Source organism: Streptomyces sp. 796.1, assembly GCF_047525675.1.
Lineage (GTDB): Bacteria > Actinomycetota > Actinomycetes > Streptomycetales > Streptomycetaceae > Streptomyces.
The window spans coordinates 25,758-83,428 of the sequence record NZ_JBLIWA010000013.1; the positions used below are offsets into that span (position 1 = coordinate 25,758).

A 57,671-nucleotide genomic window follows, 5' to 3' on the forward strand; every position below is an offset into this window, starting at 1 on the left:
CCCCCCCCCCCCCCCCGGGCGAAGGGGGCCAGTCGCGGTGGTGACCTTCACTCAGCTCAGGGAGTTACGGCCAGCGGAGCTGGAGGAAGCGGCCGACGGGTGGCAGAAGCTCAGCAGCGGGGCGGGCGCGGCGAAGGACCGCGTGACGGACGAGGTCGCCACGTCCCTGCAACTCTCCTTGAAAGGTGAGGGAGTTGACGCGGCGGTCGTACGCCTCCACGGTCTCGCCCAGAGCTGCCATTACGTCCAGGTCGAGAGTGCCCTGGTCCGTACGGCGCTGAACAACCTGGCGCGCGAACTCCGCGTGGCGCAGCAGAAGTTGAACGACGCCGTGGCGGAGGCCGAGGCGGAGGCGTTCACCGTGCGGCCCGACGGCTCCGTGCACTGGGTCGAGAAGGACCCGGCCACTCCTCTCCTGCCGCAGCAGAGCGTGCAGGGCAGCAGTCCCAGTGTGGTCATCTCCCCCGCGGGGGACGGAAAGCGGGCCCGGGCCCAGGAGTACGTCGACCGCATCGGGAGTGCGCTCCGGGAGGCCACCGAGGTGGATGCCCGGTATGCGCGGGCGTTGGGGCGGCTGCACGCGGACAGCGACCTGAAGATCTCCGATGCGGAATGGGTGGACGCCCAGCGGGACATGGCCGCCGTACGGAACGCCCTCGGCGACGCGCTCCCCGCGGAGGACATTCCTGAGGACAAGTCCCCCAAGGAGAACGCCGCGTGGTGGAAGGCGCTGTCGAAGGACGAGCAGGCCGATTACATTGCCCTGCACCCGTCGAGCGTGGGGAGCCTGGACGGCCTTCCTGCCGTGGCGAGGGATGAGGCGAACCGGACGGTTCTCGCGGAGAAGCAGGCTGACTATCGGACACAGCTCAATGCAGTACCTCCGGAGCCGACCAAGATCCAGCCAGGACGGGTGGGGAACCCCATCGCGACGAGGACGGCCGAATGGATCGCCTGGGACAAGAAGTGGGGCGGTAAGAAGTCCCACCTCGAAGCGTCGCTGAGGGGGATGGAGGATATCCAGGACCGCATCGCGCGCAATGGGCTGAACCCGGGTGAAGACCGCTTCCCGCGTGCTTATCTGCTGGCGTTCTCCCCGGAGGGGCGCGGGCGTGCCGTCATCGCTAACGGAAACCCGGACACCGCAGATCACACGTCGGTATATGTACCGGGGACGAATGCTGGATTGGGGAATTACGCGCACGACATCAAGCGCATGACGAACCTCTGGACCGCCGCCGATGCCCAGGCTGATGGGAAGAGTGTTTCCACCATCACTTGGCTCGGCTATGACGCGCCCCAGGGCATCAAGTCCCCCCTCTCCGAGGAATACGCTAGAAACGGCGCTTCGAGCCTCAACGGATTTGTTGACGGCCTCCACGCCTCGCGTGCGGCGGACTCCCCTGGGCACCTCACTGTCATGGGTCACAGTTACGGCAGCACGCTCATCGGCCACGCCGCCTTCCGGGGTGACCTCAATGCGGACGAGGTCATTACGCTGGGCAGCCCGGGCGTCAAAGTGGGGCGAGCGGCGGACCTGGACGTGCCCGAGGGGCATGTCTGGAACGAGGAAGCGGACGGCGACAAGATTCCGGACATCGGGCGCTATGTGCATGGCCATCGAGAACAGATCGGCGATGCATCGATTTACATCATCCCCAGCGACTCCACATTCGGCGCGCAGCAGATGCGTACAGATACCAATGGGCATAGCGGCTATTGGGATACGGATTCCGAGAGTTTGAAGAACCAGGCGCGAGTTGTCGTAGGCAAGTACGGCGAGGTGAGCGAGGGGTGAAAGCGAAGGCACCTGATCTGCTTCGTGTCCGCGGGGGACGTGTGCGGGCTGCCCTCGCTGTTCTGTCCGTGATGCTGGTGGTGGGAATGACGGGATGTTCAGGCATGGATGAAGATGAGCCCGCGGTCAGGAAGACGGACGAGGTCAAGGAGAAATCCGCAGAGATAGCGCGCGATCTGTTGCGCATCATCGATCTGGAGGGCGACCTCAAGCCGCCGGGGTATGTGGTAGGGCTGTGCGGGGACCGAGACGCGGATAAGTTCTATCGCATCAACAACTTCTGGTCGATTGCGGGGGCGACAGTGACAGATCTCCGTAAGACCATGGCCCGCCTCAAAGAAGAGCTGCCGCGCGCGGGTTGGGACATAGCCAGCTACGGGCCGGCACATAGCAAGGCCCAGCAGCTCACGCTGATCGCCAATTACCGCGCCGACAAGTTCTCGGTCAGCATCGAGGCACTGGAGCCGTCGCCGAAAGGCAGGGAGCGCTCGCTGCTCTACGTGGGCCTCACCTCCGCCTGTTACCAGGCCCCCGAAGGCGAAAAGACCGGCTACTGACCCCCTCACGCGCCACCGCCCCGCCTCCTACGCCATTGCGCGGGAGACGGGGCGGTGCGGCGGACGGGCGCGGAAGGGTTCGGCCCCCCGGACCGCTACAGCCGCTCCGGCGTGCGGATGCCGAGCAGGTCCATGCCCTGGTGGAGGGTGCGGGCGGTGAGGTCGCAGAGGAAGAGGCGGTTCTCGAACTGTGCGGTGGTCTCGGCCTTCAGGACGGGGCACTCGGAGTAGAACGTCGTGTAGTGCGAGGCCAGTTGGTAGAGGTAGGCGGCCAGCTTGTGCGGCTCGTACGTCGCGGTCACCTCGGCCAGCGTCTCCGCGAACTGGTCCAGGTGCAGGCCCAGCGCCCGTTCGGCGGGGGCCAGCGGCAGTTCGGGGTGGGCGGCCGGGCGGGTCTCGCCGGCCTTGCGGAGGATGGACTGGATACGGGCGTACGCGTACTGGAGGTACACGCTCGTGTCGCCGCTCAGCGAGACCATCTGGTCGAGGTCGAACTTGTAGTCCCGGGCGGCCGACGTGGACAGGTCGGCGTACTTGATCGCGCCGATGCCGACCTGTGCCGCGCGCTCGGTGATCTCCTCCTCGCTGAGGTCCTGCGCCTTCTCGCGCACGACCGCAGCCGCCCGGTCCACGGCCTCGTCGAGGAGGTCCACCAGGCGGACGGTCTCGCCCTCCCGGGTCTTGAACGGCTTGCCGTCCTTGCCGAGCACCGTGCCGAACGCCAACTGCACGGCCTGCACGTCATCGCTCAGCCAGCCGGCCCGCCGCGCGGTCTCGAAGACCATCCGGAAGTGCAGCGACTGGCGGGCGTCCACCACGTACAGCAGCGTGTTCGCCTTGAGGTTCTGCACCCGGTCGCGGACGGCCGACAGGTCGGTGGCCGCGTACCCGTAGCCGCCGTTGGACTTCTTGACGATCAGCGGGGTGGGGTTGCCGTCCGGGCCCTTGAACTCCTCGAAGAACACGCACAGCGCGCCCTCCGAGCGGACCGCGACGCCCGACTCCTCCAGGAGCCGGCAGGTCTCGTCGAGCATGTCGTTGTAGCCGGACTCGCCGACCACGTCGGGGTCCCGGATCTCCATGTCGAGCTTGTTGAAGACCGAGTAGAAGTAGATCTTCGACTCGTCCACGAAGCGCTGCCAGAGCGCCAGCGTCTCCTCGTCCCCGGACTGGAGGGCCACCACCCGGTCCCGGGACCGGGTCTTGAACCCCTCGTCGGAGTCGAACAGGGCGCGGGACGCCTTGTAGAGCCGGTTCAGGTTGGACATCGCCTCTTCGCCGGTGACCTCGGCGGCGTCGCCGTGGTCCAGCTCGTGCGGGTGCTCGGTGAGGTACTGGATGAGCATGCCGAACTGGGTGCCCCAGTCGCCGATGTGGTGCCGGCGCACCACCTGCTCGCCCGAGAACTCCAGGATGCGCACCACGGCGTCGCCGATGACGGCCGAGCGCAGGTGCCCGACGTGCATCTCCTTGGCGACGTTGGGTTGCGCGTAGTCGATCACCGTGGTGCCGGGGTGCTCCGCGTACGGGACGCCGAGCCGTTCGTCAGCGGCGCGGGCGGCCAGCGTACGGACGATCGCCTGGTCGCTGACGGTGATGTTGAGGAAGCCGGGGCCGGACACCTCGACGTCCTTGAGGACGTCGTCCGCCGGGCGCTCGGCGCCCTCGGCCGTGCCGTCGAGCACGGCCGTGACCTGGCCCGCCAGCTCCCGCGGGTTGCCCTTGAGCTTCTTCGCGAGCGCCAGCAGCCCGTTGGCCTGGAAGTCCGCCCGGTCGCTTCGTCGCAGCAGCGGGTCCGCGGAACCGGCCTCCGGCAGGGCTGCCGAGAGGGCGTTCGCGATGCGCTGGTGGACCGTAGCGGAAAGGGAAGGGACCGAGGCCATAACAGGTGCGCCATTCCGTTGGGAGGTGCGAAGGGTCGGCCAAGTATCCCACGGCGGGCCCGATGGGTTCTCGGAATACCTGCGGGGTCGGGCGCCCCTGCCCCCTGGCCCTCCTGGCCGACCACCCCTGCCCGGCCCGGGCCCCGCCCCGCCCGCCGTGGGGAGCGGGCCCGGACCGGGGCGTCTGGGAGAATGGCCCTGCCAGGACCGCAAGGAAGGAAGTGCCGACCGTGGCTCAGAGCATCGAGGCCGACTGGGTCTCCCGTTTCGCGGACGACGTCATTGCCGAGGCGGAGCGACGTGCCCCGGGCAAACCCGTCGTCTGCGCCTCGGGACTCAGCCCCTCCGGCCCGATCCACCTCGGCAACCTGCGTGAGGTCATGACGCCGCACCTGGTGGCCGACGAGATCCGGCGCCGCGGGTACGCCGTGCGCCACCTGATCTCGTGGGACGACTACGACCGGTTCCGCAAGGTCCCGGCCGGGGTGCCCGGGGTGGACGAGTCGTGGGCCGAGCACATCGGGCGCCCGCTGACCTCGGTGCCGGCGCCGGCCGGTTCCGCGTACCCGAACTGGGCCGAGCACTTCAAGGCCGCGATGGAGCAGGCGCTGGCGGAGCTCGGTGTCGAGTACGACGGCATCAGCCAGACCGAGCAGTACACCTCGGGCGTCTACCGCGACCAGGTGCTGCACGCCATGAAGCACCGCGGTGACATCGACGCCGTGCTCGCCCAGTACCGGACGAAGAAGGCGCCGCCGAAGAAGTCGCAGAAGCCGGTGGACGAGGCGGAGCTGGAGGCCGCTGAGGGCTCCGGCGCGGCGGCCGAGGACGACGGCGCGGCGGGTACCGCGGGCTACTTCCCGTACAAGCCGTACTGCGGGGGCTGCGGCAAGGACCTGACCACCGTCACCGCTTACGACGACGAGACGACCGAGCTCACGTACACCTGCTCGGCGTGCGACTTCGCGGAGACCGTGCGGCTGAGCGAGTTCCACCGCGGCAAGCTGGTGTGGAAGGTCGACTGGCCGATGCGCTGGGCGTACGAGGGCGTGGTGTTCGAGCCGTCGGGCGTGGACCACTCGTCGCCCGGGTCCTCGTTCCAGGTCGGCGGGCAGATCGTGGGCATCTTCGGCGGCGAGCAGCCGATCGGGCCGATGTACGCGTTCGTCGGCATCTCCGGGATGGCCAAGATGTCCTCCTCGCGCGGCGGCGTGCCCACGCCGGCAGACGCGCTCCAGATCATGGAGGCGCCGCTGCTGCGCTGGCTGTACGCGCGCCGCCGGCCCAACCAGTCCTTCAAGGTCGCCTTCGACCAGGAGATCCAGCGGCTGTACGACGAGTGGGACAAGCTGGAGGCGAAGGTCGCGGACGGTACGGCGCTGCCGGCCGACGCCGCCGCGCACTCCCGCGCCGCCCGGACCGCGGCCGGTGAACTGCCGCGCACGCCGCGCCCGTTGCCGTACCGCACGCTGGCCTCGGTGGTGGACGTCACGGCGGGCGCCGAGGACCAGACGCTGCGCATCCTCAGCGAACTGGACCCGGCCAACCCGATCGCCGGGCTCGACGAGGTGCGGCCCCGGCTCGACCGGGCCGAGAACTGGATCACCACCCAGGTCCCGGCCGACCAGCGCACCCTGGTGCGCGGGGAGCCGGACGAGGAGCTGCTCGGTTCGCTCGACGAGCAGGGCCGCGAGTCGCTGCGGCTGCTGCTCGAAGGGCTGGACACGCACTGGTCGCTCGACGGCCTGACCACCCTCGTCTACGGGGTGCCCAAGATCCAGGCGGGCCTGCCGGCGGACGCGAAGCCGACGCCTGAGCTGAAGGTGGCGCAGCGCACGTTCTTCGCGCTCCTCTACCACCTGCTGGTCGGCCGCGACACCGGCCCGCGGCTGCCCACCCTGCTGCTGGCCGTGGGCGCCGACCGGGTGCGCCACCTGCTGGGCGCCAAGGCGTAACCACCACCGCGCCGGCTGATGGGCTGGCGCGGGGGTGTGGGTGAGGGCCCGTGGGGATGTCCCCACGGGCCCTCGGCATGTCTGGGCGGGGGCGGGTGCGGGGTGTCCGCAGGGGCGCGGCAGGGGGTGCGCTGCATCGTTCGACGGACGGGCGCGGGAGGCGGCTGCATCGTTCGGGCCACCGGTCTTTCGCCCGCGCGGAGGACGTGTGGCGCGGGCGGTCCGGAGACGCTTGGGCCATGAGAGAGATCGTGGGCATCGCCGGAATCGTCGCCGCCGTCCAGGGCGCGCTGGGCATCTGCGGGCGCGCCTTCGGGGAGAAGCCGTGGGGGCTGCTCCAGCAGTGGTTCGACATTCCTCACAGTGGCTACGTGGTCATCACCGTGGTCGGTCTCGGGTGCGCGCTCTGGGGCGAGCTGGGGCGGCTGTCCCGGCGGGGCAAGCGGGCGTAGGGCGGGGGCGCGACGGGGGCGCGCCCCGGCTACCGCTCGCCGGGCCTGTGCCCCGCCCCCGCAAACCCTCAGGCCCGCAAGTCCCCCGCGGGGGCGTTACGGGGTGTGCTGGGTCTCCATTTCTATCTGGTAGCGCTCGCGGAGTTCGCGGAGCTCGCGGCGCAGGCCGTGGGCGGGGAGCGGGCCGCCGCCGACGCCGGCTATGCCGTACAGGTCGAGCAGGTAGCGGCTGAACTGTCGGGAGTCGGGGAACGCGCCGCGTTCCACCACGAACCGGCGGAAGGCGCCGTAGAACGCCTCGTCCCGCGGCACGTCGTCGGGGAGCGCGGACTGCGGCACGTCGTCGGTGAGCGCGGAGAGCGCGATCTCTTGGGTGGCGTCCGACGGGTAGTCAGGCAGCGCGGCCGGTGCGCCGCGCCGGTCGGCGGCCCGCCGGCCGTCGTACGCACCGTTCGCGTGGTGCGCGTCGCCGCCGCGCTCCTCGCGCAGGCTCTCGCGCCGTTCGACGCGCCGTTCGATGCGGCGCTCCTCGTAGTGGTCCTCGTACCCGCCGGCCCGCCACTCGTCGCGGTGCGCCGCGGCCCGCTGCTCGGGCGCGTAGGGCTGCTCCTGCGGGTAGGGGCGCTCGTCCGGGTAGGCGAGTTCGACCGGGTACGGGCGCTCGTCGGGGTAGCCGCCCGCCGGGCCCGGGTGGCCGCCGTACTGGGCGTTGCCGAGCGTACGGCGGCGTCCGCCGGAGCCGACGGGCACGGTCACCGGGCCGCCGTCGACACCCGGCTGACCGGCTTCGACGACGGCGCCTGCGTCAGCCGCCGCAGCGGTCGCGGCACCGGGCTGGCCTGCGGCTGCTTGGGCTGCGGGCTGGCCGGTGGGCTGGCCCGCGTGGACGACCGCGCCGTTCGCGGCGGCAGCCGCCGGGACGGGGGAGCCGTTGGCGGCGTGGTGCGGGTGCGCGGCCTGGGCCGGCTGTGCTGCTTGGGCCGGCTGGGCGGCGGTGGGAGCCGCGGTGTCGACCGTGGCGGTCGCTGCTCCTGCCGCCGCTGCCGCGTCCGTGGTGGCCGGGTGGGCCGCGTCGGCCGGCGGGGCGGCCTGCCCGGGGGCGGCGGTGGCGGGTGCGGCACCAGCAGCGGCGCCGGCGCCGTGCGGGGAGCCGGCGCCGTTCGGGGCCTGTCCGGTGTGCGCGGCCGGTCTGGTACCGGCGGTCTGCGCGGTGTCCGCGGCCGGTGTGGCCTGCGCGGCGGGATCGGCCTGCGCGGTGGGGGTGGCTTGCGCGGTGGGGGTGGCCTGCACACCCGCGCCTGCGGCCGTACCCGCGCCTGCGGCCGTACCCGCGCCTGCGGCCGTACCCGCGCCTGCGGCCGTACCCGTGCCCCCGGCCCCGACCGCATGTACGGCCCCTGCCGCGGCGTTCGCCGGCCCGGCAGCCCCGTCCGCCCCACCGGTCGCAGCCGCACCGGCCGGGGCGGCTGCCCCCGCCGCGGCAGCGGTACCAGCACCCGGCGTACCGGCGGCAGCGGTACCGGCACCAGCAGCAGCACCCGTACCCGCCGCATCCGCCGCGCCCGCACCGGCCGCAGCCGATCCACCGTCGGCCCCAGCCCCAGCCCCAGCCCCGGCCGCCGCCTCCTGCGGCGGCGTCTTGGTCAGCGACGCGGCGGCCGTGGTCCCCTGTCCGGGCTCCAGCGCGGCCGGGCCCGGGCCGGCGGCGGCCAGACCGCGCGCGGACGCCCCACCGGCTCCGGCGGCCCCGGCCGCACCGGGTGTCGCGCCGGCACCGTCAGCCGCGCTTGTCTCGGTATCCACGCGTTCCGCCGCCACGCGCTGCGGCGCGTCGCCGGCGCCCGCCGCGTCGGCCGCCGGTTCGCCGATGCCGATGGCGAGGGCCCGTTCCGCGGGGATGACGATGCCGGCTGCGGCCAGGCCGGCCGGGGCGGTCTGGGACAGCGGTACGCCGTAGCGGGCCAGTCGCAGGGGCATGAGGGACTCGACGGGTGCCTTGCGGCGCCAGGCGCGGCCGAAGCGGGCGCGCAGTCGGGCGCGGTAGACGAGGCGGTCCTGTTCGAGCCGGATGACCTCGTCGTAGGAGCGCAGTTCCCACAGCTTCATCCGGCGCCAGAGCCGGAAGGTGGGGAAGGGGGCGAGGAGCCAGCGGGCGACGCGGACGGACTCCATGTGGCGGTCCGCGGTGATGTCCGCGATGCGGCCGACCGCGTGCCGGGCGGATTCGACGGCGACGACGAACAGGACGGGGATGACCGCGTGCATCCCGACGCCCAGCGGGTCGGGCCAGGCGGCGGCGCCGTTGAAGGCGATGGTGGCGGCGGTCAGCAGCCAGGCGGTCTGTCGCAGCAGCGGGAACGGGATGCGAATCCACGTCAGCAGCAGGTCGAGGGCGAGGAGTACGACGATTCCGGCGTCGATGCCGATCGGGAAGACGTTGGCGAAGCTGCCGAACCCCTTGTCGTGCGCGAGGTCACGGACCGCGGCGTAGGACCCGACGAACCCGATCGCGGCGATCACCACCGCACCGGCGATGATCACCCCGATGAGTATTCGGTGTGTGCGCGTCAATTGCATCGCGGCCACCCGCGATCCCTCCCCGCCCTCGGCAACTAGCGCGCCAAGCCTGGCATACGCGTCAAGCGCGGAGTGCCCCCAGGGGCGAACAGGCGTGCGGCAGCGCTCTGTTCCCGGCACGCGCCGGGGTCTGCGCCCCGTTTTGGGCGGGCCGTCGTCGCGTACGGTGCGTTCATGTCGCGCTCCGTGACCGCCGCGGCGTCGTGCGTACGGCTGTCACCTGCGCTTCCGGTGGTACGGGGCCGGCCGCGGATACGGCCCGTACGCGACGGTGGCGGGACCGGAAACACCCGGCCCCGCCACCAACCCGCTCCCGGCCGTGGGCGGGGGCAACCTTCGCCCCCGCCCACCGGGAACCAACCCGCTCAGTGGCGGCCCGAGCCCCTGCTCTTGCCGGAGTCGCTGTCGCCGTCACCGTTCTTGTCGGTGCTCTTGTGGTCGTCGTCGCTGTCGGTGTCCGAGCCGGAGCCCGGGTTCGAGCCCGTGTTGCCCTTGGGGCTGGCCGACTCCGTGGGCTGGTCCTCGTTGGCCCTGGCGACCGCGGACACCACCTCCTTGGCGGCCTTCTGCGCGTCCTTCTGGAGGTCGTCGGGCTTCGGCGGCTTCGCGTCCTCGTAGCCGGCGCCGCGGTACTCGACCGTCACGACGACGTTGGCGGCGCGGGCCACCACCGTCTCGTTCTTGAAGTCGTCGCCGTCCTTCTTCGTGGCCGTGCCGACGGTCGTGGCCTCGTCGCCGATGCCGGTGGCGGTGCCCTTCTTGGCGCCCCGGGCGCCGTCCGCCGTGCCGGCCCGCTCGGTCTGCTGCGCGGCGTAGCCGGCGGCCCGCTTGTCGCCCGTGCCGAGGTTGAGCTCGGAGGGGAACAGCTTCATCGAGACGGTGAGCTGGCGGTACTGGTACCCGTCGAGGCCGGACCACAGGCAGCTCGCGGATTCGTTGATGTTCGCCGACGGAAGCGTCTTGCCCTTCTCGTCCTTCGCCTCCGGGACCAGCTCGTCCACGGTCTTCTTGCCCAGCGTCTTGCACGCCTCGGGGAGCTTGGCGTACCGCGCGGCGACGACGGTCGGCGACGGGTTGACGGAGGCCGACTTCGACGCGTCGTCCTTCGGGTCCTTGTCCCCCGAGTCGGACGAGCACCCGGCGACCGCCATCACCGGTACGGCTGCGCAGGCGAGCATTCGGGCGAGTCTCGGTGCTGTTCGGTGCATGGTCCTTCGCTCATTCTCTGTCGGTGGGCGGCCCTCCCGCCGCGTGACTCGTTCGGCACGGTACGCGGCCGTGGCCGCAGGTCGGCCGAACCGTGACGGTATTCGCTGAACTAGTCGCCGAAGCGTGACGGTGCGCGGCACCCCGTGCCCCGCGCCGGCCGTGGCCTGGGCGCCGGCAGCGCGGGCCGCAGGGACCGCCGGGGCCGTGGGCGCCGCCCCCGTCGCGCTCGTACGTACGTGCCGTGAGGCTCGCCGTACGGGTCCCGCACGTCCACGTCCTGGCATCCGTCCTAGTCGCCGAACCGTCCGGGCAGCTTACGGGCCAGCCCCTGCGCCTTCTCCTGGAGCTCGGCGCTGTCGGGGAGGTGCTGCGGGTCGGTGGACCACTGGTCGTATTCGAGCGTGACGATCACGTTCGACGACCGGAAGACGATGGTGATGTCGCGGTGCACGCCGGAGTCGGCGGTGTTGAACTCGTCGTTCAAGAACGCCTCGTCGCCGATCCCGTCGAGCTGCCGCGGGGACAGGTCGGGCGCCTCCCCGGCGTCGTCGCCCGGCTCGCTGCCGTCGGACGGGCTGCCGCCGGGCGAGGGCGTGCCGCCCGTGGACGGCGTGGCGGAGGTGGTGGCGGACGGGTCGCCGGTCGGCGCGACCACCCGCACCGCACCGCTCTCCGCCCCTTGCCCGGCGTCGCGCGCGGACGCCAGGTGCCAGGCGGTGGTGTCGGCCAGGTCCGCCCGGCCGTGCGGATCCGTGGTCGGGGCCTCGCCCGTGCCCCGCACGATGTCCGGCTGGTCGGCGTCGGCCGTGGTGACCCCGTCGTCCGCGGTGGCGGCCCCGGTCTGCGGCGCCGCGGTGCCGCCGGGGGTCGGCGAGGCGCTCTCGGTCTCGCTCGGCTGGCCGCTGCCCGGGCTCGCGGTGGCGTCGACCAGCGGGATCTTCGCCGCCTTCGCCTTCTTCGCGTACGCGGCGGCGGCCCGCTCGTCGTCGCCGACCTCGGGGTCGTAGGAGACGATGCGCTCGAAGTCGAGCGTCAGGTGTCGGGAGCCCTCCGGCGTCGTCAGCTTCCAACGGCAGCCGACCCGGCGGTCGGTGTCGTACGTGACGGCCGGCTGGCCCTCCAACACCGCCTCCTGCGCCTCCTCGTCCTGGTCGTCGAGACCGGGCAGCAGGGCGCGCAGGGTGTCGGTGCCGACGCTGCCGCAGGGCTCGGGGAGGGTGCGGAACTTGCCGGGCCGTGCGTTCGTCGTCGAGCTGGAACTGCCTGGCTGGTTCTTGTCGTTGCTGGTGGCGGCGGTCTCCCCGCTGCATCCGGCGAGCCCCGCGACGAGCGCGGCGGCGGTCAGCGCGGTGCCCGGTACGTACGGCCTTCGCTGCACTGTCCGCGGCTCCCTTCCCCGGAAAACTGGTTGCCGCACCAGGGCGGCCGATGGAGACAATGTTTACCTCAACCGCTAGCGCGTTCGCCGGTTCACGGTCATGAATGTAGCGCCAGGTCCGGCTTTTCACTTTTCTAGCTTTTTCTGTCTTTCACGGGGGAATGGGGTACGACGTGACGTACACAGAGGTAGCGGGCGCACGGGTGCCCATCCGCATGTGGGCCGATCCGGCCACGGTCGAGGGCGGTGCGATGGACCAGCTCCGCAACGTCGCCACCCTGCCGTGGATCAAGGGCCTGGCCGTCATGCCGGACGTGCACTACGGCAAGGGCGCCACGGTCGGCTCGGTGATCGCCATGCACGGCGCGGTCTGCCCGGCGGCGGTCGGGGTGGACATCGGCTGCGGCATGAGCGCCGTGAAGACGTCGCTGACCAGCAGCGACCTGCCGGACGACCTGTCGCGGCTGCGGTCCAAGATCGAGCAGGCGATTCCGGTGGGCCGCGGCATGCACGACTCGCCGGTGGACCCGGGCCGGCTGTACGGGCTGTCGACCGCGGGCTGGGACGACTTCTGGTCCCGGTTCGACCACGTGGCCGATGCGGTGAAGTTCCGCCAGGAGCGGGCCACCAAGCAGATGGGCACGCTCGGCGGCGGCAACCACTTCGTCGAGGTCTGCCTGGACGAGCAGGGCGCGGTGTGGCTGATGCTGCACTCCGGCTCGCGCAACATCGGCAAGGAACTGGCCGAGTACCACATCGGCCAGGCCCAGAAGCTCCCGCACAACCAGGGCCTCGTCGACCGTGACCTGGCCGTCTTCGTCTCGGACACCCCGCAGATGGCGGCGTACCGCAATGACCTGTTCTGGGCCCAGGAGTACGCCAAGAAGAACCGGTCGATCATGATGGCGCTCTTCCAGGAGGTCCTGCGGCGCGAGTTCCGCACGGCACGGGTGACGTTCGACGAGGTCATCTCCTGCCACCACAACTACGTCAGCGAAGAGCAGTACGACGGCATGGACCTGCTCGTCACCCGCAAGGGCGCGATCCGGGCCGGCGCCGGCGAACTCGGCATCATCCCCGGCTCCATGGGCACCGGCTCGTACATCGTCAAGGGCCTGGGGAACGCGGCCTCCTTCAACTCCGCCTCGCACGGAGCGGGCCGCAAGATGAGCCGGAACGCGGCCAAGCGGCGCTTCTCCACCCAGGACCTGGAGGAGCAGACGAAGGGCGTGGAGTGCCGCAAGGACGCCGGTGTGGTGGACGAGATCCCCGGCGCGTACAAGTCGATCGAGAAGGTCATCGACCAGCAGCGGGACCTGGTCGAGGTGGTGGCGAAGCTCAAGCAGGTGGTGTGCGTGAAGGGGTAGCGCGCGGCGCCGTACGGCGTGCGGGGCCCGGGGCCGGGGGGCTCGGGCCCCGCACGTGCGTGGCTGCGTGGTTGGGCCGCTGCCGGGCCGCCTGCCCGGGGGCGGGAGCCGGCGGCCGGCCGGGCCGACTTGGCCGAACCGGCTGACCGAGCCGACCGGGCTGACCCGCCGCGGGGGTCCGCAGCGGGTCTCAACTCTCCCGGTGCACCTTGTAGTTGGAAGCCTGCGCGCGCGGCCGTACCACCAGCAGGTCGATGTTGACGTGGGCGGGGCGGGTGACGGCCCACTCGATGGTGTCGGCCACGTCGTCGGCGGTCAGCGGCTCCGACACGCCCGCGTAGACGGCCGCTGCCCGCGTCAGGTCGCCCTTGAAGCGGGTGCTGGCGAACTCCTCGGTCTTCACCATGCCCGGCGCCACCTCGATGACGCGCACCGGAGTGCCGCACAGTTCCAGCCGCAGCGTCTCGGCGATCACGTGCGCGCCGTGCTTGGCGGCCACGTAACCGCCGCCGCCCTCGTACGTGCCGTGCCCGGCCGTGGACGACACGATGACCACCGTCCCGGCCCCGGAGGTCGCGGCGCCGGCCGCCGTCAGCGCCGGCAGCAGCGTCTGCGTCAGGTGCAGCGTGCCCAGCACGTTCGTCTCGTACATGGTGCGCCAGTCCTGCGGGTCGGCGCTGGCCACCGGGTCGGCGCCGAGCGCCCCGCCCGCGTTGTTGACCAGCACGTCGACGGACGGGTACGCGTCGAGCGAGGCGGCGAACGCCTCGACGGCGGCGCGGTCGGTGACGTCCAGCGGGTACGCGACGGCCGCATGGCCGGCCGCCGTCAACTCGGCCGCCAGCGCCTCGATCCGCTCGGTGCGGCGCGCGGTGAGGACCACCCGGTAGCCGGCGGCGGCCAGCCGGCGCGCCGTCGCGGCCCCGATGCCGCTGCTCGCGCCCGTGATGACGGCGGTGGGTGCGGTCGCGGTCATGGCAGCCTCCTGGTGCGGCGGTCTGGATCTGCGGGTCTGCGGGTCTGCGTACGCAGGATATGCGGGGGCCGCGGGGCGGGGGCGGCGCGGCCGGGGCGTACCGGGCCCGCCCGCTCGGCCTAGACCAGTAACCCACTCGTAATAATTCACGCGCCGGACACATTCCGCTGTGCATCGCTTCCGCGGCTGCTCAGGGTGCGCTGTTTCGCTGCTCAGGCCCGGGACCCAGCGCCCCGGGCCCGCACCACGCGCACCAGCCAGCACGTCAGCGATCAGGAGTCCCCGTGAAACGCACCGCAGTCTCCGCAGCCGCCGTCCTCACCGCCGCACTCGGTCTCGCCGCAGCCGCCCTGGTGCCGGCGGGTGCCGCCGCCGGTGGCCACGGCAGCAAGGACCGGCACCGCGCCGTGACCTTCGACGTGGTCAGCGACGTCCAGGGGGACACCGCCGATCTCGGGCGGGCGCTGGACCAGATGAAGGGGCTGCCGGGCAAGAGCAGCGCCCTGGTGGTCAACGGCGACATCACCAACCGCGGATATCCGCAGGAATACGCGGAGGTGCGCAAGACGATCGACGCGCACCCGCACCCGAAGCAGACGTATTTCACCATCGGCAATCACGAGTTCTACGTGCCGAAGTACTGCAACCCGAACAAGCTCTGCCAGAGCACCTGGCCCAACGGCACCAAGGAGAGTGAGCTCTTCCAGAACTTCTACGACTTCACCGGCCTGGACAAGGTCTATTACGAGCGCGTCGTGGACGGCGTGCCGATGCTGATGCTCGGCACCGAGAAGTACATGAAGTACCACGACGCGACGAAGTGGGACGAGGTGTGGTTCAGCGATGCGCAACTGGCGTGGCTGGACCAGCGGTTGGCGCACTGGCAGCGCAAGGGCAAGCCGGTGATGGTCTTCTCGCACCACGTCCTGCCCGACACGGTCTCCGGCACCCGCAACAAGATGTACGGCGGCGACTACCTCCAGGCCGATCGGGTGCTCGGCATTCTCGGCAAGTACAAGGACGCGGTGCTCTTCACCTCGCACACCCACTGGAGCCTGGGCCTCTCCGACTGGGCGGTGCGCAAGGTGGTGCCCGGGACCGGCAACCTGGAGGGGTTCACGGTCGTCAACACCGGCGCGGTGCAGACCTCGTTCACCGATGACGGGAAGGGCGGCGAGACGGCGGTCTCGGGCGCCGAGAACACCGGCCTTCGGGTGCAGGTCAGCAAGGGCGAAGTGGTCGTGAAGGCCCGCGACTACCTGCGCAACCAGTGGCTGAAGGAACTGCGCATCCCGCTGCACCGCAACCGCTGACCCACCGACAGCGACGGCGATCCCGGCACTGGACCTGACACCGGCTCTGACGCCGGATCTGGCACCGGCCGGGCGCGGCGCCCACCCCACCACGGCGCCGCGCCCGGCCCGCCCCAGCCCGCCCTTCCACCCCCGTCCGCCCCGCGTTAGCGCAGGTGCACCGCATTGTCCAGCGATCCGTCAACTGCGTCCGACCGGGCGTGAAGTAAGGAAAAATGCACGGGCAAGCGGGTGGGTAATCCCTGACGCCGCCGGGTAGTGCTGTGGCGGTTGGGATCAGTGTGGCCAGGGGGACAGCGTGTGGTGCGAAGGAGTGGCCGCTGCCCCTCCTTTTTTCGTACGCGCGTACGCATGTGTGTACGCGGCACGTAGGCATGCGCCGGGCGCCTGTCCTCCGCCCCCGCCACGAGTTCCGTGCATCCCCCCGTACCTCTGTGAAAGGTGGGCAACATGGCGCAGCCGTTTGAGCTGCCGGATTTCTACGTGCCTTATCCGGCGCGGCTGAACCCGCATGTCGAGGCGGCCCGTGAGCATTCCCGGACCTGGGCCCGCGAAATGAACATGCTGGAGGGGTCCGGCATTTGGGACCAGAGCGATCTGGACGCCCATGACTACGCCCTGCTGTGCGCGTACACCCACCCGGACACCTCGGCCGAAGCCCTTTCGCTGGTGACCGACTGGTACGTGTGGGTCTTCTTCTTCGACGACTATTTCCTGGAGAAGTTCAAGCGCACCCAGGACCGTACGGCCGGCAAGGAACACCTCATCCGGCTGCCCGAGTTCATGCCCATGGACCTGGCGACCCCGATGCCCGAGCCGGCGAACCCGGTCGAGGCCGGCCTCGCCGACCTGTGGCGGCGGACCGTGCCGAGCATGTCGCTCGACTGGCGGGCCCGCTTCGCCGAGAGCACCGAGAACCTGCTCAACGAGTCGTTGTGGGAGCTGTCCAACATCAACGCGGACCGGGTGTCCAACCCGGTCGAGTACATCGAGATGCGCCGCAAGGTCGGCGGGGCGCCCTGGTCGTCGGGGCTCGTGGAGTACGCGGTGGGCGCCGAGGTGCCGGCCCAGGTGGCCGCGTCCCGCCCGCTGCGGGTGCTGTGCGACGCCTTCTCCGACGCCGTCCACCTGCGCAACGACCTCTTCTCGTACCAGCGGGAGATCGAGGAGGAGGGCGAGCTCAGCAACGGCGTGCTCGTCCTCGAACGCTTCCTCGGCTGCTCCACGCAGGAGGCCGCGGACGCCGTCAACGACCTGCTGACCTCGCGGCTCCACCAGTTCGAGAACACCACCCTGCTCGAACTCCCGCCGCTCTTCGTCGAGCAGGGGCTCACCCCGCAGGAGTGCGCCGACGTGCTGCTGTACGTCAAGGGGCTCCAGGACTGGCAGTCCGGCGGGCACGAGTGGCACATGCGCTCCAGCCGCTACATGAACGGCGGCGGCGCCGGCGCCCCGTCGGGCCTCACCCCCTGGGGCCCGTTCGTGCTGACCGGCATCGGCACGGAATCGGCCAACATCAAGTCACTGATCGCCCTCACCGGTGCGAAGCGGCTGCGCTCGTACTCCCACACCCCGTACGAGAAGGTCGGTCCCTCCGTCATCCCGCCGCTCGACCCGCCGTTCCCGCTCCAGCTCAGCCCGCACCTGGAGGGCGCGCGCCGGCACGTGCTCGACTGGGCGGAGCGGATGGGCCTGCTGGAGGCGCAGCCCGGCGTCCCCGGCTCTGACGTGTGGGACGCGCGGAAGATGGCCGGCTACGACCTCGCCCTGTGCTCGGCGGGCCTGGACCCCGACGCCACGCAGGACGAACTGGACCTCAGTGCCTGCTGGTTGGCGTGGGGCACCTACGGCGACGACTACTACCCCGTGGTCTTCGGCAACACCCGCGACCTGGCCGGCGCCAAGCAGTGCACGCAGCGGCTGTCGGCCTGCATGCCGCTGGACGAGTCGACCGCGCCGCCCGAGCCGGTCAACGCCCTGGAGCGGGGCCTGATCGACCTGTGGGTCCGCACCGCAGGCAGCATGGAGCCGGCCGCCCGCAGGGCCTTCCGCACGGCGGTCGACGACATGACCGAGAGCTGGCTGTGGGAGCTGGAGAACCAGTACCACAACCGCATCCCCGACCCCATCGACTACATCGAGATGCGCCGCAAGACCTTCGGCTCCGACCTCACGATGAGCCTGTGCCGGCTGCGCCACAGCCAGCAGGTGCCCCCGGAGGTCTACCGCAGCGGCCCGGTGCGCGCCATCGAGAACGCCGTCTCCGACTACGCGACGCTGCTCAACGACGTCTTCTCGTACCAGAAGGAGATCGAGTACGAGGGCGAGATCCACAACGGCGTCCTGGTGGTGCAGAACTTCTTCGGCGTCGACTACGCCACGGGGCTGCGCCTGGTCCACGAGCTGATGGAGGCCAGGCTCAGCCAGTTCCTGCACGTCGCACAGTACGAACTTCCCGTGCTCTACGACGACTTCGAGCTGCCGCCGGCCGCCCGCGCCGAGGTGGACACGTACGTGGCCGAGCTCAAGGACTGGATCGCCGGCATCCTCAACTGGCACCGCGAGTGCGCCCGCTACAAGGAGTCCGACCTGCGGCGCAACTTCGCCCCCAGGGGCGGGCACCTGGCGACGGGCCTCGCCGACTCGGCGGCGGCGACGGTGCCGACCGCACTCCGGACGGCCGCACCGCCGGCGCCCGCGGCCCCTGCGGCACCCACCGCTCCTGCGGCACCTGCCGCTCCCGCAGCGCCTCTCGCCCCTGCCGCCGCTGTGGCCACCGCGGCCCCCGCCGCCCCCCGGGACGCTTGGACCGCGCCCGGCCCCTCGGGCCTCGGCACGTCGGCGGCCCGGATCGCGGAGCGGCTGGCCTCGTAGCCGATCGCTGACCGGCTGCTCCTCCCGGGTGACCCGCTGGGCGGACACACCCCCGCTCCCGCTGTGGGCCGTTCGGCCTGTGGCGGGAGCGGGGGTTCGTGCTGGGTACGGGGTGCGGGGGCGGGGGCGGCTGGTGGGGCCGGGCGGTCGCGGGCGGTACGGCGCGGGGCGCGCGGTCAGCGGCCCACCGTCGGCGCAGCCGTGGCCGGCCGTCCGGGTCGCCGCCCCGCACCGGCCGGCGCCCTCCCGTACGCCCCTGCCCCCGCCCCTACCGAGCCAACAACCCCCGCAGCGCCGCCGCGACCGTCGCAGGTGACTCCTCCGCCATGAAGTGGCCGCAGGTCACCGTCGTGTGGGTGAGGTCGGGGGCCCAGGCCCGCCAGCGGGCGCGGGCGTCGAAGCCGAGGGCCGCGCCCCAGTCCTGTTGGAGGACGGTCACCGGCATGCGCAACTGGTTGCCGGCCGTGCGGTCGGTCTCGTCGTGGGTGACGTCGATGCCGGCCGAGGCGCGGTAGTCGGCCACGATGGACGGGACCGCGGCGCGACAGGACGCCAGGTAGGCGGCGCGTACGTCGGCGGGCATGGACGTCGGGCCGCTGCTCCACAGGTCGAGGAAGTGGCCGAAGAAGAGGTCGGGGGCCGCGGCGATGAACTCCTCGGGGAAGCCCGGGGGCTGGGCCATCAGATAGAGGTGGAAGCCGACCGTCGCGGTGGTGCCGTGCAGGACGTCCCACATGTCCAGGGTCGGCAACACGTCGAGACAGGCCAGATGGGTGACGGCGGACGGGTGGTCGAGCCCGGCGCGGAAGGCGACCAGCGCGCCCCGGTCGTGCCCGGCCAGCGCGAACCGCTCGTGCCCCAGCGCCCGGGCCAGGGCCACCACGTCAGCGGCCATGGTCCGCTTCGCGTAGGTGTCGGGGCCCGCCTCGGCCGGCTTGTCGCTCGCCCCGTAGCCGCGCAGGTCGGGGCAGATCACGGTGTGGTCGGTGGCCAGCTCGGCGGCCACGTGCCGCCACATGAGGTGGGTCTGCGGAAAGCCGTGCAGCAGCACGATAGGGCTGCCGGAGCCGGCGACCGCCACGTTCAGCGCGACACCGTCGGCCACCCGTACCCGCTGGTAGGCGAAGCCATCGATCGTGTTGAGGGGCCCGGTACGGCGCTCGGCCTGGCGCTCGGCCAGGTGCTCGGCGGGGCGTTCGGTGCGGGGCTCGGTCGGGTGGGGTGCCATGGTGCGTCGTCCTTTGCTGGGGGGAGAGGGTGAGTCTGCCGGGGAGAGCAGGAGTGCCGGGAGGGGGTGGGGCGGGGCGCTGGGGGTGTGCCGCGGGCTTCCGGGCGGGGTGCGGGGGTGGGTCGCTACCAGCCTGCCGGGCGTCGATGAGCGTTCAATGAGCGCGCTCTACGGTGAACAGTCGGGTGCCGACCGGTGGCGCGGGAGAGGGAGAGGTGACGCGGGGTGCGGGTGGTGTTCGGGGTACTGGGGCCGGTCGCGGCCTGGGACGGCGCGGGGGAGCCGATCGCGTTGCGCGGCCCGCGGCACCGGGCGGTCCTGGCCCGGCTGATCGTCGCCCGCCGCCGCGTCGTACCCGTCACCCACCTGATGGCGGACCTGTGGGAGGAGCCGGCGGCGGGCACGGTGAGCGCCGTACGCACCTTCGTGGCCGCGCTGCGCCGCGCACTGGAACCCGAGCGTCCGCCGCGGGCGCCGGCCCGGCTGCTGGTCACCGAGGGGCCGGGGTACGCGCTGCGGGCCGAGCCCGACACGGTGGACGCCTGGCGCTTCGAGCGGGTCCTTACGCGCGCCGCGGCCGGGCCGCCGGCCACCGCACTCGCCGCGCTGGAGGAGGCGCTCGGCTGGTGGCGCGGGCCCGGGTACGCAGACTTCGCCGACGCGCCCTGGGCGCGCGCCGAACGGGCCAGGCTGGCGGAGTTGCGGTTGCAGGCGGTCGAGCGGCGGGCCGGCGCCAGGCTGGCGCTCGGGCTGGCCGCCGATGCGGTGCCCGACCTGGACGCGCACGTGGCCGAACACCCTTGGCGCGAGGACGCCTGGCGGCTGCTCGCCCTCCCGCTCTACCGCAGCGGCCGACAGGGCGACGCCCTCGCCGTGCTGCGCCGGGCCCGCACCCTGCTGGTCGAACAGCTCGGCGTGGACCCCGGCCCCGCGCTCCGTCGCCTGGAGTCGGACGTGCTGGCACAGTCCGACCGGCTGGGCGGGGAGGCCGAGCTGGTGACGGGCGGGGGCGCGGGGGTGGCCGGCGATGTGCGCGGGGGCGCGGGGGTCGCCGTGGCCGGCGCCGCGGCCGAGGTGTGGGCGCGGGCCGCCGCCGACTACGACCTGGCCGTGTCGGCGGGCGCGCGGGCCAGGCTGGAATCGACCGTGGGGCTACTGCGCGGCCTCGCCGTCACCGGCGGCCGGGGCCTGGTGGCGGCCAGGGCGCACCGCCTGGCGGCGATCGCGGCGGCGGAGGAGACGGGCGATCCGGAGCTGGTCGCGCGGGTGATCGGCGCGTACGACGTACCGGCGGTCTGGACCCGCACGGACGATGCGGCCCAGGCGGCGGAGGTCGTCGCGGCGGCGGAACGCGCCTTGACCGCGCTTGCGGCCTTGGAGCACCCGCCTGGCGCGGAGTACCCCGCTGGGGTGGAGCACCTGTCTGGGGTGGAGCGCCCACCTGGCGTGGAGCACCTGTCTGGTGCGGGGAGGCCGTCGGGCTCGGGCCGTGCCTTCGGTGCGGGCCACTCGTCTGCTCCGGGCCGCCCCTCCGGCGCGGTACCCGACCGTTGGCCCGATGCCGATGCCGATGCCGATGCCGATGCCGATGCCGGTCCCGGTCCCGGTCCCGATGCCGATCCCGATCCCGGTCCCGATCGCGGGCCCGGCCCGGACCCCGCCCCCGCCTCTGGCATCGGCCCTGACCTGGGATGTCACCCCGTACGGGCCGCTGCCCGGGCGCGGTTGTTGGCCACCATCGCCGTGGAGTCCCGCGGTACGCCTTCGGAGCCGGCCCGTACGCCGGGTGCGGGCGGTGCGGCGAGCGGGGCCCGTACGGCGGGCACGGTCCGTACGGCGAGTGGGCTCGCGGCGGCCGGGAGCGCCGGGGCCGGAGTGGCGGGCGGGGCCGGTGTGGGGTCGGCGGCCTGTGCCGAGGCCGGCCGGGCGGCGGGGGACGCGGGCCCGCGCGCGCGTACCCGTCCCGCTGTCGCGGCTCCCGGGCCGCGTACCCCTCCCGCCTCCGCCGCCCGCGAGGCCGTCGCGCTCGCCCGGCGGCTGGACGACCCGCACCTGCTCGCGTTCGCGCTCAACGGGTTGTTCATGCAGAGCTGCCGGCGCTCGGGGCTGGCGCCGCGCCGGGACGGGATCGGGGTCGAACTGGTCGCCCTGGCCGCCCGGCACGGCCTGGTCACCTACGAGGTGCTGGGCCACCTCATCCGCGTCCAGGCCCGCAGCGCACTGGCCGACTTCGGTACGGCCGACCGGCACGCCGACGCCGCCGACTGGCTGGCCGCACGGCACGAGTTGCCGCTGGTGGGCGTCTTCACCCGGGGGTACCGGGCGCTCCGGCTCGCCGCGTACGGCCCGGGTCCGGCGGCGCCCGCGCCGGAAGGAGGGGCGCGCCGGGCGCCGAACCCGCCGGACGCGGAGCACCCGCCCGCCCGCTACGAGGTGGCCGAGGCCGCGTACCGGGAAGTCGGCGGGTTGCTCGCGGGGGCCGGTATGCCGGGGCTCGAACGGGGGTGGGTCGCGTTGACGCTGCTCTGCCTGCGGCTCTCGCACGGCCTGCCCGCGCAGACCGACCCGGACACCGACTGGGGCCCGTACGCACCGTGGGCCCGGCCGCTGGTGCTGCTGGCCCTGGGCCGTCGGGAACGAGCCGCCGCCGCGCTCCGGCAGGCCCCGGAGCCCCCCGCCGACCTGCTGCGGGAGGCTCTGTGGTGCCTGCTGGCCCGGGCCGCCGTCACCCTCGACGACCGGCCCGCGATGCGCCGGGCTCACGCTGAACTGGCGCCTGCGGCAGGGGAGTTGGGTGGTGCGGGCAGCGGTTTCCTCAGTTGTGGCCCGGTCGCCGGCTATCTGGCCGAGCTGGCCGCGGGGTTGGGCGCCGAGGCGGATGCCGACCCCGGCGTCTGACCGTACGAGCCCGATCCGTACGAATTCGATGCGTACGAATTCGATGCGTGCGAGTCCGTCCCGTACGGACCCATGCCCTGCGGTCCGGCCCCCGCGGGCCGTGCGGTCGGGCTCGCCGGCCCCGGGTGGGACGGTGCGCCCGCCGCGCTCATCGGGGTGGAGCCGCGGTGCGTCCCGCTCGCGCCCGGCGCTTCCGAATCGGTCGGCGTGGCGCGGCCGTGGAGGACGAGGGCCCAGATGAGGGCCGCGAAGGCGGCGACGTTGGCGATGGCGCGGACCGTGTTCCAGGTGACCCACTTGGACTCGAAGTCCTGCCGGGCGGCGGCCAGTTCAGAGGGGTTGCCCGACGTCGCGGCCTTCGCCAGCGCGTCGTTGAGCGGCACGTTGATGGCGCTGGTGACGACGAACATCGCCAGGTAGAGGGCGAGGCCGGCGATGATCCACGGCAGGGCGGAGCGGTCGGCGCCGGAGCGCAGGTTCAGGAACAGGGCCAGGGCGGTGAAGGCCAGGCCGCCCAGGAAGCAGGACATGAACCAGCCGTTGAGGATGGCGGTGTTGATCCGCTGCATGCCCTCCACGAAGGTGCGGTCGCCGGCCTTGCCGAGCCCGGGCATGACCGCGTACGAGAAGGCCGCGAACAGGCCGGCCATCAGACCGGTGGTGAGCGTCGCCGCGAGCAGGGCGGCGGTGTGCAGGGTCTTCAGTGACATGTCTTCCTCACGCTCCGTTCCAGGCGCCGGCCGCCGCCGCGTCCTTGGCGTAGTCGTCGAAGTCACGCGCGGGGCGGCCGAGTACGCGCCGTACGTCGTCCGTGACCCGAGCGTTTCGGCCATCGAGCACCGTCCCGAACAGATGGGTCAGGAAGCCGACGACATCGGCCGGCACCTGGTCGGCCGCGAGCGCGGAGGCGTAGTCGGCCAGCTCCATCCGTACGTAGTCGACGCGGCGCCCGGTGGCGGCGGCGATGGCCGCGACGGCGTCGGCGAAGGTGAGCAGCCGGGGGCCGGTGAGCTCGTAGACCCGGCCCGCGTGCCTGTCCTCGGTGAGCACCGCAGCCGCCACGTCGGCGATGTCGTCCGCGTCGATGAACGGCTCGCCCACCGGCCCCGCGGGCAGTGCGACCGTGCCGGAGGCGACCGGTTCGTAGAGGTAGCCCTCGCTGAAGTTCTGGCTGAACCAACTACAGCGCAGAACGGTCCAGTCGACGTCGGCGCCGCTTCCGCTGCCGGCCGCAGCCGCGAATGCCTTCTCGCAGGTCAGCGCCGCGTCCTCGCCGCGGCCCGAGAGCAGCACCAGCCTCTGGACGCCGCGGGCAACGGCCAACTCGGTGAAGGCCGTGACCGTCTCGACCGCACCGGGCACGGCCAGGTCGGGGTAGTAGGAGACGTACGCGGCGTGCACCCCGTCGAGCGCCGGCCCCCAGGTCGCCGGCTGCTCCCAGTCGAAGGGCAGCCCGCCGGAGCGCGAGCCGATCCGCACCGGCAGCCCGTGTGCGGTCAGTCGGCGGACGAGCCGGCCGCCGGTCTTGCCGGTGCCGCCCAGGATGAGCGTCGTTCCGTGCGTCATGGTGATTCCCCCGTTGAGGTTGGAGTGATTGAGGTGGTGGAGATGGCCGAAGTGGCTTAAGGCGCTGGGTAGTTGGTGCGGGTGTCGGTGTCGGTGTCGGTGTGAGTGTGGGTGCGGGCATGGGTGTGCCCGGAGGGTGTGGTGGGTTGGGCGGCCTGCTCCGGACGGCCGCTCCTGCGGACCGCCCGTCCGGGAAGCCGCCGGAAGCCGCCGGAAGGCGGTGGAACGCGGCGGACGGGTCGGGCCCGTGCCCCTCGGCCGGCCCCCGTCCCCGCCCGGCCGCTGCGTTGACTCAACTCTCGGCCATCGGCCAACCATGAACAACGGCTTAATCCGAACGGTCCGTTAACCTATGGGTTATGCATGAGGGGGCAGGGTGGAACAGCGCGACATCGAGATCTTCCTGACGCTCGCCGACGAACTGCACTTCGGCCGGACCGCCGAACGGCTGCACGTGTCGTCGGCCCGGATCAGCCAGGCCGTCAAGAAGCTGGAACACCGCATCGGGGCCCGGCTGTTCGACCGCACCAGCCGACTGGTCGCGCTGACGCCGATCGGCAGCCGACTCCGCGACGACCTGGCCCCGGCGTACGAGCAGATCCAGGCGGCCGTCGCCCGCGCGATCGAGGCCGGCCGGGGCGGCGGCGGAGTGCTGCGGGTGGGCTTCATCGGCGCCGGGGTCGGCATGTTCGTGTACGAGGTGGCGGAGGTCTTCCGGGCCAGGCACACCGCCGGCGAGGTGCAGGCGCTCGAACAGCGGTACGCCGACGCCACGACCCTGCTCGCCGGTGACGAGATCGACGTGCTGCTCTGCGTGGCCCCGGCGCTGTGGGCCGGGATGAGCGAGAGCCCGGTGCTCTTCAGCGAGGCGCCGGTGCTCGCCGTCTCCGCCCGGCACCCCTTCGCCCGCCGCGCCGCGGTCCGCCTCGACGACCTGGCCCGTACCGTCGTGCTGCGCCCCCGGCTGCTCACGCCCGAGGTGGACGCCCTGGCCGTACCGCCGGCCACCCCCGCCGGCCACCCCGTCGAACGCGGCCCGGACTTCGGCACCATCCAGGAGATGCTGGCCCTGGTCGGCGCGGGCCGCGGCGTCTACCCGGTCCCCGCCCACGCCCAGCGCTTCGACTCCCGCCCCGACGTCGCGTACGTACCGATCGAGGACGCCCAACCCTTCGACTGGCGCCTGCTGTGGCGCACCGCGTCGACGACGGAGCAACTCCGCGGGTTCGTCCGGGCGGCTCAGGACGTGGTGGTGGGTCGGCCCAATCCGTTGCTGGATTAGGGGGGTGGGGCGCCCCACGCGCCACGTCCGTCCCTCGCGACCCTCCCCTGCTTCACCATGTGCACACGACTCATCCACGATGTGTAGTCGTTGTGTGCGCCACTCCTGGACGTCATTCGGCTCTCACCTGCTGGTTGAAGTTGTGATCAGTGTCATATCGATATGTCGACCTGTGAAGATCCTTTGGGGCTTCTATGGGTATTTGTTGGCGTGGACCAACTCCGCTGCGTATCCCTACGGTCACCCGCGTTGTGCGACGCCGATCGTCGCGCGCTGAGCGAGGGGCCGGGGAATGGCGGGGCGAAGAAGGCTGCGCGGGGTGCGCGGTGTGGTGGGGGCGCTCGGCGTCGCCCTGGCGGTGGGGCTGTTGCCCGCGGGGGCCGCGGAGGCGAACGGCCACGCGGCGAAGGGGGCGGCGGCGTCGCGGGAGTCGGCGACCGCCGATGACCGGGCCGATGCCGGCGTCGGTGCCGACGGGCAGCCCGGTGCGCGGAAGCACGGTGCCGAAGGAGCGGCGAAGAAACGTTCACCCGAACGCCCCGCCGACCACTCCGGCGGCGCCGAACCCGCATCCACCGGCACCGCATCCACCGGCACCATCGCACCCACCGAATCCGCAGCCCTGGCTTTGGCCCGCCGCACCGGCGCCCGCGTCGAGGTGACCTCGCTGCGGACCGAGACCAGCGAGGTGTTCGCCACGCCCGGGGGCGAGTTGGAGGCGCGGGAGCACGTACGCCCGGTGCGGGTGCGCGACGGCGCCGGATGGCGGCCGGTCGACACCACGCTGCGCCGGTCGACGGACGGCGCGGTGGTGCCCGGCGGCACGGCGGTGGACGTGGAGTTCTCCGGCGGCGGTACGGCGCCCATGGCCAGGCTCCGGCGAGCCGGCCGCGAACTCGCCTTGAGCTGGCCCAAGCCGCTCCCCGCACCGCGGCTCGACGCCGAGGCCGCCGTCTACCCGGAGGTGCTGCCCGGGGTCGACCTGCGGCTGACCGCCGAGGTGGACGGCTTCTCCCAACTCCTGGTGGTCAAGAGCGCCGAGGCCGCGGCCAGCAAGGAACTCGCCGAACTGCGGCTGCGGATCGCCGCCGACGGCGTGACCGTACGCGAGGCGCCCGGCGGCGCCCTGGAGGCCGTGGACCACGGAGCGGGCAACCCCGTGTTCGAGGCGCCGCAGCCGGTGATGTGGGACTCCAGCGGCACACAGCCGGCCCGCGCCGGCACCGCCCGTACGGCCGGTGCCACCACCAGCCGGCCCGCGGCCGACCGGCCTACCACCGGTCGGCCCGACGCCACCAGCCGGCCCGCCACCAGCGATGACGGCATCAACAATGACGGCAGCGCCAGCCAGCCCGACGCCACCAGCCGGCCCGGCACCGGCGGCGACGGCACCACCGGCCGGTCCGCCGCCGAGCACGCCACCACCGGCCCCACGCCGCGCACGGCGAACTCCACCACCGCCCCCACACCCCGTACGGACACCGCCCCCGTCCCCAGCCCCGGCAGCGCCGGCGGTGGGCGGCCGGCGCCGGTCGGCGTGGAGGTCGGCGGTGGCGGTTCCGAGCTGGTGCTCACGCCCGACGCGGAGCTGCTGACCGGCGCGGACACCGTCTACCCGGTGTACATCGACCCGCAGTGGTACTCCCCGCGGGCCTCCTCCTGGACGGTGGCATCGAAGTACTGGGCCGGCACCCCGCAGTGGAAGTTCAACGGCGATCCGGACGCCGGGCTCGGCTACTGCGGCTGGGCCTACTGCAAGCCGGAGGACACCAAGCGGCTCTTCTACCAGATCCCCAGCTCCCGCTTCACCGGCCGCTCCGTCCTCTCCGCCGAGTTCGTGGTGCGCGAGACGCACGCCGCCTCCTGTGACGCGCGGGAGGTGCAGCTGTGGCGTACGAAGGCCATCTCGTCGGCCACCACCTGGAACTCCCAGAACGCCAGCGGCTTCTGGGCCGACCACCTGCGGAGCAAGAGCTTCGCGTACGGCGCCGACGGGTGCGCCGCGGCCGACGCCGAGTTCGAGGTGGCCGGCGTGGTGCGGCAGGCGGCCGAGCAGGGCTGGCCCTCGATCACCTTCGGCCTGCGCGCCTCCAACGAGAGCGACCGGTACGGCTGGAAGCGGTTCGCCGACGACGCGTACCTGCGGGTGAAGTACAACCGCAGGCCCACCCAACTGCGCACCGCCCAGCTCACCTCGGACCCCGGCGGCACCTGCCAGCCGGCGGACCGCGCGGTGCGCGTACGGTCGCTGCCGACGGTGCGGGTGAACCACGTGACCGACCCCGACGGCGACAGCGTGGGCGTGCAGTTCCAAGCCACCTGGGACGCCGGCGACGGACAGGGTTGGAAGCCGCGCTGGACCTCGGCCACCAGCACCCTCAAGCGCTCCGGCTCCGACTTCTCCACCAAACTGCCGGCCAGCCTGCCCAAGAACAAGCGGGTCGACTGGCACGCCCGGGTGTGGGACGGCGCCCAGTGGTCGCCCTGGAGCTACGACGGATCGGCGCACGGCTGCAACCTGGTGCTCGACACCAGCGTGCCGGCCGGCCCCACCATCAGCTCCGGGCAGTACCCGGCCTCCGACCCGGAGAACCCGGAGGACCCCTGGCGGGACGGGGTGGGCAGGTACGGCACCTTCGCCATCGAATCGGCCACGCCCGACGTGGTGCGCTACTGGTTCGGCGTCAACGAACAACCCAGCAGCAAGCACACCCTGAACACCTCGGGCGGCGGCGCCAAGACCCTCCGCTTCCTGCCGACCAGGCCCGGCGTCAACTTCATCACCGCCCAGGCATTCGACGCCGCCGGCAACGGCAGCGAACCCCGCACCTACTCCTTCCGGGTCCGCGCCGGCCAACCCGACCGCATGACCTGGGAGCTCAACGAGCCCGCCGGCGCCACCGAGGTCAGCGGCGTCGGCGGCGGCTGGCCGGCCGAGCTCGCCGGCGGGGCGCGGGCCGGCGGCACCGGCGTGACCGGCGGCGGCCTGCACCTGGACGGCACCGACGACTACGCCGCCACCGCGTCGCCCGTCCTCAACACCGGCAAGAGCTTCACCGTCGCCGCCTGGGCGAAGCTGCCCGCGGGTGGGGTGAGCGGCACCCCGGTCGTCATCTCCCAGGCCGGCACCCACGCCAGCGGCTACGAGCTGTACTACTCCAGCGCGTCCGGCGGCTGGGTGTTCCTGCGGCACACCGGCGACGCGGCCACCGGCAACGGCGTGGCCCGCGCCGCCCAGGCCCCCTGCCCGGCCGCCGACACCGGCTGCCCGGCGAGCCGGCTCGGCACCTGGACCCACCTCGCCGGCGTCTTCGACCACCCGGCGGGCGAACTGCGGCTGTACGTCAACGGGAAGCTGGCCGGCACCGCCGCCTACCGCGACCCGTGGGACGCCCGCGGCGCCACCTACCTCGGCGTCGCCTCCCACTACGGCAACCGCGAAGGCCACTTCACCGGCGACCTGGACGAGGCGCAGCTCTTCGACTACCAGCTCAGCGACGCCCAACTCGGCACGCTGGCCGCAAAGCAGCCGGTCACCTCAGGCGGCCGACCGGCCAAGGTGGTGTGGAACCTGGACGAGGACGCCACCGCACCCGCCGTCACCGGCCGCGGCCAGCGCGTCGCCGGCACCGCACACGGCGGCCCGACGCTCGGCGCGCCCGGCGTCGCCGGTACCGCCCTCGCCCTGGACGGCACCGACGACCACGTCCGCACCGGCCAACCCGTCCTGGACACCCACCAGAGCTTCGCCGTCTCGCTGTGGGCCAAGCTGCCGCGGGACCGCGGCGACCGCTCGATGGTCGCCGTCAGCCAGGCCGGCAGCACCCTGCGCGGCTTCGAGCTCTACCACTCGCCCACCCTGGGCTGGGTCTTCCTGCGCGCCGGCGCCGACGACCCGAACGCCCCGGTGACCCGCGCCGCCCAACGCCCCTGCCCCGAGACCCAGCCGACCTGCGCGGGCGCCGGGCTCGGCGAGTGGGCGCACGTCGTGGCCGCGTACGACTACGACGTCGGCGAGCTCAAGCTGTACGTCAACGGCGCGCTGAAGGCCACCGAGCCGTTCACCACCCCGTGGCTGGCCCGCGGCCAGGTCAGCCTGGGCGCCGCCCAGTACGCGGACGGGCCCGGCGGCTTCTTCCGCGGCGACCTGGACGAGGTGCGGCTCTACGACCGGGTGGTCACCGACGACGAGGTGCGGCAGCTCTTCCGGCAGCGCCCGCTGGTCAAGGGCCGCTGGAAGCTGGACGCGGCCACCGGCACGCCCGCCACCTCGCCCGACGAGTCGGCCGCCCGCCGGGCGCTGACCCTCGGCTCCGGCGCCCGCATCGGCCCCGGCTGGGTGGACGGCGGGGCGCTGCTCCTGGACGGCGAGGACGACCACGCCGCGACCGGCGGCGCCCCCGTGGACACCGCGGCCAGCTTCACCGTCGCCGGCTGGGCACAGGCAGCCGCGGTACCGGACGGCCCCGCCACGGTGCTCAGCATCGAGGGCAACCGGCGCAGCGCGGTCACCGTCCGCTGGGTACCGGGCCCCGGCGCGGACTCCCCGGGGCGCTGGCAGGTGACGCTGCCGGCCAGTGATGCCGACGGCGCGGCGGTGACCACCGTGCAGAGCGGCTCCTTCGTCGACGTCCGGGACTGGAACCACCTGGCACTCGTCTACGACGGCTTCGCCGACCAACTCCGGCTCTACGTCAACGGCCAACCCGAGGCCCTGGTCTGCCCCGACACCGACGGCGACGGCAGCGCCGACGACGCCACCTGCACCAACCGGGTCTCCTGGGCCGACAACGCGCTGTCCTTCGCCGGCACCAAGGCGCTCCAGGTCGGCCGGGCCAAGACCGCCGGCACCTTCGGCGAGTACTGGCCCGGCGCGGTGGACGACGTGTGGGCCTTCCAGGGGGCGCTCAGCGACGAGCAGCTCGCCTGGTTGGCCGAGGCCAGGGACGGCGCCCCGACGGAGGTCCCGCAGGGCTGACGGCGGACCGGGGCGGCCCGCCGCACGGCGATCGATGCCTGCGGCCGGCCGCCCCGCCCCGCCGGGCCACCCCGGCGTGTTCCGGCCCCGCCCGCCGCGAGACCCGCAGCGATCCGCAAGGGACCTGCTGCCCCCCGAAGACAGTGAGGAGAACGATGAACGACAGACCCACCCCGACCCGCCGCAGACGGGCGACGCGCCGAAGAGTCGGCGTGCTCGTCTCGGTGGCGCTGATCGCCGGCCTGGTGCAGGCCACCGGCGAGACCGGGGCCAGCGCGGCCGACGACGGCAGTGGCCGACCCGACCTGCCGCGCTCCGAACGCCCCGTCGCCGGCGCCGACTTCGGCGCGGCCAAGCCGCGGGCGGTCAGCGAGGGCCCGCGCACCCCGCGCCGGGCGCCGCGGGCCAGTTGGCCGCGGCCCGGCACCGCCACGGTCCGGCTGCCCGCCGCCGACCAGCACCGTTCGCCGGCGAAGGCGACCACCCCGGCCGCCCCGGTACGCGCCGGCAGCTTGCCGATCACACTGGCCCCGGCACAGCCCGACCGCCAGCCCGCGGGCGAGACCGCGAAGCCTCGTGCGCGAACCGGGGCGCCGGCGCGTACCCCATCGGGCGCGAGTGCGACACCGCGTACGGAACCCGGTACGGAACCCCGCACGGCGGTCGGCGCCGCGGAGTCCGAGGTCACCGTCCGCATCGAGCCGCGCAAGACGGCCGAACGCGCGGGCGTGGCAGGTGTGTTGGTCTCCCTGGCCGCCCAACAGCAGTCGGCCACCGGCACCACACCCACCACCGACACCCCCAAGCCGGCGGCCACCGCCACCACCCTCGAACTCGACTATTCCTCCTTCGCCGAGGCGTACGGCGGCGGCTACCTCTCCCGGCTCACCCTCGTCCAGCTCCCCGCCTGCGCGCTGACCTCGCCGGACGAGGCGAAGTGCCGGGTGGAGACGCCCGTGGCGACGGTCAACGACACCGAGCGGCGCACGCTCCGGGCGGCCACCGTGCCGCTGCACTCCGGCGTGCCGACCGTGCTCGCCGCCGTCGCCGGTGACGAGGGCAAGACCGGCGACTACAAGGCGAGCACGCTCGCCCCGTCCGCCGCCTGGCAGACCGACCTGAACACCGGCGACTTCAGTTGGTCCTACCCGATGGAGGCGCCGGACGTCCCCGGCGACCTCGCCCCCGACCTGAGCCTGTCGTACTCGTCCGGCTCCCTGGACGGCCGCACCAGCTCCACCAACAACCAGGCGTCCTGGGTCGGCGACGGCTTCGACCTCTCGCCCGGCTTCATCGAGCGCCGCTACAAGCCCTGCTACGACGACGGCGTGAAGAACGCCGACGGCAGCGAGCCGGGCGACCTGTGCTGGGGCTACGACAACGCGTTCCTCACCCTGAACGGCAAGGGCGGCGAACTCGTCCCCACCGGCAAGGACCAGTGGCAGCTCCGCAAGGACGACGGCACCAAGATCACCCGGCTGACCAGCGGCGACCGGGCCAACGGGGACAACGACAACGAGTACTGGCGGGTGACCGATACCGACGGCACCCAGTACTTCTTCGGCTACCACCGCCTCCCCGGCTGGGCCAGCGGCAAGGAGACCACCGACTCCACCTGGACCGTCCCGGTCTACGGCGACGACGCCAACGAGCCCTGCCACAAGGCCGCCTTCGCCGACTCCTGGTGCCAACAGGGCTGGCGCTGGAACCTCGACTACGTCGTCGACGTGCACGGCAACGCGATGGCCTACTACTACGACAAGGAGACCAACTCCTACGGTCGCAACCTCAAGGACACCGACGACACCCCGTACACCCGCGGCGGCTACCTGGACCGCATCGAGTACGGCCTGAAGTCCGTTGACCTGTACGCCGAGAAGGCGCTGGCCAGGGTCGACTTCGGGCAGGCCGAGCGGTGCCTGCCGCAGACCGGGGTGACCTGCGCGCCGGAGACCATCGACGACAAGAAGTTCTACTGGTACGACACGCCCTGGGACCTCAACTGCAAGGCCGGCACCACCTGCGACAAGGGCCGGCTCTCGCCCAGCTTCTTCACCCGCAAGCGGCTGGTCGAGGTCAGCGCGGAGATCCTCAAGGGCACCGGGTACGCCAAGGTCGACACCTGGGCGCTCGGCCACCGCTGGGGCGAGGCCGACGTGGACCGGCAACTGCTGCTCGACTCCATCCAGCACACCGGGCACGCCACGGCCACCCCGATCACCCTGCCGAAGACGACGTTCGCCTACACCCAGTTGGAGAACCGGCTGGACAAGACGGGCGACGGCTACGCGCCGTTCATCAAGTCCCGCCTGTCCGCCGTCTCCGACGAGTACGGAGGACAGGTCGACGTCGGCTACTCCGCCCCGGCCTGCGCGCACGCCAGCCTGCCCACCCCGCAGTCCAACACCACCCGCTGCTTCCCGCAGTTCATGGGCGGCTCCAACACCGACGACCCGGAAACGCACTGGTTCAACAAGTACGTCGTCACCTCGACGACCGGCACCGACCGCACCGGCGGCGCCCCCGACCAGGTCACCCGCTACACCTATCTGGGCGACGCGGCCTGGCACTTCGACGACGACGACGGCCTGACCAAGGAGAAGCACCGCACCTGGTCCCAGTGGCGCGGCTACGGCCACGTACGGGTCAACTCCGGCGGGCAGGGCACCGACGGCATGAAGACGCAGGAGGAGCACTACTTCCTGCGCGGCATGGACGGCGACCGCGCCGCCCCGTCGGGCGGCACCAAGAAGGTCAGCGCCACCCTCGGCGCCGGCGAGGGCGACCCCATCCCCGACCACCCGGCGACCGCCGGCTTCGGCTACAAGACCGTCACCTTCTCCGGGCCCGGCGGCAAGGTGCTGAGCAAGACCGTCGAACGGCCCTGGCACCACCAGACCGCCCAGCGCGTCCGCGACTGGGGCACCGTCACCTCCGACCTGACCGGCACCGGCCACGTCAAGGAGTGGACGTCGCTGGACGACGGCGCCGGCCAGAAGTGGCGCACCACCGAGGCCACCACCAGCTACGACACGGTCGCCGGCCGCATCACCCAGGTCGATGACGCGGGCGACACGGCCACCACCACCGACGACCGCTGCACCCGCACCAGCTACGCCGACAACACCGCGGCCAACCTGCTCGGGCTGACCGCCCGCGAGGAGACCGTGGCCGTGGGCTGCGCCGCCACGCCCGACCGGACCAAGGACGTCATCGGCGACGTGCGCACCGCGTACGACGGCGGCGGCTACGGCGCCACGCCCACCAAGGGCGACACCACCGCGACGGCCACCCTCAAGTCCCACGACGGCACCAAGGCCACCTACCTGGAGAGCGGCCGGAGCGTCGACGGCTACGGGCGGGTGCTGACCGAGACCGACCTGACCGCGACGGTGACCGCCACCGGGGACGCGGCCCCGGTCCGCCAGGCCCGCACCGACGGCCGGACCACCACCACCGCGTACGCGCCGGCCACCGGCCACCCCACCCAGATCACCGAGACCACGCCGCCCGCCACGGCGGGCGACGCGACCACCGCCCAGACCACCACCACCCAGCTCGACGTCGCGACCGGCCAACCCACCACGATCACCGACACCAACGGCAACCACACCAAGTACGCGTACGACGCGCTCGGCCGCGCCACCAAGATCTGGCTCGCCGACCGCGCCTCCTCCAACGCGACGCCGGCCAACTACGAGTTCACGTACACCGTCACCGAGGGCAAGGCCGTCGCCATCGGCACCAAGACGCTGGAGAACTCCGGCGGCCAGCGCACCTCGTACCAGATCCTGGACGGCCTGCTGCGCGAACGGCAGGTGCAGGAGCCGGGGCCCGGCGGCGGCCGGGTGCTCGCCGACGTCTTCTACGACGACCGCGGGCTGACCGCGAAGAAGTTCGCCCCGTACTACGCGGAGGGCGCCCCGCGCACCGACCTGTTCGCGCTGGATGACGCGCTGTCGGTGGAGACGCAGACCTGGCACAGCTACGACGGCCTCGGCCGGGAGACCGAGCTGCGCGAGGTGGCGGGCAACGGCGACGGCGGCAAGGTGCTCGCCACCACCCGCACGCTGTACGGCGGCGACCGCACCACGGTCATCCCGCCCGACGGCGGCACCGCCACCACCAGCATCGTCGACGGCCGCGACCGGACCATCGAACTGCGCCAACACCACGCGCGCTCGGCGGACGCCGCCTTCGACACCACCCGCTACGCGTACACCCCCGCCGGCCAGCTCGCGAAGGTCACCGACCCGGCCGGCAACACCTGGGGCTACGCGTACGACCAGCAGGGCCGGCAGATCCGTGCGGACGACCCGGACAAGGGCACCACGCACAGCCACTACGACGACCGCGACCAACTCACCTCCACCACCGACGCCCGCGACACGACCCTGGTCCACGTCTACGACGACCTCGGCCGCAAGACGGAACTGCGCGAGTCCACGGCGACCGGCACGCTCCGCGCGAAGTGGGTGTACGACACGGTGCGCGGCGGCAAGGGCCAACTCGCGGAATCCACCCGGTACGTCGACGGGCAGGCCTACACCTCGAAGGTCACCTACTTCGACCGGCTCTACCGGGCGCTCAAGAGCGAGATCGTGATCCCGGCGGCGGAGGGTGCACTGGCCGGCACGTACCAGACGGGGCAGAGCTTCCACCTCTCCGGCCTGCAACGCGGCCTCAGCTACGGCGAGGCGGGATCACTGCCCGGCGGCGCCGTCAGCTACCAGTACGAGGCGGGCACCCAGCGCCCCAACCTGCTGATCGGCGACGGCTTCCGGGCTGGCATCACGCACACCCTGACGGGCAAGCCGCAGCAGTACGCGCTCGGCCTGACCGACGGCCAGCGCAAGACGTGGGCCACGTACGCGTACGAATGGGGCACCCAGCGGGTCTCCAACGCCCGGGTCGACCGCGAGGACGTCGCCGGCGTGGACCGCAGCGCCACCTACCAGTACGACCAGATCGGCAACGTCACCTCGATCGCCGACGTGTCCAGGTCGGGCACCGACAACCAGTGCTTCACCTACGACCACCTGCGCCGCCTCACCCAGGCGTGGACCCAGCCCACGGCGACCTGCGCGAAGGCCCCCGCGGGCGAGGTGATCGGCGGCCCGGCCCCGTACTGGCAGTCGTTCACGTACGACAAGGTCGGCAACCGCCTCACCGAGACCGAACACGACCTGAGCGGCGCCACCGCGAAGGACACCACCCGCACCTACAGCTACCCGGCCCCCGGCCAGCCCCGCCCGCACGCGCTGACCTCGGTCGCCACGAAGGGGCCCACGGGCACGGCGCTGGACAGCTACGACTACGACGCGGCCGGCAACACGCGGGCCCGCACCCTGGCCGGCGACACCCAGAACCTGACCTGGGACGCGGAAGGCCACCTGGCCAAGGTCACCGAACCCGTCGGCGACAAGGGCACCCGCACCACGAGCTACCTGTACGACGCCGAAGGCAGCCGCCTCATCGGCCGCACCGACACCGAGACCACGCTCTACCTGGGCCACACGGAAGTCACCCTCGCCAAGGGCGCGACCAAGGCCAAGGCCACCCGCTACCTGGGCCTCGGCGACGGCCACCAGGCCGTCGTCCACGACGACCGCAGCGTCACGTACACCATCGGCGACCACCACGGCACGGGCGAACTGGCCGTCAAGGCCACGGACCAGTCCCTCACCCAACGCCGCTCCCTCCCCTTCGGCGCCCCCCGCGGCACCGACCCGACGACCTGGCCCGGCACGAAGGGCTTCATCGGCGGCACGAAGGACACCACGACGGGCCTCACGCACCTGGGAGCCCGCGAGTACGACCCGAAACTGGGCCGCTTCATCAGCGTCGACCCGGTCATGGACCTGACGGACTCCCAACAGATGCACGGGTATTCGTACGGGAACAACAACCCGCTGGTTTATAGCGATCCGAGTGGGATGTGGTTCGGCGGCTTCGGCTCGTTCGTCAGGAAGTTCACCCAGCGCGTCATCAACACGGCCAAGCGGTACGTACGCAGCAGCTATGGCCATGGGGCGGGCGCTCGCCTTGGTAGTGGTGGGGGCGGGGGTAGTGGGTTCGTGGGGCGGCCGATTACTCGGTATCGACCGGTCGCTCGGTATCGGCCGGTCACATATCGGGCTACGGCGTCGACGGACGATGTCAACCCGTTCCACATGGGGGACCCCTACCAAGAAGTCCGAAAAGCCTTCGGTGCCTACGGGCTTCCGAAGCTCATGGTGCGGAGCGGGGTTTCCTTCGCGAAGCTCTTGAGTAAATTCGCGCCTGACGCTTCAAAGGCCATTGATTGTGTCGGGGATCCCGGACAATGGGATTGTGCCAAGGAGGGGGCGGCAGCCTTCGCTGTTGGCCGTGCAGGAAAGGTGGCCGGCCAGCTCGTTGGCAAGGGCCTCAAGCGTCTCGGCTCAGGCAAGAGAGCCCGCTCGAAGTCGGTCCCCTCGGACTGCCCCACCCACAGCTTCCTCCCCGAAACGGACGTCCTGCTGGCGGACGGCACCACCCGCCCCATCAAGGACGTCAAGACCGGCGACAAGGTCCTGGTAACCGACCCCGAAACGGGCGAGACCGCACCCCGCGAGGTGGTCGGCACCATCGTCACGGAAGACGACAAGGACTTCGTCGACCTGAAGCTGACCGGCGACGAGCGAAACTCCCTGGTCGCAACGGTGACGCACCCGTTCTGGGTGATGGACTCCAAGACCTGGGTGGACGCGGGCGACATCACGGCGGGCATGCGACTGCGGACGCCGGACGGCACGACGGTACGGGTGGCCTCGACCCGTCATTTCAGTGAGTTGCAGCGGACTCATGATCTGACGGTTTCTGGGGTGCATACGTATTATGTGGTGGCGGGGGAGACGTCGGTACTGGTTCACAATTCGGGTGGACTCTGTCCGGAAATCTTGGACGAGACCTACAAGTCGGCGAGTACGCCAGCAAAACTGGAGCATGTTATCGATCCGGAGAAGCACGGCTTCGCTGACCTAGTCGCTCGTTCTGGCGGCCGTGAGCAGGCAATGCGACGTATCGTGGACAGCCTGGGCGATGCAAGCGACCTTCCGGCAGGGGGGCGATTTGAAGTGGGGCGAGTCATTGATGGTGAGAACGTGACTATTCGAGGAGCTGTCGTAAACGGTGTTCCGAGAATCGGTACGGCGTTCAACCCCGATAAGTTCCCTGGAGGTAAGTAGATGCGGGTTCCCGTTGAACCTCGCCCGCTGACCGCTAAGGAGCGGGTGGTCGTGGAGCGGATTCTGCAAGTGGATCTCCCTGGAGCGGCAGAGCTCCGTCATCAACTTGATCAGGCTCGTGTGGTGGCCCTATGGGGATCCAATTCTGCGAGTGTTGACCTGCGAGTCACCGATGACGCACCTCGTGCTCCTATCTCAAGTGGTGTTGTGCCGGTAACTTGCACGGTTATCGAAGAGGGGGGTGAGCTTGTTGGCGAAGTTATTCTCTGGACTGAATCGGGAATGTTGTCCAGCCTTGAATACGCCTGGTATGGCGATGAGCCACCGACTTCACTCCCAGAGGTAGACCGAATAGTCATTTCATAGAATCTGATCGGATCTACTTCCAGGCATGAACGGGAAGCCCCGCCGGATTTCGTTCCGGCGGGGCTTCTGGGGTGTTTGACGGCAACGGTGACGGCATCGTCAGTGGACGACGGTTGCGGTGGGCGGGTCGTCCAGGGCGTCGGTCTGGCTGAGGATGCCCCTGAGAGTGTCGATGGCCTGGCGTTGGAGGCGGAGCCGCACGTGGGCGTAGACGCCGGCGGTGACACCGATGTGGGCGTGCGGGAGGAGTTTTCTTAAAGGCGTTGGGTTAGATGTCTTGCGTCAGGTGGTGGGTGGTGGTCGTTCTGGTCGGTGGGTTCTCAGTCCTGGATGGGCGCGGGCGACATCACGGCGGGCATGCGACTGCGGACGGCGCGACGATGCGGGTGGCCTTGACCCGTCATTTCAGCGAGTTGCAGCGGACTCATGATCTGACGGTTTCTGGGGTGCATACGTATTATGTGGTGGCGGGCGGTACTCCGGTACCGGTGCACAATTCCGGAGGGGCGTGCCAAGAAGTGACCCTGCCTAGGGTGAGGTTGATCCAGCTACTCGGTAGCCGTACGTCAGACGTCTTGAATCTGCGCAGACTACCTACGCAAGGTAGTGGGATTCACTACTCGGACGAACGGCTAATTCAAGAGGTTCAGGATGGATTACGATCCGGCGAAGGGTCCCCATATTAACGTGGAAGTCGGCAAGGGGGCGCCGCACGTAAGTGGGCAGTGCCATGGAATGGAACAGAAGACGATTTCGCGAGAACGCTTGGCGGTAATTCATGACGCTCGACGGTGTATACGGAACTAGGCCCGACCTCCTTCCTGGATTTATGGTTCGAGTGGTTCGTGCAGATCAGCAGGTGACCGACGGCTGACTTGGGTTGGGCGGCCGGGTGTGCAGTTGCTGAACCTGGATCGGCATCTCCAGTACGAGCATGAAAGCCTTAGTCATTACCCGCGTAGCTCTGACGGTGCAATTGCGTGGGATGCGGTTGCTGATGGTTTGGTGCTCAGCTCGATGGAGTCGGGTTCCGTCGATCTGGGCGTCGCAATTCAACAGTTCGCGCCGAAAGCTGGCGGCCTAATATTTTTCTGGGAGAGTCTGGCGGTTCCGAGTGTAGAGATGGGGCTTCAATTCTCTATCTCTCATCTGTCGGACATCGCGGAATCCGTACCGGAATTCTGGGTGTATTCTCCCGGCGACCGCATTGTGGTGGAGAGCTCGTTCACTGGTGTAGTGACTGTGGCCCATATTCCTGTGGAAGCAGACGGCCAGAGTCCTGTGTAACGCCGTTTGACGGCAACGCTGACGGCAACGTCAGCGGACGACCACCGCTGAGGGCGGCGGCTCTTCGGGGCCGCCGCCCTCAGCCAGTGCATTGCTCAGGGAGTCGATGGCCTGGCGCTGGAGACGGAGTCGGACGTGGGCGTAGACGCCGGCGGTGACGCCGATGTGGCGTGTGGGAGAAGTTTCTTAAAGGTGTTGGGGTTAAACGTCTTGCGTCAGGTAGCGGATGGTGGTTGTTCTGGTTGGTGGATTCTAAGTCCTGGGTGGACACGGGGCGACAGCACGGCGGGTATGCGGATGCCGGACGGTGCGACGGTACGGGTGGCCTCGACCCGTCATTTCAGTGAGTTGCAGCGGACTCATGATCTGACGGTTTCTGGGGTGCATACGTATTATGTGGTGGCGGGTGAGACGCCGGCGCTTGTCCACAACTCCAGCTACTCTGTGTCAATTTCGAAGGGTCGCTTGGACCATATATGGGATCGGCATGTTGTTCGCGGCGGCGAGCTCCCCAGCAAGAGCAAGTTCTCGACGACGAGCAAAGCGAAGATCCAGAAAATGATCAATCGCGCACTAGATGGCCAGACCGGCGACTGGGCGTACTACCACAAGTTCCCGAATCCGGTCGGCCGGAACGGGGCTGGAGATGATCAGTACTATATTCGGGTTGTGGTTCGTGATCGAAAACTAATCACAGCCTTCCCGTCTGAGGGGCCCGAGTGACGCGTGGTTGTGACATCGGGCTCTCACCCAAGGAGGTGTTGTGGGCGTAGATGTGGCCCTTGTGCGCGTGGGGCAACGAGAGGGCAGCCCGACGAGGCGGCGCACGAGTCAGGTGGACGCTGTTCTCGATCTTCACGACAAATTCGCCCGTCTTTGCGGATCGAGCGTGCTCCCCATGCTGAGTAGAGTGGATCCCTACGGGACTCTGATCTTGAGTTCGAGCGAGATGGATCAGTTCATCTCGGAAATCGAGGTCGAATTCTTGCGGGTCGAAGATCCTGCAATGAAGGAGTTCCTGGAAAGCGCACTCAGGTTGGCTCGCGAATGTCGCGAAAAAGGGGAAATGAAGTTGCGTCTAGATGGAGATTGAAATCCCATACAGAACCTGTTGTCGATGAGCGCGAGATCAGTACGCCCGTCTTTTGCCGTGCAGTAGATATCGGTGTTTGACGGCAGCGCTGACGGCAACGCAGGCGAACGTCGACGGCCCCGCAAGGCATCTTGCGGGGCCGTCGACGTTGCTGGAGGCGGTGCAGAGTTACGGCGTGGGAACTGTGCCGCCATGGGAGCTGGATGGGCGCGGGCGACATCACGGCGAGCATTCCGGACGGGATGGGGGCAGGTGATTATGCCGGATGGGAGCATCGTCTAAGCGCGGGCAGCTACCATCGCCCCGAGTCCGAATGGGCTGTACAAGACGGGATTCCCGATCATTGGTCCAAACTAGGAGGCTGGAGAGATGAGCTTCTCCGTGTCGTTCAATCCGGCCGAGCTGCCTGGTGCTGCGGCGCCTGCTTCAGTGAGACCGGAGGCGGGTGACGGTTACGAAATCCTGGTCATGGAGGCGTGTAGCGCCCTCTCTGATGCCGGAGGTAGCAGGTTCCACATTGGCGGCTTCGGGACTGATGAGTGGCCGCTCGATGTTGCGTATGACTTGTCTGCCTTCATGGAGCAGTTCCCGTCGCTTCTGGCGAGTGTGCGCGACCGTCGCGAAGTCGAGGTGGATCTCTACTCGCAGGGTATCGAGAGGACTTTGACCTTCCGTCCAAGCGGGGATCTCGTGGTGATTCACTGTGATTCGCGGACCGATTGGGTTCCAAATCCGGAGCACGAGAGCATTGCACGGAGTGAGCTAGTCGCGATGCTCTCGAAATTGGCCGAAGACTTCGCCAGAGGGTTGAAGGCGATCAATTAGGAACTGTCGGAGGTCGCGCCATTCGAACGTTGGCCCGAGAATGGGATCTGAAGAGATGAGCTCCTCTGTTTTGTTCAATCCGGCGGCGCCCTCGGGTGCTGGCTTCGGCTTCAGCGATCCTGGAGTCGATAGACGACTACGAAACCCTGGTCATGGAGGCGTGTAGCGCATAGCGGAGTGAATCCGCCTCTGTTCTATCCAAAGGATGGCGGTTACGGAGAAAGCGCCACTCGTGAAAATCTTCCTTTGGGGTACTGAGAATGGGTATTCATGAAGCCGTAGACGACGTTCTCGGAAGATGTGCGGATGCTCGGTTCTCTGAATCGGCGAATCTCTACGTCGCTCTTTCTCTGGGGCGGCTCTTCTGGCCGGAGACCAAGCTGGTGAATGGATCTGTGTTCCTCGCGCTCAATGCGGGGGATGCGGAAGAGATCGAGCGTCGGGTTATTGCACGCGGTGAATCTGGCGAAATGGCATGGAGGCAGCTCGTCGACAGCTTCAACACCTTCGAGATTCGGTATCTGTTTGCCGATTGGTCCGGAAGTTCAGAAGCTGTGGAGGACGCCGAGTTGTGCCTCACGCAGTTCCTGCTTGAAGCGTGGGCGGCCAAACTGAGATCAGATTTTCCTGATCGCAGGTTCAGTGTCGAGCTCGACGGGGATAGCGCATCAGATGGCCCGTGTATCTTGGTGCGGCAAACTCATGCGGTCCTGGATCGGTAGTCCGAATGGTGAGTGGGCCCACAGGGAAAGCCTCAGGCGGGGTCGGAGTCGGCCGACGGTTACTCGGCACTAAAGTAATCCCATGGCTGAAGACCGCCGGGCAGGATTTGCTGGACGACATTCTGACCAATCTGCAAACCACTACGCGAGTCCAAGGTGATTGCGAGGCTGAATCAGCTTTATGGTCAGTGACTCTCTCTACCGCGTAGAGAACCAGCAGTTCAGTGCCCTCTTCATGTTGGGTGCGGAGGACGACAAGGAAACCGTTGAGAACGTTGACGCTGAACTAAGCCTCCTGGATGGGACGCGATGGAGTGCCACGTTCATGGCGCTAAGGGCGATCGAACAGGTGATGAATCGATGGCAGGGGTCTGGGGAATGCGCCAGCGGTGCGTACTTCCAGTGTTCCGACCTCGTGATCATTCCGGAGGGGGGTCTGGCGGCGATGCTGGATTCCTTCAAGGGGATTATCGATTCAGGTGGGCCTGAAGGAGTTTTGCAACTCCTGAGTGACGACTGAATCGCCGTAGATGCTCCTGCGGAGCGAAACAGGATGCCTCTTTCCTGGGTGACGGGAAAAGGGGCATCCTGGGTTTTGACGGCGACGTTAGCGGACGACGGCGACTGCGGACGCCGGACGCCGGACGCCGGACGGTGCGGGTGGCGTCGACTCGTCATTTCAGCGAGGGGCAGGGGACACATGATCTGACGGTTTCTGGGGTGCATACGTATTATGTGGTGGCGGGGGAGGAGCCGGTACTCGTTCACAACTCCAATGAATGGTATGGAGTTGGCACTATGGAAGCGCAGGAAATTATCGGGAACGCCAAGGGGTACCGGCTCGGAATTAGAAGGGTTGCGGGTCATAGGACAGCGGCCGTCATTGTTGATGACATTGCGATAAGGTGTCATCGCCCGACTTGTAGGCGGCGACGGAGTGGAGCGGCTGTCGGGCCAAATGTCGGGAGAGATGAACGGGGAGGTTGGGCGCCTTGAGCGGCTGGTTGAGTGCGGTGAAATCGGGAACCCGATCATCCACCAAAGGTTTGTATATGGAGGAACAGTCAACGGGATTCCGAACAAGCCGTGAATGAGATGGCCAGGTTTAAGGTTCCGGGAAGCTTCATTGTCGGCCGTGTGACCCTAACGGCCTCGGAAGTGGCTTACGGTAGGCGCTGGGGGTGGCTGGACGATCACTCCACTGTGCAGATTATCCTGGCCAAGTTGCAGCAGGGCGGTGAACTGTCGGAGGCGGAAAAGCGGTGGGCGCTTGCGCTGCCAGAGGAGATTCTGCGTGGGGGTCTTCCTGATATTTCAGCAGGCTCCGCCGATGAATCACCCGAGGTTGCTGCCGTGTGGGTGTATCTCTCCGTAGCTTGGCTGTGTGAAAACGTTTCAGTGCGCCGACAGTTGTTCGATGCCATCGAGCAACTCTATGCGGATTTCGACTATCCGGAGGAGGTGGAGGGCTTTGTGCAATACATGCCGCCTCCCCCTGGGGGTAGGGCTGGAACCCCTGGAATGACTGAAAGGCTGGAGTCATTCCTTAGGGCTGCGGGCTCCTTTTGCGGGAATCGGTGATGGGGATTCTGGGTTCGGTCGGTGAAAGGTTGCTGAATCGAATCTGATGCCCTGCCAAGCTGCTTGGGTTCCTGTGGCTGTCGCAACACCCATTTCAGGGGATGGGGACTTCGAGGTCCCTGGGGACCGTAGGCCGCAGGGCTTCAGGAAGCTTCGTGCTGAGTAGGCGGAATGCTTCTACAGCAACAGAGGGGCGTCTCGACTCATTGGCGTGTGTGAGCGGGCCAGTCGCGAGTGGCACTGTGCCGGACGGATCCGGTGAGGTGCCGGGCGCCCGCTCGCGTCGAGCGGGCGCCCATTGCCACACCGGTTTGGAGATTAGGCATGGCTGGAGAAAACCCGGTAGCGGGGAAGGTGGATTTTCCGCTTTACGTGGTATCGGATGAAGAGGTCGAAAGGGTGCTTGTTGCGGCTGAAGAAGTGGAGGGTTTCTTTGTCGACTCGGAAGAAGAGTTGCCGGAAGTTGCCTTTCTGAGGGTCCATGAGGTCGCAAAAGGTAGGCAGAGGACCGATGATGCGGTGATGGCGGTCGTGAATCGCCAAGGGGAGAAGATCGGCGAGTATTTCATTGGCCGGGTTGTGCTCGGCGATGCGGGAGTAGAGGAGTCAGGCGGAGATATTCTGAGAGTTACCTACCAGTTCTTTGGTAATCGCTGCGAGTATCCCGAAGCTGAGAGAATTTGGCCGCGTTGGGCATCAGGGGTAGCTCTGGAGACGGGTGAATGGCTTCGGTGGCCGGTGAGCTATCAGGACGCATGGCTGCACGTCGTTCAAAATTCCTGGTTCGCTACGAACCGTAGGGCTGCTCGCTACGGGGCGAAAGACATTATCCACTTGGACGGTGGACAAATTTCGACGAAGTCGGGATTTTACTGTGCATTGGGCGAGGCGGTCAATGGCCCGGGTGGGTACTTTGGGTCGAACCTTGACGCTCTCGCGGAATGTATATCTTCAAGCTTCGGCGAGGGGCCCCTGGTGAGGGTTGTCTGGCGGAACTTTCAGGCGTCTCGGGAATCTCTCGATCACGCCTTCCTGGATTCGCTTGTTGGGCTAATGCGTGAATTTCGCGTAGAACTAGCCACTTGCTAGCTTTGTGGGTACCTGGGTGGGGCAAATGGCGTCGCGTCATTCTTGTCAGCCATGAGTAAGCGATTCTGCCCCCGTCCCCTCACCCAACCCCCCGCCCCCGCCTCCGTACCCACCAAGCCCCAGCCGCCCCCACGCCCAACACCCACACCACCAACACCGCCCACAACGCGAACCCGCCCCCCGCCGCCAAGCTCTGACCAGAGCCCTGACCAAAACCCTGGCCAGAGCCCCGCCCATGCCCCTCAGCCGATACGGCCACCAGCAGGGCCGGAGTCGTCAGGGCGAGGAGTGCGAGGGGGCCGCGGACGTACCAGAGGGCCGCCTGAAGGCCGCCCGTGTTGCCCATCGGGGTTTCCGTGCCGAGTAGGACGTGTGTGGGGAGGGCGCCCCGGTACGCGCTGACCAGCGCTGCCGCCGCGTACGCGGGAGTTGCCGCGATGAGGAGGGCCAGGGCGGGGTGCCCGTGGCCGGTCGCCGCGCAGATGGTCGCGGCCGTTGCCGTGCCGATGAGGGAGAGGGCGGTGGGTATGACCAGGTGCCACAGGGCCAGCGTGCCGGCGGGGGTCGGGAGGGGCGTGGCGCGGCGGGGGTCGTCGGTTTCCAGGCGGGCGGGTTCGGCGAGTTGGGCCGCCGCCAGGTAGCCGGCCACCGCCGCGGCCAGCACGGTGAACACCCGGGCGCGTTGGCCGAGGCCCGGCGCGTACGCGGCGAGGCCGACCGCGACGCCGGTCCACACCGTCGCCCACGCGAGCCGGCCCGGCGCGCGGAGCAGGGCCGTGGCGTCGCGCCAGGGTATGAGGAGCCAGCGGTGGCGCGGCAGCGGCAGCCGTAGGAGGGGGCGTGCGCCCCGGGCGCTGACGCCGTGCGGGCCTGCGCCGTGTACGGCGGTGCGCGCCTGCCGCAGATCGAAGCTGAAGATCGCGGCCGTGACCTGCGTGGCCACCGTGGCCCGGCGGCGCAGTGCGGCCAGAGGGACGAGTGGGGCCTGTCGACGCGCCAGCCACAGCGCACCCGCCACGGCCGTCGCGGCGAGCAGCAGGGCCACCACCCACCCCGGCACCCCACCCGGCACCCCACCAGGCAACCGGCCGGACACCCCCGCCGAGGCCGAGCCCTCGCCCAACGCCGCGACCAGCGGCTGGACGGCCCAGCCCCAGGGCCCCGACCACAGGCACAGCGCGCCGAGCGGCGTCGCCACCCCGTACGCGGTGCCGGCCGCCGCCGCGCCGCCGAGAAGTATGACGACCGCCCAGGTCACCGGCGCGGCCCGGGCCGCGTAGCGGAGCGCGGCCCGTTCGCGGCGCTCGATCGCGACGCCGAGCGCCGTGCCGATGACCGCGACGACGACCCCCGCCCACGCCCCGGCCGCGGTCGCCGCGAGCCACGGCCCGCCCCGTACCGTCGACAACAAGAACCCCGCCACCCCGCCCACCACGGCGCCCCCGGCGGCGGCCAGCGCGGCGGAGCCGTACAGCCGCGGCAGCAGGATCGGCGCCCGCGGCAGCGGTGTGGGCAGCAGCCAACTGAGTTCCGGCAGGCCGATGGTGACCGGGCCGCGCCACAGCGCCGCCCGCGCCGTCAGCGTCAGGACCAGCACCACCAGCACCGGCGCGGTGACGGGCAGCCCGGCCAACAGATGGGCGCCGAGCCCGTCCTGCGGATCGCGGGCGTGCCCCGAGCGGCCGGCGGCCAGCAGCAGCGGCAGCCCCCAGGAGGCCCCGAGCAGGACGACGACGTACGCGGCGAACCAGGCACTCTTCCGCTTCTCCTTGCGCGCCGCGGTGCGCAGGGCGTGCAGATAGGCCAGGGCCGGATGCGGCGACCGCACTCAGCGACCGCCCTCGCCCGCGGCGGGCTCCGCCGCCGCACCCGCCCCGTCGAGCACCAGCACCCGGTCGGCGATCGCGCGCAGCTCCTCGTGGTGGGTGGCGACGAGCACCGCGGTGCCGGCGTCCCGGTGGTCGGCGAGCCGGGCCGCCAGCGCACGGCGGGCCTGCGCGTCGAGCCGCTGTTCCGGTTCGTCGAGCACCAGCAACTCGTGCGGCCGTACGAACGCCGCTGCCAGCGCCAGCGCCTGCGTCTGGCCGGAGGAGAGCGCTGCGGGCAGCACGTCGGCGCGGTCCGTCAGCCGGTACGCGGCGAGTTCGGCCGCCACCGCCTCCTCGGCCGCTGCCACGCGGGCCCCGTGGGCCAGCGCCACCAGCATCAGGTGTTCGTACACGGTCAGGTCCGGGTAGTGCGCCCCGGTGTCCAGCACGGCGGCGATCCGCGACCTGGTCCGTGCCTCGTCCGCGCCGATCGGCGCGGACGCGAACTCCACCGTCCCCGTACTCGGCTGCTCCCGCCCCACGGCGAGGCGCAGCAGCGTCGACTTGCCCGAGCCGTTGTCCCCCACGAGCGCCACACACTCACCGGGCGCCACATCCAGCGTCACCGACCGCAGCACGGTCTGCTCCCCGTACCGCCGCCCCACCCCCGCCAGCCGAAGCAGCGCCGCCCCCGCCGCTGCCCCCGTCCCCGCCCCTGTCTCCGTCATCCGCCCACCGTATGCGGGCGGCCCGGGACGCCAGCGGGCGGGCGGCGGAGGGGAGTTGCCCGGCGAGGGAGCGGCCTGCGGCCGGTGGGGCGGGGGTGGTGTGCGGCCGTTGGCCGGGGCGTCCGGTCGAGGAGCGGCGTGCGGAGTGGTGGCAGGCGCCGCATGTTCCGTACGGGCGGTGGCCATCCGGTACGGCCGACGTGTGGCTGTTGCGCCGGCCCCGGCCCCGGCCCCGGCCCCGGCGGGACAGCGGCCGGCAGGGCAGTGACCGGCACGGTGGACGGTTTGCGCCGTACGGGCTGCGCGTACGGGTGAAGGTCAGCGAGCGGCCGGCGGATCGTCGTGGCGTCGACGGTACGACGAACCGGGCGGGCAATGCTCAGTCGTGCGGCCCGCGCCCGCGCGCGTACGGGCTGCCCGCGAGCGGCCCCGATCCCGTGCCCGCCCCCGGCCCCGACCCGTACGCCACCGCCCCGACCTCGCCCGCGCCACCGCCCCGACCTCGATCCGGAGACCCCGTATGGCCACGTTGACCGTCTGGAAGTTCGACACCCCGCAGGGCGCCGCAGACGCCGAAAGCACGCTCCTCCAGCTCCAGAAACAGGAGTTGATCAAGGTCCTGGACGCGGCCGTCGCCTCCTGGCCGGAGGGGGAGAAGAAGCCGAAGACCCGGCAACTGCACGACCTCACCGGCCTCGGCGCGCTCTCCGGCACCTTCTGGGGCATGCTCTTCGGCCTCATCTTCTTCATGCCGCTGTTGGGCGCCGCGGTCGGCGCCGCGGCCGGCGCGCTGGGCGGGCGGATGGCCGACGTCGGCATCGACGACGACTTCATCGATTCGGTGAAGAGCCAGGTCACTCCCGGTACGTCGGCGCTCTTCCTGCTCTCCCAGGACGCGGTGGTCGAACGCGTCCGGGCCGCCTTCCCCAGCGGCCACGCCCAGCTCATCGAGTCCAACCTGAACGCGGAACAGGAGGCCAAGCTGCGCGAGGTCTTCGCGGAGTAGCCGGGCCGGGCCGGGGCCGGCGCCGCGGGCCGGCACGCACCGCTCGACCGTGCCGGTGCTCAACCGAGCCAGTGCCCCACCGCCGGCGCGGCCCCCACCGCGACCGCGCCCACCACCACAGCCCCTCCGCGCCCCTGCGCGCCCCTCAGCTCAACTCACCCGCCGAGGCCAGCCCTCACCGGCGGACCGGCGTGAGGGCCGTCCGCAGCGGGCAGTCGTCCGCCGGCTGTGGTGCGGCCCACGCCGCCGGGGGCCGCGCCTGCGGCGGTGCGCTGCGCTGCGCGGGGACGACCTCCGCGCGCGGGCCGTGCGCTGCGGACACCGCGTACGGAGCGACTTCCGCGCGGCGGGAAGGACCCGCGGGTTCGGGCTCGGGGGCCAGTTCGGTCCACCAGTCGGCGCCGTCCTCCAGGTAGCGCAGCAGGATGCCCTCGCGCAGCGCCCACGGGCACAGGACCAGCGACTCCACCCCGCTGAGCTTCATCGCCGTGTGGCCGATGATCGCGCCGGCCAGGCTCTGCCGGGCGCGGGGCTTGGTGATGCCGGGCAGTTCGGCGCGCTGGTCGGCGGGGAGCGCCGCCAACTGGTCGATCGCGGCGCGGAGGTCGCGGCGGTGCAGCACGCGGTGGGCGAACGGGCCGCGCCGCCCGGGCGCCGCCCCGCACAACCGCGCCAACTGCTGGAACGTGCGCGAGGTGGCGACCGAGGTGTGCGGGTTCTCCCAGCGGACGCGGGCCGCGGCGTCGCGCAACTGGTGCCGTACGGCGCGGCGCAGGGCGACGATCTCGGCCGCCGGCGGGGGGTCGGTCGTGGTGAAGAACTCGTTGGTGAGGCGATTGGCGCCGAGCGGCAGGGACACCGCGAACTCCGGCAGCCGCCCCCGACCGAAGGCCAGGTCGAACGACCCGCCGCCGATGTCGAAGACGGACAGCGGACCGGACCGCCACCCCATCCAGCGCCGGGCCCCGAGAAAGGTGAGCTGGACCTCCAACTCGCCCGGCAGCACCCGCAGCGCCAGCCCCGTCCGGTCCCGCACCGTGCGCAGCACGTCCGCCCGGTCGGGCGCATCACGCACCACGGCGGTGGCGAACGCCAATGGCCGCGGGGCGCCCCACCGCTCGGCCACGTCGACGGCCGCCGACACCGCCGCCACCAGCCGTTCGGTGGCCGCGGCCCCGAGCCGGCCGTCCTCCGCCACCTGCTCGGACAGGCGCAGCTTCCACTTCGCGGTGTGCACCGGCAACGGTGCACCGTCCCGCGCATCGCTCACGGCCAGCCGGACCGCGTTCGACCCGACGTCAATCAGGCTTAACCTCATGGCCATCCAATACCCCCCGTATGGACATGAGATGCGGGAGGAGTGTGGAAACGGTCGCGACGGGTCCGGTTCACCCCGCTAAACGGCGCGAACCACACCGCGGCCCGCCGGCCCGCCCCCCATTGTCGCCCCGACCCGCCGCGCCCCGCGCGGCCCGACCACCGCGGATTCCGGCCGCCCACACGACCGCCTCGGTTCGGTATGGCTGACCCCATGCGACCAGCCCCGCGCGACTGACTTGCTCCCGTACGAGTGCTGCCGCCCCCACCCCAACTCCACCGCCACCGCTGCCGCAGCGATTTCCACCGCCCCCCGCGCAGAAGTGACCGGCTTGGACCGCCGTTCCTGGGTACCCGACGAGCCGTACGCAACCGGAGGGCGGCCCGCCCACGAGGGCGGCGACCCGATGGGGAAGAGGACGACGCGACGAGGAGGACGTGTGAGCACGGTGAAGGAAACGGTCGACGTGGCGGCACCGCTGAGCAGGGCGTACGACCAGTGGACGCAGTTCGAGGAGTTCCCGCGCTTCATGGAGGGCGTGGAGGAGGTCAGGCAGCTCGACGACCGGCACAACCGGTGGGTCACCAGCATCGGTGGGGTGCGGCGCGAGTTCGACACGGAGATCGTCGACCAACACCCGGACGACCGGATCTCCTGGCGGACCGTCGCCGGCGACACCCGGCAGCGGGGCGCGGTCCGGTTCGAGCGCCTGGACGAGGCGCACACCAGGGTCGAGCTGACGATGGACTTCGAGCCGACCGGCGCCATGGAGAAGGGCGCGGACGCCCTGGGCGTGATCAGCCGCCGGGCGGCGGGCGACCTGAACCGCTTCAAGGACTACATCGAGAACCGCGGCAACGCCGACGGCGGTTGGCGCGGACGCCTCCGCCCCGGCGATGCGGGACCGACCGCCTGAACCTCGGCCGCCCGCAGGCCCGGCCGGCTCCCACCACGACGAACCTGAGCCTCGGCCCACCTGAAACCACGGCCGATCTACCCGCCGGACGCTCGACCAGCCGGGGGACGCGGGCCCTGCTGCCCCGCCGGGCGCGCGCGTCCGGCGGGGGCGGGGCGGCAGCGGGCGCCATGATCGAGCCGGGCGCGGAAAGGGGCCCGGGTGTGGGCCGGCCCGAGCGGCGGCCGGCGCGGCAAACACCGTCCGCACCCGCACGACCGCGCCGCGAGCGCATCCCGTACGCGAGGACGGAGGCCCCACCATGCAGCCCGAAGTGGATCGGATCGCGCAGCCGTGGGGCGAGCGCACCCCGTACGAGCGCGGCGGGACCTGGCCGGTGCGCGTCGACGCGTACCTGGCGCCCGGGGTGCGGGCCGAGGCCGTGCAGCGGTGGGTGCCGACCGCCTCGGTGCTGCACTCGGGCGGGGACGCGATGGACGTCGCGGTCGCCGACGGCCGGATCGTGGGGGTGCGCGGCCGGGCCCGGGACCGGGTCAACCGGGGGCGGTTGGGCCCCAAGGACCTGTTCGGCTGGCAGGCGAACCACGCCCGGGACCGGCGGACCACCCCGCTGGTCCGCCGGGGCGGCCGGCTGGTGCCCTGTGACTGGGACACCGCCATGGCGGAGGTCGTCAGCCGTAGCCGGCACCTGCTCGCCGAGCGCGGCCCGGACGCGCTCGGCTGCTACACCAGCGGGCAACTCTTCCTTGAGGAGTACTACACGCTGGCGGTGATCGCCCACGTCGGTCTCGGCACCCGCCACCTGGACGGCAACACCCGGCTGTGCACGGCGACCGCGGCCGAGGCCCTGAAGCAGAGCTTCGGCAGCGACGGGCAGCCCGGCTCGTACGAGGACATCGACCACGCGGACGCCCTCGCACTGTTCGGGCACAACATGGCCGAGTCGCAGCCGGTGCTGTGGATGCGGGTGCTGGACCGGCTCGCCGGCACTTCCCCGCCGCGGCTGCTGTGCGTCGACCCGCGCCCCACCCAGGTCGCCCGGCACGCCACCGTCCACCTCGCGCCGCGCTCCGGCACGAACGTGGCGCTGTTCAACGCGCTGCTGCACGAGGTCATCCGCACCGGCCGGGTCGACCACGCCTTCGTCGCCGCGCACACCGTCGGGTACGCGGAACTCGCCGAGCGCGTCGCCGGCTGCACCCCTGAGTGGGCCGCGCGGATCTGTGACGTGCCGGCCCGCGCCATCGAGGAGGCCGCCGAACTGGTCGGCGGGGCCGAACGGTTGCTGTCCACCGTGCTCCAGGGCGTCTACCAGTCCCACCAGGCCACCGCAGCCGCCTGCCAGATCAACAACCTGCACCTGCTCCGCGGCATGCTCGGCCGTCCCGGCTGCGGGGTCCTCCAGATGAACGGTCAGCCCACCGCGCAGAACACCCGCGAGTGCGGCGCCAACGGTGACCTGCCGGGCTTCCGCAACTGGCAGAACGCCGCGCACGTGGCCGAGTTGGCCCGGATCTGGAACGTCGAACCCTCCCGCGTCCCGCACGACGCGCCGCCGACGCCGGCGATGGAGATCTTCCGCCTCGCCGAGCAGGGCACGATCCGCTGGCTGTGGATCTCCGGCACCAACCCGGCCGTGTCGCTGCCCGAACTCCACCGCATCCGGCGCATCCTGAGCGACCCGGGGCTGTTCACGATCGTCCAGGACCTCTACCTCACCGAGACGGCCCAGTTGGCCGACGTCGTTCTGCCGGCCGCCACCTGGGCGGAGAAGACCGGCACGTTCACCAACGCCGACCGCACCGTGCACCTCTCCGACAAGGCCGTCGAACCGCCCGGCGACGCCCGCCCGGACCTGGACGTCTTCCTCGACTACGCCCGCCGGATGGACTTCCGTGACCGCGCCGGCCGCCCGCTCGTCGGCTGGCACGACGCCGAGTCCGCGTTCGCGGCCTGGCGGGAGTGCAGCCGCGGCCGGCCCTGCGACTACTCCGGCCTCAGCTATCCGCGGCTACGGGCCGGCGGCGGCATCCAGTGGCCGTGCACGCAGGAGGCGCCCGGCGGCACCGCCCGGCTCTACACCGACGGCATCACCTGGGCCGACCCCGACCTCTGCGAGTCGTACGGCAAGGACCTGGCCACGGGTGAACCTGCGTCCGAGGCCGACTACCGGTCCCGCAACCCGGACGGCAAGGCCCTGCTGCGGCCGGCCGACTACCAGCCGCCGCACGAGCCGACGAGCGCCACCTACCCGCTCCAACTCAACACCGGCCGGACGATCTACCACTTCCACACCCGCACCAAGACCGGCCGCGTCCCGCAGTTGAACGCCGCGGCCCCCGAGGTGTGGGTGGAGGTCTCCGCGGCGGAGGCGCGGCGGCACGGGGTGGCCGAGGGCGATCTGGTGGAGGTCGCCAGCCCGCGGGGCGCCGTGCGCGGCCGGCTCCGGGTCACGGAGCTGCGGGACGGCATGGTGTTCCTGCCGTTCCACTACGGCTACTGGGACACCCGGGAGGGCGACCGCCCCGACGAACGGGGTGGCCGGGCGGCGAACGAGATGACCGTCACCGACTGGGACCCCGCCTCCAAGCAGCCCCTCTACAAGACCGCCGCCGCCCGCCTGACCCTGGTCGAACGCGGCAACGGCGCCACCAGCCCGGCCCCCACCACCACGGCATCGGCCCCCGTCGACCCGGCCGCCGCCCCGCCCACCACCGGCGGCCCGTCGGCCGTGGCCAGCCAGCGGGCGGGGGAGTAGCGGGCCCTGCCGGGAGCGGGGGACTGCCCTCCGGCACCCCAGGGGTCCGCTCCCCGACGCTCCGGGCGCGCCCACACACACCAAGGGCGGAGCCCGAAGACCCCGCCCCCGCTCACCCCTGCCCGGCGCCGGCGAATCGCGTAGCTCCCGGAAACCCCAGCTCACGACCGTACGAGACGCACACCCGCCGCCGGCTCACGGGCCACCCGAGCTCACCGCCACCCCGAGCCCAAGATCAAACCCGCCCCGAGCCCACGGCCAGGCTCACGGCCACACCAAGCAGTACGCCTGATGGCCCGCCTCGTGCAGGCGGTGGGAGAAGTCCTGCCACTGGTGGAGCAACTGGTAGACCGAGTACGCGTCGCGGGGGCCGCCGCGGTCGGGGACCGTGGACCAGATGAAGGCCGCGGCGCCGACCGCTTCCTCGCCCACGCCGCGCAGCGGGTCGACGACCGTCATGGGGAGCTTGACCACCGCGTAGTCCGGGTGGAGGACGACGAGTTCCAGCGGGGGGACCTGGTGGAGGGGTATGCCCTCGATGCCGGTGAGCACCATCGCGGCCATCGTCTCCGGCTTGATCTTGGTGAACATGCCGTGACCCAGCTCGTCGCCGCCCAGCTCCTCGGGGCGCATCGAAATGGGGACCCGGGCCGCCGTCGCGCCGTCGGGCGCGCCGAAGTACTTGTACGTCACCCCCATACGGCCGCCCCTGCTGTCCCCGTCGGCGTCGCTCCGCCGGTGGCGGCCGAGCCGCTGACCTTCTCGGTCTCGGTTCTCCCGGCCTGCGCGGCCTCGTCGGCCCGCAGCACGGGGAACGCCGGGGCGCTCGGGACCCCGGTCATCGGTCCCTTCGCCCAGTTCGCCACCGCGATGCATATCTCCACCCGACCACTCGCGGCCACGGCCGCGCAACCCGATCATCGTGTCAGAGACCTCCCCCGGGAGGACGCCGTGAAACGCCCGCCCGCAGGACCCCATGAGGCTCTGACACCATGGCTTGTGTGAGCTATCCGTTCGAAACCACAGTTTCGCAGACGCGCGGGGGCTGACGCCCGGCCGAAAGCGAGGAGTTTTCCCGCGCCGTCGCCCGCCGCCGGGCCGCGCCGTAACGACGCCGCCCTTCCCTTCGTCTTTGCAGGTCAGGACCCAAGTGCCTTTTCCGTATGAAGCCCCAGTCTCGCAGACGCTCTTCGATCGCGCTGGTGTGGTGACACCCGGTGGCGTGAACTCTCCGGTGCGCGCCTTCCGCGCCGTGGGGGGTACGCCCCGATTCATGGTGTCTGGTGCCGGCCCGTACCTGACGGACGCGGACGGGCGTGAGTATGTCGATCTCGTGTGCTCCTGGGGACCGATGATCCTCGGCCACTCCCACCCCGAGGTGATCGCGGCCGTGCAGGCGGCCGTCGCGCGCGGCACCTCCTTCGGTACGCCGGGCGAGGGCGAGGTGGAGCTCGCGGAGGAGATCGTGGCCCGCATCGACCCCGTCGAGCAGGTCAGGCTGGTCTCCTCCGGGACCGAGGCCACCATGTCCGCGATCCGGCTGGCGCGCGGCTTCACCGGCCGCGCCAAGGTGATCAAGTTCGCCGGCTGCTACCACGGCCACGTGGACGCCCTGCTGGCCGCGGCCGGCTCGGGCGTGGCCACCTTCGGACTGCCCGACACCCCCGGGGTGACCGGCGCGCAGGCCGGCGAGACGGTCGTCCTGCCGTACAACGACCTGGACGCGGTGCGCGCCGCGTTCGCCGCGCACCCGGGCGAGATCGCCTGTGTGATCACCGAGGCGTCGCCGGGGAACATGGGCGTGGTGCCGCCGCTGCCCGGGTTCAACGCCGGGCTGAAGGAACTGTGCGCGAGCAACGGCGCGCTGTTCGTCTCGGACGAGGTGATGACGGGCTTCCGCGTCTCCAAGGCCGGCTGGTACGGGATCGACGGCGTGCGCCCGGACCTGATGACCTTCGGCAAGGTGATGGGCGGCGGCTTCCCGGCCGCGGCCTTCGGCGGCCGGGCCGACGTGATGGCCCACCTCGCCCCGGCCGGCCCGGTCTACCAGGCGGGCACGCTGTCCGGGAACCCGGTGGCCACCGCCGCCGGCGTCGCCCAACTGCGGCTGCTGGACGACGCGGCGTACGGGCGGGTGGACGCGGTCTCCCGCGAGGTGCGCGGGCTGGTGTCGCAGGCGCTGGACAAGGCGGGCGTGGCGCACCGGTTGCAGGTCGCGGGCAACATGTTCTCGGTCTTCTTCACCGACGCGGACGCGGTCGTGGACTACGCGGGGGCCAAGGCGCAGCAGGCGTACCGGTTCACCGCCTTCTTCCACTCGATGCTCGCCCAGGGCGTCTACCTGCCGCCGTCGGCGTTCGAGTCGTGGTTCGTGTCCACGGCGCACGACGAGCGGGCGATCGAGCGCATCGCGGCGGCTCTGCCGGGGGCGGCGCAGGCCGCCGCGGAAGCCACTGAATGATGGACGCCATGACGAACAGCGACAGCATGCGCGCCGTCGGCGGCGGCGAGGGCGTAACCACCGTGGTGCACCTGATGCGCCACGGCGAGGTGCACAACCCGGAGGGCGTGCTCTACGGGCGCAGGCCCGGCTACCACCTCTCCGAACTGGGCCGGCAGATGGCCGACCGGGTCGCCGAGCACCTCGCCGGGCGGGACGTCACGCACGTGGTGGCCTCGCCGCTGGAGCGGGCGCAGGAGACCGCCACCCCGATCGCCAAGGCGCACGGACTCGACCTGGCCACCGACGAGCGGCTGATCGAGGCGGCGAACGTCTTCGAGGGCAAGACGTTCGGCGTGGGCGACGGGGCGCTGCGCAAGCCGGCGAACTGGCGCCACCTGACCAACCCGTTCCGGCCCTCCTGGGGCGAGCCGTACATCGAGCAGGTGGTGCGGATGATGGCCGCGCTCGGGAAGGCGCGGGACGCGGCCCGCGGGCACGAGGCGGTCTGCGTCAGCCACCAACTGCCGATCTGGGTGGTGCGCAGCTTCGTGGAGCGGCGCCGGCTGTGGCACGACCCGCGCAAGCGGCAGTGCACGCTGGCCAGCGTCACCTCTTTCACCTACCGCGACGACAAGATTGTCTCGGTCGGCTATTCCGAGCCCGCCATTGACCTCGTTCCGGTGCACCTGCGGGTCGGTGCGAAGCGGACGAAGGGCGGCAGTAAGGGGTTTGGCGCCTAGTTCGGCCGGTGCGCCGCATTCGCAGTCGATTCCGTAATTGCCGTACTCCGGCGGGGATTTCACGGCGTGCGTACGGCGGAGCTGCGGCGTTCGGCGTGCGGATGGCCGCGGGCCGGGGCGCGCGGTCATTCCGGCGGCCTGGTGGCATCCCTACGGGGTGGCCGGGTGTGGCATCTGTGCGGGTGGGCGGCGGTACGGGCCAGGGGTCCGGCCGCCGCCGACGCATCTGCGGGGCAGTGCGTGCCGCGCCCCGGCCCATCTCCACGAGATCTCCGTAAATGCGTGGCCGGCCAGTTCGGCAATCGCCATCCCGGGCCCGCCTTCGGTATTCCGCGGTGTTGGCTCTGCGTAATGCCGTGTACGCGTACGGGTGCCCGGTCGTAAAGCCGGGCCCAAAATCCGCATCGTTTCTCGGAAAAGGGAACCCCACCGGTTTCGCACCCCTCTCACTTGGCGTCCCCTGATCGGGGAAAGCGATGGGACGCACGGCGAAGTACGGGATGGGGATGTAATGCGCGACATCAGTCGACGGGGGTTGCTCGGCCTCGGTGCGGGGGCGGGAGCGGCGGCGGCGCTGACCGTTGCGGGCTGCTCCTCGGACTCCGGCGGCGACGGCGGCGGCAAGAAGCCGGGCGGCGGCGAGGCCACCCAGCAGGCCAAGGCACGGCCGATAGGCGACGGCTCGACCGCGGACACCGGGCCGCAGCCGGGCCAGCCGAAGGCGGCGGAGAAGCTGGCGCCCGGGCAGAAGCCGCCGCAGTTCGTCGTCTTCTCCTGGGACGGCGCCGGCGAGGTGGGCAACGGGCTCTTCCCGCGGTTCCGCAAGCTCGCCAAGGACCACGGCGCGTCGATGACGTTCTTCCTGTCCGGGATCTACTGCCTGCCCGAGTCGAAGAAGAACCTGTACCGGCCGCCGAACAACCCGGTCGGCGCCTCCGACATCGGCTACCTCACCGACGACCACGTCAAGCAGACGCTCCAGAACGTGCGCGCGGCCTGGCTCGAAGGCCATGAGATAGGCACCCACTTCAACGGCCACTTCTGCGCCGGCAGCGGCTCGGTGGGGCAGTGGACGCCGGCCCAGTGGCAGTCGGAGATCGACCAGGCCATGTCGTTCGTCACCAAGTGGCGCACCAACACCGGCTTCACCGACCTGGACCCGCTGCCCTTCGACTACAAGAAGGAACTCGTCGGCGGCCGGACCCCCTGCCTCCTCGGCCAGGACAACCTGCTGCCCACCGCCAAGAAGCTCGGCTGGCGCTACGACGCGAGCTCGCCCGGCGGCCTCCAGATCTGGCCCACCAAGAAGCAGGGCATCTGGGACTTCCCGCTCCAGCAGGTGCCGTTCCCCGGCCACTCCTTCGAGGTGCTCTCGATGGACTACAACATGCTGGCCAACCAGTCGAAGAACGCCACCCAGGGCCCCACCGCGCGCTACCCGGAGTGGCGCCGGGAGGCCACCGGTGCGTACATCAAGGGGTTTGAGCGGGCG

Annotated in this window: 36 protein-coding genes and 1 pseudogene (1 of these 37 only partly in view); 25 read left to right on the top strand and 12 right to left on the bottom strand. The window is 71.0% G+C overall.

The window, feature by feature from the left end; translation table 11 throughout:
* Positions 1–37 precede the first annotated feature (37 nt).
* On the top strand, positions 38–1,798 hold the full coding sequence (locus tag ACMA1D_RS11230) for an alpha/beta hydrolase (protein WP_414723750.1): 1,761 nt from the start codon (positions 38–40) through the stop codon (positions 1,796–1,798).
* A gap of 104 nt (positions 1,799–1,902) precedes the next feature.
* The gene (locus ACMA1D_RS11235; RefSeq protein ID WP_414723751.1) at positions 1,903–2,355 is read left to right on the top strand and encodes a hypothetical protein; all 453 of its coding nucleotides are present in this window, start codon (positions 1,903–1,905) and stop codon (positions 2,353–2,355) included.
* Between the two features lie 95 nt (positions 2,356–2,450).
* Here ACMA1D_RS11235 and argS read toward each other — a convergent pair whose 3' ends face one another.
* Positions 2,451–4,238 carry an arginine--tRNA ligase gene (gene argS, locus ACMA1D_RS11240; protein ID WP_414723752.1) on the bottom strand — a complete coding sequence of 596 codons (1,788 nt, stop codon included), beginning with the start codon at positions 4,236–4,238 and terminating at the stop codon, positions 2,451–2,453.
* Positions 4,239–4,459: 221 nt separating this feature from the next.
* Between argS and lysS the strand changes: the two genes are divergently transcribed.
* A complete protein-coding gene (gene lysS, locus ACMA1D_RS11245) occupies positions 4,460–6,193 on the top strand; it encodes a lysine--tRNA ligase (RefSeq protein WP_414723753.1) in 1,734 nt (577 codons plus the stop codon).
* Between the two features lie 239 nt (positions 6,194–6,432).
* Positions 6,433–6,645, top strand: coding sequence for a hypothetical protein (locus tag ACMA1D_RS11250; RefSeq protein ID WP_414723754.1), 213 nt, complete (start codon positions 6,433–6,435; stop codon positions 6,643–6,645).
* Positions 6,646–6,741: 96 nt separating this feature from the next.
* Here ACMA1D_RS11250 and ACMA1D_RS11255 read toward each other — a convergent pair whose 3' ends face one another.
* From ACMA1D_RS11255 to ACMA1D_RS11265, 3 genes are all read right to left on the bottom strand, one after another.
* Positions 6,742–9,222 carry a DUF2637 domain-containing protein gene (locus tag ACMA1D_RS11255; RefSeq protein WP_414723755.1) on the bottom strand — a complete coding sequence of 827 codons (2,481 nt, stop codon included), beginning with the start codon at positions 9,220–9,222 and terminating at the stop codon, positions 6,742–6,744.
* 365 nt (positions 9,223–9,587) lie between these two features.
* Positions 9,588–10,400: a hypothetical protein gene (locus ACMA1D_RS11260; RefSeq protein ID WP_414723756.1), complete on the bottom strand. Its 813-nt coding sequence runs from the start codon at positions 10,398–10,400 to the stop codon at positions 9,588–9,590.
* A gap of 320 nt (positions 10,401–10,720) precedes the next feature.
* Positions 10,721–11,809 (bottom strand): hypothetical protein, encoded by a 1,089-nt coding sequence (locus ACMA1D_RS11265; protein ID WP_414723757.1) that lies wholly within the window; start codon positions 11,807–11,809, stop codon positions 10,721–10,723.
* 173 nt (positions 11,810–11,982) lie between these two features.
* On the opposite strand from ACMA1D_RS11265, the gene ACMA1D_RS11270 reads away from it, so the two are divergent.
* A complete protein-coding gene (locus ACMA1D_RS11270; RefSeq protein WP_349993348.1) occupies positions 11,983–13,176 on the top strand; it encodes an RtcB family protein in 1,194 nt (397 codons plus the stop codon).
* A 190-nt stretch (positions 13,177–13,366) separates the two neighbouring features.
* Here the strand turns inward: ACMA1D_RS11270 and ACMA1D_RS11275 are convergent, their stop codons facing one another.
* A complete protein-coding gene (locus tag ACMA1D_RS11275) occupies positions 13,367–14,152 on the bottom strand; it encodes an SDR family NAD(P)-dependent oxidoreductase (protein WP_414723758.1) in 786 nt (261 codons plus the stop codon).
* 284 nt (positions 14,153–14,436) lie between these two features.
* On the opposite strand from ACMA1D_RS11275, the gene ACMA1D_RS11280 reads away from it, so the two are divergent.
* Positions 14,437–15,465: a DUF4073 domain-containing protein gene (locus tag ACMA1D_RS11280; RefSeq protein ID WP_414723759.1), complete on the top strand. Its 1,029-nt coding sequence runs from the start codon at positions 14,437–14,439 to the stop codon at positions 15,463–15,465.
* 450 nt (positions 15,466–15,915) lie between these two features.
* A complete protein-coding gene (locus tag ACMA1D_RS11285) occupies positions 15,916–18,339 on the top strand; it encodes a terpene synthase family protein (protein ID WP_414723760.1) in 2,424 nt (807 codons plus the stop codon).
* A gap of 268 nt (positions 18,340–18,607) precedes the next feature.
* On the opposite strand, the gene ACMA1D_RS11290 is transcribed toward ACMA1D_RS11285, so the two are convergent.
* Positions 18,608–19,567 carry an alpha/beta fold hydrolase gene (locus ACMA1D_RS11290; protein WP_414723761.1) on the bottom strand — a complete coding sequence of 320 codons (960 nt, stop codon included), beginning with the start codon at positions 19,565–19,567 and terminating at the stop codon, positions 18,608–18,610.
* A gap of 225 nt (positions 19,568–19,792) precedes the next feature.
* On the opposite strand from ACMA1D_RS11290, the pseudogene ACMA1D_RS11295 reads away from it, so the two are divergent.
* Positions 19,793–20,950: pseudogene (locus ACMA1D_RS11295) on the top strand (AfsR/SARP family transcriptional regulator); the annotation flags it as partial.
* Positions 20,951–22,404: 1,454 nt separating this feature from the next.
* Here the strand turns inward: ACMA1D_RS11295 and ACMA1D_RS11300 are convergent.
* Both ACMA1D_RS11300 and ACMA1D_RS11305 read right to left on the bottom strand, forming a co-directional pair.
* Positions 22,405–23,175: an anthrone oxygenase family protein gene (locus ACMA1D_RS11300; protein ID WP_414723762.1), complete on the bottom strand. Its 771-nt coding sequence runs from the start codon at positions 23,173–23,175 to the stop codon at positions 22,405–22,407.
* A 7-nt stretch (positions 23,176–23,182) separates the two neighbouring features.
* Positions 23,183–24,031 (bottom strand): NmrA family transcriptional regulator, encoded by an 849-nt coding sequence (locus ACMA1D_RS11305; RefSeq protein ID WP_414723763.1) that lies wholly within the window; start codon positions 24,029–24,031, stop codon positions 23,183–23,185.
* Positions 24,032–24,407: 376 nt separating this feature from the next.
* Between ACMA1D_RS11305 and ACMA1D_RS11310 the strand changes: the two genes are divergently transcribed.
* From ACMA1D_RS11310 to ACMA1D_RS11360, 11 genes are all read left to right on the top strand, one after another.
* Positions 24,408–25,313 carry a LysR family transcriptional regulator gene (locus tag ACMA1D_RS11310; RefSeq protein ID WP_414723764.1) on the top strand — a complete coding sequence of 302 codons (906 nt, stop codon included), beginning with the start codon at positions 24,408–24,410 and terminating at the stop codon, positions 25,311–25,313.
* 292 nt (positions 25,314–25,605) lie between these two features.
* Positions 25,606–30,291 (top strand): LamG-like jellyroll fold domain-containing protein, encoded by a 4,686-nt coding sequence (locus tag ACMA1D_RS11315; protein ID WP_414723765.1) that lies wholly within the window; start codon positions 25,606–25,608, stop codon positions 30,289–30,291.
* A 155-nt stretch (positions 30,292–30,446) separates the two neighbouring features.
* The gene (locus tag ACMA1D_RS11320) at positions 30,447–37,499 is read left to right on the top strand and encodes a polymorphic toxin-type HINT domain-containing protein (RefSeq protein ID WP_414723766.1); all 7,053 of its coding nucleotides are present in this window, start codon (positions 30,447–30,449) and stop codon (positions 37,497–37,499) included.
* A gap of 1,260 nt (positions 37,500–38,759) precedes the next feature.
* Positions 38,760–39,152, top strand: coding sequence for a hypothetical protein (locus ACMA1D_RS11325; RefSeq protein ID WP_414723767.1), 393 nt, complete (start codon positions 38,760–38,762; stop codon positions 39,150–39,152).
* Positions 39,153–39,443: 291 nt separating this feature from the next.
* The gene (locus tag ACMA1D_RS11330) at positions 39,444–39,875 is read left to right on the top strand and encodes a hypothetical protein (RefSeq protein ID WP_414723768.1); all 432 of its coding nucleotides are present in this window, start codon (positions 39,444–39,446) and stop codon (positions 39,873–39,875) included.
* Between the two features lie 40 nt (positions 39,876–39,915).
* Positions 39,916–40,245, top strand: coding sequence for a hypothetical protein (locus ACMA1D_RS11335; RefSeq protein WP_414723769.1), 330 nt, complete (start codon positions 39,916–39,918; stop codon positions 40,243–40,245).
* Positions 40,246–40,614: 369 nt separating this feature from the next.
* The gene (locus ACMA1D_RS11340) at positions 40,615–41,070 is read left to right on the top strand and encodes a hypothetical protein (RefSeq protein ID WP_414723770.1); all 456 of its coding nucleotides are present in this window, start codon (positions 40,615–40,617) and stop codon (positions 41,068–41,070) included.
* A gap of 260 nt (positions 41,071–41,330) precedes the next feature.
* Positions 41,331–41,792, top strand: a complete 462-nt coding sequence (locus tag ACMA1D_RS11345) for a hypothetical protein (RefSeq protein ID WP_414723771.1) — start codon at positions 41,331–41,333, stop codon at positions 41,790–41,792.
* A 181-nt stretch (positions 41,793–41,973) separates the two neighbouring features.
* The gene (locus ACMA1D_RS11350) at positions 41,974–42,312 is read left to right on the top strand and encodes a hypothetical protein (RefSeq protein WP_414723772.1); all 339 of its coding nucleotides are present in this window, start codon (positions 41,974–41,976) and stop codon (positions 42,310–42,312) included.
* A 575-nt stretch (positions 42,313–42,887) separates the two neighbouring features.
* Positions 42,888–43,373 carry a DUF2247 family protein gene (locus tag ACMA1D_RS11355; protein ID WP_414723837.1) on the top strand — a complete coding sequence of 162 codons (486 nt, stop codon included), beginning with the start codon at positions 42,888–42,890 and terminating at the stop codon, positions 43,371–43,373.
* 324 nt (positions 43,374–43,697) lie between these two features.
* Positions 43,698–44,462 (top strand): barstar family protein, encoded by a 765-nt coding sequence (locus ACMA1D_RS11360; protein ID WP_414723773.1) that lies wholly within the window; start codon positions 43,698–43,700, stop codon positions 44,460–44,462.
* Positions 44,463–44,541: 79 nt separating this feature from the next.
* Here the strand turns inward: ACMA1D_RS11360 and ACMA1D_RS11365 are convergent, their stop codons facing one another.
* Positions 44,542–46,290 carry a hypothetical protein gene (locus ACMA1D_RS11365; protein WP_414723774.1) on the bottom strand — a complete coding sequence of 583 codons (1,749 nt, stop codon included), beginning with the start codon at positions 46,288–46,290 and terminating at the stop codon, positions 44,542–44,544.
* Entirely contained in the window at positions 46,291–46,998 is a 708-nt protein-coding gene (locus ACMA1D_RS11370; protein WP_414723775.1) for an ABC transporter ATP-binding protein, read from the bottom strand.
* A 520-nt stretch (positions 46,999–47,518) separates the two neighbouring features.
* Between ACMA1D_RS11370 and ACMA1D_RS11375 the strand changes: the two genes are divergently transcribed.
* Complete coding sequence (locus ACMA1D_RS11375) at positions 47,519–48,004, top strand: DUF1269 domain-containing protein (protein ID WP_414723776.1); 486 nt, start codon at positions 47,519–47,521, stop codon at positions 48,002–48,004.
* Positions 48,005–48,179: 175 nt separating this feature from the next.
* Here ACMA1D_RS11375 and ACMA1D_RS11380 read toward each other — a convergent pair whose 3' ends face one another.
* A complete protein-coding gene (locus ACMA1D_RS11380) occupies positions 48,180–49,322 on the bottom strand; it encodes a Ppx/GppA family phosphatase (RefSeq protein WP_414723777.1) in 1,143 nt (380 codons plus the stop codon).
* A 439-nt stretch (positions 49,323–49,761) separates the two neighbouring features.
* Between ACMA1D_RS11380 and ACMA1D_RS11385 the strand changes: the two genes are divergently transcribed.
* Positions 49,762–50,238 carry an SRPBCC family protein gene (locus ACMA1D_RS11385; protein ID WP_414723778.1) on the top strand — a complete coding sequence of 159 codons (477 nt, stop codon included), beginning with the start codon at positions 49,762–49,764 and terminating at the stop codon, positions 50,236–50,238.
* Between the two features lie 301 nt (positions 50,239–50,539).
* Positions 50,540–52,996, top strand: coding sequence for a molybdopterin oxidoreductase family protein (locus ACMA1D_RS11390; protein ID WP_414723779.1), 2,457 nt, complete (start codon positions 50,540–50,542; stop codon positions 52,994–52,996).
* A gap of 264 nt (positions 52,997–53,260) precedes the next feature.
* Here ACMA1D_RS11390 and ACMA1D_RS11395 read toward each other — a convergent pair whose 3' ends face one another.
* A complete protein-coding gene (locus ACMA1D_RS11395) occupies positions 53,261–53,872 on the bottom strand; it encodes a hypothetical protein (RefSeq protein WP_414723780.1) in 612 nt (203 codons plus the stop codon).
* Between the two features lie 274 nt (positions 53,873–54,146).
* Between ACMA1D_RS11395 and hemL the strand changes: the two genes are divergently transcribed.
* The 3 genes from hemL to ACMA1D_RS11410 all read left to right on the top strand — a co-directional run.
* Positions 54,147–55,457, top strand: coding sequence for a glutamate-1-semialdehyde 2,1-aminomutase (gene hemL / locus ACMA1D_RS11400; protein ID WP_414723781.1), 1,311 nt, complete (start codon positions 54,147–54,149; stop codon positions 55,455–55,457).
* An 8-nt stretch (positions 55,458–55,465) separates the two neighbouring features.
* Positions 55,466–56,179, top strand: a complete 714-nt coding sequence (locus ACMA1D_RS11405; RefSeq protein ID WP_349990229.1) for a histidine phosphatase family protein — start codon at positions 55,466–55,468, stop codon at positions 56,177–56,179.
* 511 nt (positions 56,180–56,690) lie between these two features.
* A protein-coding gene (locus tag ACMA1D_RS11410) for a hypothetical protein (protein WP_414723782.1) crosses the window boundary here: on the top strand, positions 56,691–57,671 show its 5' portion. 228 nt of this gene lie beyond the right edge of the window; 981 of the gene's 1,209 nt are visible here — the first part of the coding sequence; its start codon is at positions 56,691–56,693; the stop codon falls past the right edge of the window.

Bases quoted from the DNA above. Each gene is read 5' to 3' on its own strand.
- ACMA1D_RS11275 (WP_414723758.1), bottom strand. From the start codon at position 14,152: ATGACCGCGACCGCACCCACCGCCGTCATCACGGGCGCGAGCAGCGGC.
- ACMA1D_RS11285 (WP_414723760.1), top strand. From the start codon at position 15,916: ATGGCGCAGCCGTTTGAGCTGCCGGATTTCTACGTGCCTTATCCGGCG.
- ACMA1D_RS11250 (WP_414723754.1), top strand. From the start codon at position 6,433: ATGAGAGAGATCGTGGGCATCGCCGGAATCGTCGCCGCCGTCCAGGGC.
- ACMA1D_RS11405 (WP_349990229.1), top strand. From the start codon at position 55,466: ATGACGAACAGCGACAGCATGCGCGCCGTCGGCGGCGGCGAGGGCGTA.
- ACMA1D_RS11320 (WP_414723766.1), top strand. From the start codon at position 30,447: ATGAACGACAGACCCACCCCGACCCGCCGCAGACGGGCGACGCGCCGA.
- ACMA1D_RS11305 (WP_414723763.1), bottom strand. From the start codon at position 24,031: ATGACGCACGGAACGACGCTCATCCTGGGCGGCACCGGCAAGACCGGC.
- ACMA1D_RS11300 (WP_414723762.1), bottom strand. From the start codon at position 23,175: ATGTCACTGAAGACCCTGCACACCGCCGCCCTGCTCGCGGCGACGCTC.
- ACMA1D_RS11255 (WP_414723755.1), bottom strand. From the start codon at position 9,222: ATGCAATTGACGCGCACACACCGAATACTCATCGGGGTGATCATCGCC.
- ACMA1D_RS11355 (WP_414723837.1), top strand. From the start codon at position 42,888: ATGGCCAGGTTTAAGGTTCCGGGAAGCTTCATTGTCGGCCGTGTGACC.
- ACMA1D_RS11290 (WP_414723761.1), bottom strand. From the start codon at position 19,567: ATGGCACCCCACCCGACCGAGCCCCGCACCGAACGCCCCGCCGAGCAC.
- ACMA1D_RS11345 (WP_414723771.1), top strand. From the start codon at position 41,331: ATGGGTATTCATGAAGCCGTAGACGACGTTCTCGGAAGATGTGCGGAT.
- ACMA1D_RS11360 (WP_414723773.1), top strand. From the start codon at position 43,698: ATGGCTGGAGAAAACCCGGTAGCGGGGAAGGTGGATTTTCCGCTTTAC.
- ACMA1D_RS11235 (WP_414723751.1), top strand. From the start codon at position 1,903: ATGGATGAAGATGAGCCCGCGGTCAGGAAGACGGACGAGGTCAAGGAG.
- ACMA1D_RS11370 (WP_414723775.1), bottom strand. From the start codon at position 46,998: ATGACGGAGACAGGGGCGGGGACGGGGGCAGCGGCGGGGGCGGCGCTG.
- ACMA1D_RS11390 (WP_414723779.1), top strand. From the start codon at position 50,540: ATGCAGCCCGAAGTGGATCGGATCGCGCAGCCGTGGGGCGAGCGCACC.
- ACMA1D_RS11350 (WP_414723772.1), top strand. From the start codon at position 41,974: ATGGTCAGTGACTCTCTCTACCGCGTAGAGAACCAGCAGTTCAGTGCC.
- argS (WP_414723752.1), bottom strand. From the start codon at position 4,238: ATGGCCTCGGTCCCTTCCCTTTCCGCTACGGTCCACCAGCGCATCGCG.
- ACMA1D_RS11380 (WP_414723777.1), bottom strand. From the start codon at position 49,322: ATGAGGTTAAGCCTGATTGACGTCGGGTCGAACGCGGTCCGGCTGGCC.
- ACMA1D_RS11315 (WP_414723765.1), top strand. From the start codon at position 25,606: ATGGCGGGGCGAAGAAGGCTGCGCGGGGTGCGCGGTGTGGTGGGGGCG.
- ACMA1D_RS11330 (WP_414723768.1), top strand. From the start codon at position 39,444: ATGCGGATGCCGGACGGTGCGACGGTACGGGTGGCCTCGACCCGTCAT.
- ACMA1D_RS11375 (WP_414723776.1), top strand. From the start codon at position 47,519: ATGGCCACGTTGACCGTCTGGAAGTTCGACACCCCGCAGGGCGCCGCA.
- ACMA1D_RS11395 (WP_414723780.1), bottom strand. From the start codon at position 53,872: ATGCATCGCGGTGGCGAACTGGGCGAAGGGACCGATGACCGGGGTCCC.
- ACMA1D_RS11260 (WP_414723756.1), bottom strand. From the start codon at position 10,400: ATGCTCGCCTGCGCAGCCGTACCGGTGATGGCGGTCGCCGGGTGCTCG.
- ACMA1D_RS11340 (WP_414723770.1), top strand. From the start codon at position 40,615: ATGAGCTTCTCCGTGTCGTTCAATCCGGCCGAGCTGCCTGGTGCTGCG.